54 protein-coding genes and 1 tRNA gene (1 of these 55 cut by a window edge) are annotated in these 56,431 nt (G+C 70.7%); 19 read left to right on the top strand and 36 right to left on the bottom strand.

Annotated features, from left to right (window positions below):
- The 7 genes from ACYVKF_RS04680 to ACYVKF_RS04650 form a co-directional block, all read right to left on the bottom strand.
- Positions 1 to 66: the beginning of a F0F1 ATP synthase subunit gamma gene (locus ACYVKF_RS04680; protein ID WP_056915256.1), read on the bottom strand. It extends 834 nt beyond the left edge of the window; only the first 66 of its 900 coding nucleotides appear in the window; the start codon lies at positions 64 to 66; the stop codon falls past the left edge of the window.
- A gap of 134 nt (positions 67 to 200) precedes the next feature.
- Entirely contained in the window at positions 201 to 1,838 is a 1,638-nt protein-coding gene (gene atpA / locus ACYVKF_RS04675) for a F0F1 ATP synthase subunit alpha (protein ID WP_056915257.1), read from the bottom strand.
- 99 nt (positions 1,839 to 1,937) lie between these two features.
- Positions 1,938 to 2,750 (bottom strand): F0F1 ATP synthase subunit delta, encoded by an 813-nt coding sequence (locus ACYVKF_RS04670; protein WP_460965181.1) that lies wholly within the window; start codon positions 2,748 to 2,750, stop codon positions 1,938 to 1,940.
- Entirely contained in the window at positions 2,750 to 3,328 is a 579-nt protein-coding gene (locus ACYVKF_RS04665) for a F0F1 ATP synthase subunit B (protein ID WP_082552853.1), read from the bottom strand. The genes ACYVKF_RS04670 and ACYVKF_RS04665 overlap by 1 nt, the downstream gene beginning before the upstream one ends.
- 55 nt (positions 3,329 to 3,383) lie before the next feature.
- Complete coding sequence (atpE, locus tag ACYVKF_RS04660; RefSeq protein ID WP_030527793.1) at positions 3,384 to 3,605, bottom strand: ATP synthase F0 subunit C; 222 nt, start codon at positions 3,603 to 3,605, stop codon at positions 3,384 to 3,386.
- Between the two features lie 99 nt (positions 3,606 to 3,704).
- Positions 3,705 to 4,505, bottom strand: a complete 801-nt coding sequence (gene atpB, locus ACYVKF_RS04655) for a F0F1 ATP synthase subunit A (protein ID WP_235529060.1) — start codon at positions 4,503 to 4,505, stop codon at positions 3,705 to 3,707.
- A gap of 187 nt (positions 4,506 to 4,692) precedes the next feature.
- Positions 4,693 to 5,187, bottom strand: coding sequence for a hypothetical protein (locus ACYVKF_RS04650; RefSeq protein ID WP_056915260.1), 495 nt, complete (start codon positions 5,185 to 5,187; stop codon positions 4,693 to 4,695).
- 187 nt (positions 5,188 to 5,374) lie between these two features.
- Here ACYVKF_RS04650 and ACYVKF_RS04645 point away from each other — a divergent pair, with 187 nt between their 5' ends.
- Positions 5,375 to 5,998, top strand: a complete 624-nt coding sequence (locus ACYVKF_RS04645) for a GNAT family N-acetyltransferase (RefSeq protein WP_056918253.1) — start codon at positions 5,375 to 5,377, stop codon at positions 5,996 to 5,998.
- Here the strand turns inward: ACYVKF_RS04645 and ACYVKF_RS04640 are convergent.
- Genes ACYVKF_RS04640 through ACYVKF_RS04625 form a run of 4 tightly spaced genes read right to left on the bottom strand, consistent with a single transcriptional unit; the run spans position 5,995 to position 10,050 of the window.
- Positions 5,995 to 7,107 (bottom strand): MraY family glycosyltransferase, encoded by a 1,113-nt coding sequence (locus tag ACYVKF_RS04640; RefSeq protein ID WP_460965177.1) that lies wholly within the window; start codon positions 7,105 to 7,107, stop codon positions 5,995 to 5,997. The two genes, ACYVKF_RS04645 and ACYVKF_RS04640, sit on opposite strands and share 4 nt — an antisense overlap.
- Before the next feature lie 27 nt (positions 7,108 to 7,134).
- Complete coding sequence (locus ACYVKF_RS04635; RefSeq protein WP_460965175.1) at positions 7,135 to 8,418, bottom strand: serine hydroxymethyltransferase; 1,284 nt, start codon at positions 8,416 to 8,418, stop codon at positions 7,135 to 7,137.
- Positions 8,415 to 9,326 (bottom strand): L-threonylcarbamoyladenylate synthase, encoded by a 912-nt coding sequence (locus tag ACYVKF_RS04630; protein ID WP_460965173.1) that lies wholly within the window; start codon positions 9,324 to 9,326, stop codon positions 8,415 to 8,417. The genes ACYVKF_RS04635 and ACYVKF_RS04630 overlap by 4 nt, the downstream gene beginning before the upstream one ends.
- A gap of 46 nt (positions 9,327 to 9,372) precedes the next feature.
- Entirely contained in the window at positions 9,373 to 10,050 is a 678-nt protein-coding gene (locus ACYVKF_RS04625; protein WP_460965171.1) for an NADPH-dependent F420 reductase, read from the bottom strand.
- Positions 10,051 to 10,169: 119 nt separating this feature from the next.
- Here ACYVKF_RS04625 and ACYVKF_RS04620 point away from each other — a divergent pair, with 119 nt between their 5' ends.
- Positions 10,170 to 10,817, top strand: coding sequence for a TetR/AcrR family transcriptional regulator (locus ACYVKF_RS04620; RefSeq protein WP_460965169.1), 648 nt, complete (start codon positions 10,170 to 10,172; stop codon positions 10,815 to 10,817).
- Positions 10,818 to 10,836: 19 nt separating this feature from the next.
- On the opposite strand, the gene prmC is transcribed toward ACYVKF_RS04620, so the two are convergent.
- The 14 genes from prmC to ACYVKF_RS04550 all read right to left on the bottom strand — a co-directional run bounded on the left by prmC (position 10,837) and on the right by ACYVKF_RS04550 (position 28,057).
- On the bottom strand, positions 10,837 to 11,706 hold the full coding sequence (prmC, locus tag ACYVKF_RS04615) for a peptide chain release factor N(5)-glutamine methyltransferase (protein ID WP_460965167.1): 870 nt from the start codon (positions 11,704 to 11,706) through the stop codon (positions 10,837 to 10,839).
- Positions 11,703 to 12,797: a peptide chain release factor 1 gene (gene prfA / locus ACYVKF_RS04610; RefSeq protein ID WP_460965165.1), complete on the bottom strand. Its 1,095-nt coding sequence runs from the start codon at positions 12,795 to 12,797 to the stop codon at positions 11,703 to 11,705. The genes prmC and prfA overlap by 4 nt, the downstream gene beginning before the upstream one ends.
- A gap of 130 nt (positions 12,798 to 12,927) precedes the next feature.
- A complete protein-coding gene (gene rpmE, locus ACYVKF_RS04605; protein WP_056918258.1) occupies positions 12,928 to 13,152 on the bottom strand; it encodes a 50S ribosomal protein L31 in 225 nt (74 codons plus the stop codon).
- A gap of 101 nt (positions 13,153 to 13,253) precedes the next feature.
- Positions 13,254 to 15,425: a sensor histidine kinase gene (locus ACYVKF_RS04600; RefSeq protein WP_460965163.1), complete on the bottom strand. Its 2,172-nt coding sequence runs from the start codon at positions 15,423 to 15,425 to the stop codon at positions 13,254 to 13,256.
- Complete coding sequence (locus tag ACYVKF_RS04595) at positions 15,422 to 16,864, bottom strand: glycosyltransferase family 2 protein (protein WP_056915267.1); 1,443 nt, start codon at positions 16,862 to 16,864, stop codon at positions 15,422 to 15,424. The genes ACYVKF_RS04600 and ACYVKF_RS04595 overlap by 4 nt, the downstream gene beginning before the upstream one ends.
- A complete protein-coding gene (locus ACYVKF_RS04590; RefSeq protein WP_056918261.1) occupies positions 16,861 to 17,904 on the bottom strand; it encodes a HEAT repeat domain-containing protein in 1,044 nt (347 codons plus the stop codon). Before ACYVKF_RS04590 ends, ACYVKF_RS04595 begins: the two co-directional genes overlap by 4 nt.
- Positions 17,901 to 18,278, bottom strand: coding sequence for a response regulator transcription factor (locus ACYVKF_RS04585; protein ID WP_056915269.1), 378 nt, complete (start codon positions 18,276 to 18,278; stop codon positions 17,901 to 17,903). Before ACYVKF_RS04585 ends, ACYVKF_RS04590 begins: the two co-directional genes overlap by 4 nt.
- A gap of 294 nt (positions 18,279 to 18,572) precedes the next feature.
- Positions 18,573 to 20,702, bottom strand: a complete 2,130-nt coding sequence (gene rho, locus ACYVKF_RS04580) for a transcription termination factor Rho (protein ID WP_460965537.1) — start codon at positions 20,700 to 20,702, stop codon at positions 18,573 to 18,575.
- A 312-nt stretch (positions 20,703 to 21,014) separates the two neighbouring features.
- On the bottom strand, positions 21,015 to 21,953 hold the full coding sequence (gene thrB, locus ACYVKF_RS04575) for a homoserine kinase (protein WP_460965160.1): 939 nt from the start codon (positions 21,951 to 21,953) through the stop codon (positions 21,015 to 21,017).
- Complete coding sequence (thrC, locus tag ACYVKF_RS04570; RefSeq protein WP_056915271.1) at positions 21,953 to 23,038, bottom strand: threonine synthase; 1,086 nt, start codon at positions 23,036 to 23,038, stop codon at positions 21,953 to 21,955. The genes thrB and thrC overlap by 1 nt, the downstream gene beginning before the upstream one ends.
- Entirely contained in the window at positions 23,038 to 24,387 is a 1,350-nt protein-coding gene (locus ACYVKF_RS04565; RefSeq protein ID WP_460965157.1) for a homoserine dehydrogenase, read from the bottom strand. The genes thrC and ACYVKF_RS04565 overlap by 1 nt, the downstream gene beginning before the upstream one ends.
- A gap of 132 nt (positions 24,388 to 24,519) precedes the next feature.
- Complete coding sequence (gene lysA / locus ACYVKF_RS04560; protein WP_056918263.1) at positions 24,520 to 25,956, bottom strand: diaminopimelate decarboxylase; 1,437 nt, start codon at positions 25,954 to 25,956, stop codon at positions 24,520 to 24,522.
- A gap of 3 nt (positions 25,957 to 25,959) precedes the next feature.
- The gene (argS, locus tag ACYVKF_RS04555) at positions 25,960 to 27,606 is read right to left on the bottom strand and encodes an arginine--tRNA ligase (RefSeq protein ID WP_460965155.1); all 1,647 of its coding nucleotides are present in this window, start codon (positions 27,604 to 27,606) and stop codon (positions 25,960 to 25,962) included.
- Positions 27,607 to 27,640: 34 nt separating this feature from the next.
- Positions 27,641 to 28,057 carry a response regulator gene (locus ACYVKF_RS04550; RefSeq protein WP_082552858.1) on the bottom strand — a complete coding sequence of 139 codons (417 nt, stop codon included), beginning with the start codon at positions 28,055 to 28,057 and terminating at the stop codon, positions 27,641 to 27,643.
- A 57-nt stretch (positions 28,058 to 28,114) separates the two neighbouring features.
- Here ACYVKF_RS04550 and ACYVKF_RS04545 point away from each other — a divergent pair.
- Positions 28,115 to 28,189, top strand: a tRNA-Arg gene (locus ACYVKF_RS04545).
- A gap of 77 nt (positions 28,190 to 28,266) precedes the next feature.
- Here the strand turns inward: ACYVKF_RS04545 and ACYVKF_RS04540 are convergent.
- The gene (locus ACYVKF_RS04540; RefSeq protein ID WP_460965152.1) at positions 28,267 to 29,301 is read right to left on the bottom strand and encodes a hemolysin family protein; all 1,035 of its coding nucleotides are present in this window, start codon (positions 29,299 to 29,301) and stop codon (positions 28,267 to 28,269) included.
- Positions 29,298 to 30,734, bottom strand: coding sequence for a hemolysin family protein (locus tag ACYVKF_RS04535; RefSeq protein ID WP_082580604.1), 1,437 nt, complete (start codon positions 30,732 to 30,734; stop codon positions 29,298 to 29,300). Before ACYVKF_RS04535 ends, ACYVKF_RS04540 begins: the two co-directional genes overlap by 4 nt.
- 130 nt (positions 30,735 to 30,864) lie before the next feature.
- On the opposite strand from ACYVKF_RS04535, the gene ACYVKF_RS04530 reads away from it, so the two are divergent.
- The 3 genes from ACYVKF_RS04530 to ACYVKF_RS04520 all read left to right on the top strand — a co-directional run bounded on the left by ACYVKF_RS04530 (position 30,865) and on the right by ACYVKF_RS04520 (position 36,789).
- Positions 30,865 to 31,854, top strand: a complete 990-nt coding sequence (locus tag ACYVKF_RS04530; RefSeq protein ID WP_056918266.1) for an ABC transporter ATP-binding protein — start codon at positions 30,865 to 30,867, stop codon at positions 31,852 to 31,854.
- The gene (locus tag ACYVKF_RS04525) at positions 31,851 to 32,657 is read left to right on the top strand and encodes an ABC transporter permease (protein WP_056918267.1); all 807 of its coding nucleotides are present in this window, start codon (positions 31,851 to 31,853) and stop codon (positions 32,655 to 32,657) included. Before ACYVKF_RS04530 ends, ACYVKF_RS04525 begins: the two co-directional genes overlap by 4 nt.
- A gap of 238 nt (positions 32,658 to 32,895) precedes the next feature.
- Positions 32,896 to 36,789, top strand: a complete 3,894-nt coding sequence (locus ACYVKF_RS04520) for a multifunctional oxoglutarate decarboxylase/oxoglutarate dehydrogenase thiamine pyrophosphate-binding subunit/dihydrolipoyllysine-residue succinyltransferase subunit (RefSeq protein ID WP_056917213.1) — start codon at positions 32,896 to 32,898, stop codon at positions 36,787 to 36,789.
- Positions 36,790 to 36,893: 104 nt separating this feature from the next.
- Here ACYVKF_RS04520 and ACYVKF_RS04515 read toward each other — a convergent pair whose 3' ends face one another.
- On the bottom strand, positions 36,894 to 37,559 hold the full coding sequence (locus ACYVKF_RS04515; RefSeq protein WP_460965149.1) for an HNH endonuclease signature motif containing protein: 666 nt from the start codon (positions 37,557 to 37,559) through the stop codon (positions 36,894 to 36,896).
- A 68-nt stretch (positions 37,560 to 37,627) separates the two neighbouring features.
- Positions 37,628 to 38,230, bottom strand: a complete 603-nt coding sequence (locus ACYVKF_RS04510; protein WP_460965147.1) for a DUF222 domain-containing protein — start codon at positions 38,228 to 38,230, stop codon at positions 37,628 to 37,630.
- 103 nt (positions 38,231 to 38,333) lie between these two features.
- On the opposite strand from ACYVKF_RS04510, the gene ACYVKF_RS04505 reads away from it, so the two are divergent.
- Together ACYVKF_RS04505 and ACYVKF_RS04500 are read left to right on the top strand one after the other, a co-directional pair.
- Positions 38,334 to 38,513 carry a DUF6104 family protein gene (locus ACYVKF_RS04505; RefSeq protein ID WP_460965145.1) on the top strand — a complete coding sequence of 60 codons (180 nt, stop codon included), beginning with the start codon at positions 38,334 to 38,336 and terminating at the stop codon, positions 38,511 to 38,513.
- Between the two features lie 45 nt (positions 38,514 to 38,558).
- On the top strand, positions 38,559 to 39,209 hold the full coding sequence (locus ACYVKF_RS04500) for a GDSL-type esterase/lipase family protein (RefSeq protein ID WP_460965143.1): 651 nt from the start codon (positions 38,559 to 38,561) through the stop codon (positions 39,207 to 39,209).
- 106 nt (positions 39,210 to 39,315) lie between these two features.
- Here ACYVKF_RS04500 and ACYVKF_RS04495 read toward each other — a convergent pair whose 3' ends face one another.
- The 3 genes from ACYVKF_RS04495 to rfbB form a co-directional block, all read right to left on the bottom strand.
- Positions 39,316 to 40,287, bottom strand: a complete 972-nt coding sequence (locus ACYVKF_RS04495; RefSeq protein ID WP_460965140.1) for a zinc-binding dehydrogenase — start codon at positions 40,285 to 40,287, stop codon at positions 39,316 to 39,318.
- 96 nt (positions 40,288 to 40,383) lie between these two features.
- Entirely contained in the window at positions 40,384 to 41,247 is an 864-nt protein-coding gene (gene rfbD / locus ACYVKF_RS04490; protein WP_460965138.1) for a dTDP-4-dehydrorhamnose reductase, read from the bottom strand.
- Positions 41,247 to 42,242, bottom strand: coding sequence for a dTDP-glucose 4,6-dehydratase (gene rfbB, locus ACYVKF_RS04485; RefSeq protein ID WP_460965136.1), 996 nt, complete (start codon positions 42,240 to 42,242; stop codon positions 41,247 to 41,249). The genes rfbD and rfbB overlap by 1 nt, the downstream gene beginning before the upstream one ends.
- Positions 42,243 to 42,318: 76 nt before the next feature.
- Here rfbB and rfbA point away from each other — a divergent pair, with 76 nt between their 5' ends.
- Positions 42,319 to 43,197, top strand: coding sequence for a glucose-1-phosphate thymidylyltransferase RfbA (gene rfbA, locus ACYVKF_RS04480; RefSeq protein ID WP_056918271.1), 879 nt, complete (start codon positions 42,319 to 42,321; stop codon positions 43,195 to 43,197).
- Positions 43,197 to 43,799, top strand: a complete 603-nt coding sequence (locus ACYVKF_RS04475; RefSeq protein ID WP_056915286.1) for a dTDP-4-dehydrorhamnose 3,5-epimerase family protein — start codon at positions 43,197 to 43,199, stop codon at positions 43,797 to 43,799. Before rfbA ends, ACYVKF_RS04475 begins: the two co-directional genes overlap by 1 nt.
- On the opposite strand, the gene ACYVKF_RS04470 is transcribed toward ACYVKF_RS04475, so the two are convergent.
- On the bottom strand, positions 43,778 to 44,980 hold the full coding sequence (locus tag ACYVKF_RS04470; protein WP_056918272.1) for an NAD(P)-dependent malic enzyme: 1,203 nt from the start codon (positions 44,978 to 44,980) through the stop codon (positions 43,778 to 43,780). The genes ACYVKF_RS04475 and ACYVKF_RS04470 overlap by 22 nt on opposite strands.
- A 334-nt stretch (positions 44,981 to 45,314) precedes the next feature.
- Between ACYVKF_RS04470 and ACYVKF_RS04465 the strand changes: the two genes are divergently transcribed.
- From ACYVKF_RS04465 to mctP, 8 genes are all read left to right on the top strand, one after another.
- The gene (locus ACYVKF_RS04465) at positions 45,315 to 46,235 is read left to right on the top strand and encodes an ABC transporter substrate-binding protein (protein ID WP_056918273.1); all 921 of its coding nucleotides are present in this window, start codon (positions 45,315 to 45,317) and stop codon (positions 46,233 to 46,235) included.
- 12 nt (positions 46,236 to 46,247) lie between these two features.
- Positions 46,248 to 47,204 (top strand): amino acid ABC transporter permease, encoded by a 957-nt coding sequence (locus ACYVKF_RS04460; protein ID WP_460965133.1) that lies wholly within the window; start codon positions 46,248 to 46,250, stop codon positions 47,202 to 47,204.
- Entirely contained in the window at positions 47,204 to 47,998 is a 795-nt protein-coding gene (locus tag ACYVKF_RS04455; protein ID WP_056915290.1) for an amino acid ABC transporter ATP-binding protein, read from the top strand. The genes ACYVKF_RS04460 and ACYVKF_RS04455 overlap by 1 nt, the downstream gene beginning before the upstream one ends.
- A complete protein-coding gene (locus tag ACYVKF_RS04450; protein ID WP_056915291.1) occupies positions 47,998 to 48,381 on the top strand; it encodes a S24/S26 family peptidase in 384 nt (127 codons plus the stop codon). The genes ACYVKF_RS04455 and ACYVKF_RS04450 overlap by 1 nt, the downstream gene beginning before the upstream one ends.
- A gap of 13 nt (positions 48,382 to 48,394) precedes the next feature.
- Positions 48,395 to 48,823, top strand: coding sequence for a superoxide dismutase, Ni (gene sodN, locus ACYVKF_RS04445; RefSeq protein ID WP_255354135.1), 429 nt, complete (start codon positions 48,395 to 48,397; stop codon positions 48,821 to 48,823).
- Between the two features lie 338 nt (positions 48,824 to 49,161).
- Positions 49,162 to 50,874 (top strand): hypothetical protein, encoded by a 1,713-nt coding sequence (locus ACYVKF_RS04440; RefSeq protein WP_460965129.1) that lies wholly within the window; start codon positions 49,162 to 49,164, stop codon positions 50,872 to 50,874.
- 140 nt (positions 50,875 to 51,014) lie between these two features.
- Positions 51,015 to 51,311, top strand: coding sequence for a DUF3311 domain-containing protein (locus ACYVKF_RS04435; protein ID WP_200947709.1), 297 nt, complete (start codon positions 51,015 to 51,017; stop codon positions 51,309 to 51,311).
- Positions 51,308 to 52,987: a monocarboxylate uptake permease MctP gene (mctP, locus tag ACYVKF_RS04430; RefSeq protein ID WP_056915293.1), complete on the top strand. Its 1,680-nt coding sequence runs from the start codon at positions 51,308 to 51,310 to the stop codon at positions 52,985 to 52,987. The genes ACYVKF_RS04435 and mctP overlap by 4 nt, the downstream gene beginning before the upstream one ends.
- A gap of 88 nt (positions 52,988 to 53,075) precedes the next feature.
- Here the strand turns inward: mctP and ACYVKF_RS04425 are convergent, their stop codons facing one another.
- From ACYVKF_RS04425 to ACYVKF_RS04415, 3 genes are all read right to left on the bottom strand, one after another.
- Positions 53,076 to 54,377, bottom strand: a complete 1,302-nt coding sequence (locus ACYVKF_RS04425; protein WP_056918278.1) for an HD-GYP domain-containing protein — start codon at positions 54,375 to 54,377, stop codon at positions 53,076 to 53,078.
- Positions 54,374 to 55,822, bottom strand: coding sequence for an HD-GYP domain-containing protein (locus tag ACYVKF_RS04420; protein ID WP_157581379.1), 1,449 nt, complete (start codon positions 55,820 to 55,822; stop codon positions 54,374 to 54,376). The genes ACYVKF_RS04425 and ACYVKF_RS04420 overlap by 4 nt, the downstream gene beginning before the upstream one ends.
- Before the next feature lie 63 nt (positions 55,823 to 55,885).
- On the bottom strand, positions 55,886 to 56,047 hold the full coding sequence (locus ACYVKF_RS04415) for a hypothetical protein (RefSeq protein WP_157581381.1): 162 nt from the start codon (positions 56,045 to 56,047) through the stop codon (positions 55,886 to 55,888).
- Positions 56,048 to 56,357: 310 nt separating this feature from the next.
- Here ACYVKF_RS04415 and ACYVKF_RS04410 point away from each other — a divergent pair.
- A partial coding sequence (locus ACYVKF_RS04410) for a 50S ribosomal protein bL37 (RefSeq protein ID WP_369791897.1) occupies positions 56,358 to 56,431 on the top strand: 74 nt, incomplete at its 3' end.

Here is a 56,431-nt window from a genome sequence, read left to right as displayed (position 1 = left end):
CGTGATCTTCTTGGTCGCCTGGACGGACCGGATGCGCTGGCGGTAGACCCGCATCTGCGCTCCCATATGTTGCCGCCTCTCTCGTTCGTTCCTGGTGCGGCTGGTCGCCGCCGATCAGTTCGGGGGGTGCTGCGGGGTCTCCCCCGCGGCCGCTCGCCTGCGGTGCCGGGTGCGCGACAGGCGCGCACCCGGCAGCCGACTCAGCGCTTCTGCTTGACGATCTTCTCCTGCTCGACCTCGTGCTCGAGCTCGCCCGGGTCGGCCTCGTGGCCGACGGGGGTGTGCTCGGAGCCGGAGGCGGCGAACTGCTGCTTGAACGCGGTGACCGCGTCCTCGAGCCCGGAGCGGGTCTCGTCCTCGAACTTCTTGGACTCGCGGATGGCGTCCAGGAGGCCCTTCTTCTCGCGACGCAGGTAGTCGAGGAACTCGGCCTCGAAGCGGGAGACGTCCTCCACCGCGATCGAGTCGAGCTGGCCGGTGGTGCCGGTCCAGATGGACACGACCTGCTCCTCGACCGGGAACGGCGCGGCCTGCTTCTGCTTGAGGAGCTCGACGAGGCGGGCACCCTTCGCGAGCTGGGCGCGGGAGGCGGGGTCGAGGTCCGAGGCGAACATGGCGAACGCCTCCATCGCGCGGAACTGCGCGAGGTCGAGCTTCAGACGACCGGAGACCTCCTTCATGGCCTTGATCTGGGCGGCGCCACCGACACGGGAGACGGAGACACCCACGTCGATCGCGGGACGCACGTTGGCGTTGAAGAGGTCGGCCTGGAGGTAGATCTGGCCGTCGGTGATGGAGATGACGTTGGTCGGGATGTACGCGGAGACGTCACCGGCCTTGGTCTCGATGATCGGCAGACCCGTCATGGAGCCGGCGCCGAGCTCGTCGGACAGCTTCGCGCAGCGCTCCAGCAGGCGGGAGTGCAGGTAGAAGACGTCACCGGGGTAGGCCTCGCGGCCCGGCGGGCGACGCAGCAGCAGCGACACGGCGCGGTAGGCCTCGGCCTGCTTGGACAGGTCGTCGAACACGATGAGGACGTGCTTGCCCTGGTACATCCAGTGCTGGCCGATGGCCGAACCGGTGTAGGGCGCGAGGTACTTGAAGCCGGCCGAGTCGGACGCGGGCGCCGCGACGATGGTCGTGTACTCCAGGGCACCGGCCTCTTCCAGCGTGCCGCGGACGGCAGCGATGGTCGAGCCCTTCTGGCCCATGGCGACGTAGATGCAGCGAACCTGCTTCTCCGGGTCGCCCGAGTCCCAGTTCTGCTTCTGGTTGATGATCGTGTCGACCGCGACCGTGGTCTTGCCGGTCTGGCGGTCACCGATGATGAGCTGGCGCTGGCCGCGACCGATGGGGGTCATGGCGTCGACGGCCTTGAGGCCGGTCTGCAGCGGCTCGTGCACGGACTTGCGCTGCACCACGGTGGGCGCCTGCAGCTCGAGGGCGCGGCGCTCGGTCGTGGCGACCTCGCCGAGACCGTCGATCGGCTGGCCCAGCGGGTTGACGACCCGACCGAGGAACGCGTCGCCGACGGGCACCGACAGCACCTCGCCGGTCCGCTTGACCTCCTGGCCCTCCTCGATCTTGGAGAAGTCACCGAGGATGACGACGCCGATCTCGTGGACGTCGAGGTTGAGCGCGAGGCCCAGCGTCCCGTCCTCGAACTCGAGCAGCTCGTTGGTCATGCACGAGGGCAGGCCCTCGACGTGGGCGATGCCGTCACCGGCGTCGCTGACGCGGCCGACCTCTTCGCGGGAGGCCGTGCCGGGCTCGTAGGACTGAACGAAGTTGTCCAGTGCGTCCCGGATCTCCTCCGGACGGATCGAAAGCTCCGTCATCTGATCTCTTCTCCCTTGAGTGGTGCAGTGACCGGCGCCGAGGGGGCTCGGACCGGAAGGCGGTGTGGTGGTCGTGCTGTGGAGTTGTGGTGCGTGCCGTCAGCCGGCGATGTGCCTGCGGGCCTCGTCGAGGCGCCGCAGGATCGTGCCGTCGACGACCTCGTCGCCGACCTGCACGCGGATGCCACCGATGACCTGCTCGTCGCGGACGACCTGCAGCACGATGGTCTTGCCGTAGATGTTCTGCAGCGCTGCGGCAAGACGCTCACGCTGCTGCTCGGTGAGGTCGGTGGCGGCCGTGACGACGGCCGTGACCTGCTCGCGCCGCGTCGCCGCGAGGGCGAGGTAGCCCTCGAGCGTGCGGTCGAGCTTGCGCCCACGGGGGGCCAGCACGGCCTGGCGTGCGAGCCGGACCGTCTCCTCGCTGGCCTTGCCCTCGAGCAGCTGCGCCACGATGCCGGCCTTGGCCTGGACGTCGCCCTGGCGGTTGGTCAGGCGGTCGCGCAGGTCCGGGTTGCCGGCGACGATCCGCTCGAAGCGGAACAGCTCGTCCTCGACCCGGTCGATGTGCCCGTTGGCCTCGGCGTCGGCGAGCAGCGCCTCGATCCCGAGCCGCTCGACCGTGTCGGACAGGTCGCGCTCGGTCGCCCAGCGCTGGCCCACGAGGGCCTTGACCACGACGACGGTCTCCGCGGAGACCTTGCCCGACAACAGGCGCTCGGCGAGCTCCTGCTTGCCGGCCGCCTCGCGTGACGGGTCCGCGAGGGCCCGTCGCAGCGTGGCGTTGCCGTCGATGAGGGCGGTCACCGCGAGGAGCTCCTCGGCGAGGGCCCGGCGGTCCGTGCCTGCGGAGAGCGCGGCCTCGAGGGCCGTGCTCCCGGCGATGGCGGAGGCCCGCGACGAACCACGCATCAGGCGCCCTCTCCGACCTTCTCGGGCTGCACCTGGCCGGACTCGAGCTCCGCGAGGAAGCGGTCGACGATCCCGCGCTGGCGTGCCTCGTCCTCGAGGGACTCGCCCACGATGCGGCTGGCCAGGTCGGTCGACAGGCGACCCACCTCGGCCCGCAGCGACACGACGGCCTGCTGGCGCTCGGCCTCGATCTGCTTGTGCGCGGCCTCGGTGATGCGAGCCGCCTCGGACTGCGCGTGACCGCGCATCTCCACGACGATCGCCGCACCCTGCTCGCGAGCCTCCTCGCGGATGCGAGCAGCCTCGGCGCGAGCCTCGGCCAGCTGGGCCTGGTACTGCTCGAGAGCAGCCTGGGCCTGCTGCTGGGCCTCTTCGGCCTGCTGCATGCCGCCCTCGATGGCAGCCGTGCGCTCGGCGTACAGCTCCTCCATGCGCGGCACGACCTTGGTCTTGTACAGCCAGTACAAGATCCCGAAGGCGATGAGCCCGACGATCATCTCGGCGGGGTGCGGGAGCAGCGGGAATCCCGAGGGGAATCCGGTGGTCTCCCCCTCAGCGACTATGGATGCGGGGATCACATCGCGTCCTTATCTCTTAAGCGATCGGGTGTGGCACGAGGGCGGCGGGGCCGCGTCAGTTCGGGTTGGTGCCCTGGAAGACGAACGCGAACACCAGACCGAGGATGGCGAGCGCCTCGGTGATCGCCATGCCGGTGAAGGCGATGGTCTGGAGCATGCCGCGAGCCTCGGGCTGACGGGCGACGCCGTTGATGTAGGCGGCGAAGATCAGGCCGACACCGATGCCGGGGCCGATAGCAGCGAGGCCGTAGCCCAGGTAGGCGATGGAGCCGTACATGTCGTTTCCTTTCCATGGCACCGGGACCGCTTCCCGGTGTCGGGGGTGTGGATATTCAGGTGGTGCACGCGAGGCCGGGGGCCTCGACGGTCGAGCGGGCTAGTGGTGCTCGGACACCGCGTCCGAGATGTAGAGCGCCGCAAGAAGAGTGAAGATGAACGCCTGGAGGAACTCGATGAGGAGCTCGAAGAACGTCATGCCGATCGAGAACCCGAAGGCGAGGACGCCCGAGAAGTTCAGGAACAGGTTGCTGCCGTGCAGCAGCAGGTACTCGCCGCCGATGATGAACACCAGCAGCATGAGGTGGCCGGCGAGCATGTTGCCGAACAGTCGCAGGGCGAGCGTGAGCGGGCGGATCACGAAGTAGGTCAGGAACTCCAGCACGAACAGGATCGGCTTGAGCCAGCCGGGCAGGCCCGGGGGGATCAGCGACTTGAAGTACGGGAGGACGCCGTGCTTACGACGGATCGCGACCGTGTGGTAGACGATGTAGACGATGAGGGTCAGGACGATCGGGATGCCGACGCGGCTCATCGTGGGGAACTGCACGAACGGGATGATCCCGAACAGGTTGTTGACCAGGATCATCGTGAAGAGCGTGAACAGCAGCGGCACGAACTGCATGAAGTCCTTGGTGCCGATGATGTCGCGGCCGATCGTGTTGCGCACGAAGTTGTAGGCGCCCTCGGCCATGAACTGCGTCTTGCCCGGGACGACCGTGAGCTTGCGCGACACCGAGACGAAGAACCAGCCCAGGATGCCGACCGAGATCAGCAGGACGAGCGCGGGACGGGTCAGCGTCCACGGGCTGTTGCCACCGATGAGCGGCCACCAGAAGTCGGCGACGCCGGGGGTCTTGAACCCGTCCTCGCCTCCTGCGGCCACGAGATTCGTGACCATGTCCGCAGACACCATGTTTGGGCTCACTGCCTCTCCTCGAATGAACTGACGTGCAACCCGTTCACCGCGAAGACTTCACGGTCGGTGCGGGACAACCGGGACGAATGCATGCTCGACACCGGCTCGGCGCAGAACGGTAGGTACGCTACCCGACTCCGCAGCATCGGGGCGACGCGGGACCGGCCCGTCACCGCCCCTCACCTGCTCCGGTCGACGACGGGTCGGCAGGGGTGTCCGTGCCACCCGCGGACGGCAGGTCCGACGGCGGGTCGTAGACGGGGACGCGGGCACGTCGCCAGGCGCGGACCTGACCGACCTGCCAGGCCAGGACGGCCACGAGCATGGCCACCCCCGCGGCCCAGCTGTCGAGGCTCTCGATGCGTCCGGCGACGACGAGGACCCCGAGCAGCAGGAGCACCTGGCCGAAGTAGATCGCCATCCCGACGGCCATGAAGAGCATCGGGTCGCGGTCGCGCACCAGCTTGTCCATGAGGAGCAGGCCGGAGCCGAAGAAGACGACGGCGATGGCCACACCCACGAGGGCGGAGACGCCACCGTCGAGACCCCGCGTCAGCGCGAGGACCACGGTCGCGACGCCACCTGCGACGAGGGTGGGGACAAGGGCGCCGCGAAGGGTCGCGCTGAACGGGTAGGAACCCGTCTGGGCGCTCTGCTGCGTCATGGTGGCCTGCCTGCTCGTCGGGGCTGGAATGCCTGGCGAAAGGGGTGGTCACGCCCTTCGGTGGGCGCTTGTGAAAGGTATCACAAGCGTTCAGCCTTTTCACAGCGGGGCCTTCCGCGGTCCCACCGTAGGGGTTCCCGACGCCGCCCGCCGCCGCCGTCCGCGGCTCGGCAACTAGCCTGCCGTCATGCCTGCGCGTGCTCCGTCCGGTTCGCCCCTCGAGGGGACGTTCGTCCGCCTCGACCCGGTCCGGGCCGACGACGCCGAGGGCCTGCACGCGGTGCACAGCGACCCCGTCGTCTACACGCAGGGGTACGTCATGGCCTCCCCTCCCCCCGACCTCGCGGCCACCCGGGCGCTGGTCGCCGCCGCGATGGCGGCGCGGGAGGTCGGTCGCACGGCATACACGGTGCGGCTCACGGGAGCGGGCGGGCTCGGGGCCGCCGGCACGGTCGTGGGCACCACGTCGCTCGGTGACATCGACGTCGTCAACGAACGAGCCCACCTCGGCTGGACGCTCTACGGCTCGCGGTGGTGGGGCACCGCGGTGAACCCGGAGTGCAAGCTGCTGCTGCTCGGGCACGCGTTCGACCTGGGGTTCGGGCGAGTCAAGATCCAGACCGACGCGGTCAACCAGCGCTCCCAGGCAGCGATCGCGAAGCTGGGCGCCACCCGCGAGGGGGTGCTGCGCCGGCACACGCGGCGGGCCGACGGGACGTTCCGCGACACGGTCGTGTTCAGCGTGCTCGCCGACGAGTGGCCGCAGGTGCGGGCAGGCCTGGAGGAGCGGCTGGGCCGGGTCCCGCGCTAGAGGGCGCGGGCGCGCCCACCGCTGGGGGCCCAGCGGGGCAGCCACGCGGTGAGGACGCCGACCAGGAGCACGGCGCCGAGGACTCCCCCGGCGGCGACCCACGGGTCGAGGAAGATGAAGCTCACCGCGCCGAGCGCGGCCACCGCGGCCCAGAGCCAGAGCAGGATGACCGCGCGCCGGTGGCCGTGGCCGATCTGGAGCATCCGGTGGTGCAGGTGCTGCTTGTCCGGGCTCCACGGGCGTTCGCCGCGCGCGGTCCGACGCACGACCGCGAGCAGGATGTCGACCAGCGGCAGCAGGATGATCGCGCCCGGTACGACCAGGGGCAGCAAGGTCGCCGCCACGGGGTTGGTGCTGACCTGGGACGGCGTCACGTTGCCCGTCGTCGAGATCGTCGCGGCCGCCAGCAGCAGCCCGAGCAGCAGGGCCCCCGAGTCGCCCATGAACAACCGGGCCGGGTGGTAGTTGTGCGGCAGGAAGCCCAGGCAGCAGCCGATCAGGGCGGCGGAGATGAAGGTCGCCGAGGAGAACACGTTCGGCGGGTCGAACGTCCGCGAGATGCCGTAGCTGTAGATGAAGAACGACGAGGCGGCGATGACGACGACCCCGGCCGCCAGCCCGTCCAGCCCGTCGATGAAGTTGACGGCGTTCGTGAACACGACGACGGCGAACACCGTGAGCCCCACCATGAACGGCTCGGGCAGCACCGTCACGCCACCGATCGGGAGCTGGAACAGCATGACGCCGCTGAACGCCATGATCCCGGCGGCGATCATCTGCCCGCCGAGCTTGGTGAGCCAGTCCAGCTCGCGCACGTCGTCGATCGCCCCGAGCAGGCACACGATGCCGGCACCGACCAGCGTGCCCTTGAGCTCGGGCCCGAGGGCGAACACCTGCCCGAGGTAGGGCAGCTTGCTCGCCGCCAGCATGGAGGCCGCGAACCCGAGGAAGATCGCCACCCCTCCGAGCCGCGGGATCGGCGTCGAGTGGACGTCACGGTCGCGCACCGGGGTGAACGCCCCGGTGCGCACCGCGATGGCGCGCATGAGCGGCGTCGCGGCATACGTGATCACCGCGGCGACCATCAGGACGAGGAGGTACTCGCGCACTCAGGCGCCTCTCGGGTGGGTCGGGACTCAGCCTCGAGGGTATGCCGGGAAGCGGGTCACGAGGTCGCTCACCCCGGCACGGACCTCCTTGGAGACCGCGTGGTCCGGGTCGGCGTCGCCCTCGACGACGGCCTTCGCGATGAGGTCGGCGATCGTGCGCATCTCGTCGGTGCCCATGCCCTGGGTCGTGACGCAGGGCGTGCCCACGCGGATGCCGCTGGCGATGTTCGGCTTCTGGGGGTCGAACGGGATGGCGTTCTTGTTGAGCACGATGCCCGCTGCGTCGGAGCGGGCCTCGGCATCGGCGCCGGTGACACCCACGCCCTGCAGGTCGTGGAGCGACAGGTGGGTGTCGGTCCCGCCGGTGGTCGGGCGGATCCCCTTCTCGCCCAACGACGTCGCGAGGACCTTGGCGTTCTCGATGACCTGCTTGGCGTACGCCTGGTACTCCGGCGTCGCGCACTCCTTGAAGTTCACGGCCTTGGCCGCGATGGTGTGCATCTGCGGGCCACCCTGCATCATCGGGAACACGGCCTTGTCGAGCTTCGCCTGGTGCTCGGCCTTGCAGACGAGGGCGCCGGAGCGCGGGCCGCGCAGGACCTTGTGGGTCGTGAAGGTGACGACGTCGGCGTACGGGACGGGGCTCGGGATGGCCTTGCCGGCGACGAGGCCGATGAAGTGCGCCGCGTCGACCCAGAAGATCGCGCCGATCTCGTCGGCCAGCCGGCGGAAGAACTCGAAGTCGATGAGGCGCGGGATGGCGGAGCCGCCGGCGAGGATCACCTTGGGGCGGTGCTCCTTGGCCAGGCGCTCGACCTCGGCGTAGTCGATGTCCTCGGTCTCGCGGTCGACGCCGTAGTGCACCGCGTTGAACCACTTGCCGGAGAAGGAGACCTTGGTGCCGTGGGTCAGGTGGCCACCCATGGGCAGCGCCATCGCGAGGATGGTGTCACCGGGCGACATGAACGCCCCGTAGACCGCCTGGTTGGCGCTGGCGCCCGAGTGAGGCTGGACGTTCGCGTGGTCGGCGTCGAACAGCGCCTTGCACCGGTCGATGGCCAGGGTCTCGGCCTTGTCCACCTCGGAGCAGCCGCCGTAGTAGCGACGCCCGGGGTACCCCTCGGCGTACTTGTTGGACAGCGTGGAGCCGAGGGCGGTGAGCACCTCGGGGCTGGACATGTTCTCCGACGCGATGAGCTGCAGGCCGCCGCGGATGCGGTCGAGCTCGGAGACGAGCACCCCCGCGATCTCCGGGTCGAAGGACTCCAGGGCCCCGAAGTCGGAGCCGTAGAAGGTGTCGCTCTGGGTCATCGGGTCTCTCCTGGGTGGTCGGCAGCGGTGCGTTCGGCGGTCGGATCCGCCGGCAACTCTAGGCCCTGCGTCGGTTCGGTCGGGGAAGGATCCGTCGCCGGCCCGGGGTCGCGCGCCGGCTCCGGGGCGTCCCCCGGCTCGGGGTCGCTCAGCGGTTCCGGGACGCGCAACGGCTGCGGTTCGTCGACCGCCACCGGCGTCGCCTCGGCGTCCGCCTCGACGACGTTGTCGGCGTCGTTGTCGGCGTCGTTGTCGGCGTCGGCGTCCTCCGGCTCGGCCGGTCGCAGCGCTGCGTCGATCTGCTGCTGGGTGATGGCCCCGGCCCGCAGCATCTCGGGCTCCGCACCGGTGCAGTCGATGATCGTCGAGACCTCGTTGCTCGACGTGGGTCCGGCGTCGAGGTAGACGGCCACGGCCGCCCCGAGCTGCGCCGCGGCGTCGGTGGCCGTGGTGGCCGGGGGCTGGCCGGTGAGGTTGGCGCTCGTGACCGCCATCGGGCCGACCTCGCTGAGCAGGGCGAGGGCCGTCTCGTCCTGGGGCATCCGCACGGCGACCGTGCCGTTGGTGTCACCCAGGTCCCACATGAGCGAGGACTGGGCCTTGAACACGAGGGTGAGGGGCCCGGGCCAGAACTCGCGGATCAGGTCGCGGGCCCAGGACGGGATGTCGGTGGCCAGGCCGTCGACGGTGCGGATGCTCGGCACCAGGACCGGCGGCGGCATCTCTCGGCCACGACCCTTGGCGGCGAGGACGGACGCCACGGCCTCCGGCGAGAACGCGTCGGCACCGATGCCGTAGACGGTGTCGGTCGGGAGGACCACGACGCCTCCGTCCCGGACGACCTCGACGGCTGCCGCGATCCCCTCGGCGCGCCCGGACTCGGTGGTGCAGTCGTACACAGGGCTCATGGACGCCAGCGTAGTTGTGCTCCCCGGGTGCGGACGCGCCGGTCGCTCAGCGGACGATCTTGAAGTTGAACATGCCGGTGCCGAGCGCGCCCATGAGCCGCAGCCAGACCGGGAGGAGCATCTCGGTGCCCCGAGCGGTGGAGATGTCGCCGAGGTCGATGACGTCGGTGTGCCCGAAGCTCTCGAGCAGCTCGGCCACGACGGCCTTGGCGTCCTGGTCGTCGCCCGAGAGGAACACCGAGGACTCCGCACCGAGCGACGCGGGGCGGACCATGAGCTCGGCCGTCAGCGTGTTGAGGGACTTCACGACGCGGGCCTGCGGGAACTCGCGCTGGATCTGCTCCCCGAGGCTGTCGGTGTCCTTGACGAACAGGGTGGGAGGGAAGCCCTGGGAGAAGTCGAGCGGGTTGCTGATGTCGAGGACGACCTTGCCGGCGAGCGCCTCGGCACCGGCAGCCTGCAGCGCCGGGATGGCGGCGGACCCTCCGGTGGCGTTGACGACGACGTCCGCGCCGACGACCGCGTCCGCGAAGGGCGCGAGGGTGACCTGCGGGTGCTCGGTGGCCCAGGCGGCATACGGGAGGTTGCCCATGCCGTCGGGCTCGGTCCGCGCGAGGGTGGCCTGCGGGTCGCGGGTGCCGGTGACGACGTCGTGGCCCAGCTCGGACAGGCGCCCCGCGAGGGCCTGGCCGACCGTGCCGGTTCCGAGGACGGCGATCTTCATGGTGTGCTCCTGGGTCGAATGAGTAGACAGATCTGTCTACCGATGCACGGAACGTAGCAGACAGATCTGTCTACTGCCAAGGTATGCTGCTCGCACGCCCTTCCGAGGAGGCCCACCCCGTGCCCACCCCCAGCTCCTCCCCCGCGGCAGCGACGGAGACCGACGCGTCGGAGACCGACGCGGGCACCGCCCGTGCCACCGGTGCGCGGCCCAGCCCTGCCCGCGAGCGCATCCTGGAGACCGCCTTCGCGCTCTTCTACGCCAGGGGGATCCGCGCGGTCGGGGTGGACCTGATCATCGCCGAGTCGGGGGTGGCGAAGGCGACCTTCTACAAGCACTTCCCCGCCAAGGACGACCTCGTGCTGGCCTACCTCGACAAGGTCGACGGCGTCTGGTCCGGTCAGCTCCACGCGGCCGCGCAGGCCGCCGGCCCCGCCCCGGCCGACCAGCTCGTCGGGCTGTTCGACGCGCTGCAGAACGCCTGCCGCCGGGACGGCTACCGCGGGTGCGGCTTCATCAACGCCGCCGCCGAGTCGCAGCCGGGCACCCCGGTCCACGAGCGCACCGTGGCCCACAAGGCCTCGGTCCTCAGCTGGGTCGAGGACCTCGCCCGCCGGGCCGGGGCGCGCGACGCCACCACCCTGGCCCGGTCGTTGACGCTCCTGCTCGACGGCGGCCTGGCCAGCGGGACCCTCGACGCGGCGCCCGAGGCGCCCCGGGCCGCCAAGGAGGCGGCCGGCGCGCTCGTCGCGGCCTCGCTCGCCTGAGGGCGCGCGGCGACCGACGTCAGCGCCGGACCGCGACCGTGGCCCGCGGGCGACCGGTGAGGTCCACCTCGTCGCGGACCTCGCTCCACCGACCGCTGCGGCGCAACCCCGCAGGCAATGACTCGCCCTGGCTGTCGGCGTGCTCCATGACCAGGACACCGCCCGCCCGCAGCAGGTCGGCGGCCCGTGCCGCGACCGCGAGCGGGATCGCCAGGCCGTCCTCGCTGCCGCCGTACAGCGCGAGCTCCGGGTCGTGGTCGCGGACCTCGGGGTCCAGCGGCACCATGCCGACCGGGATGTAGGGCGGATTCGACACGACGACGTCGACGGTCCCGTCGAGCTCGGGGAACGCCGTCGTCGCGTCACCGTGCACGAGGGTGACAGGGAGCCCGGAGTCGACGACGTTGCGCGCCGCCCAGGCGTGCGCGTCCTCGCCCAGCTCCACGGCATACACGGTCGCCGACGGGACCTCGTCGGCGACGGCGAGCGCGATCGCCCCCGAACCCGTGCAGAGGTCGACCACGACCGGTGCGCCGTCGACGGCCAGCGCGGCGTCGATCGCGAGCCCGGCGACCACCTCGGTCTCGGGCCGCGGCGTGAACACGCCCGGTCCCACCGACAGCTCGAGGCGGCGGAAGGCCGCTCGCCCCGTCAGGTGCTGCAGGGGCACCCGGTCGGCCCGGTGCTCGACCAGCCGTGCGTAGGCCGCGGGGTCGGGAGCTGCGGCACCCACCAGCATGGCGGTGCGCAGCTCGCCCACCGGGCGCCGGAGCACGTGCGCGGCCAGCGCGAGGGCATCGTTCTCCGGGGAGGGCACGCCGGCCTCCGCGAGCCTGGCTGCGGCCGCCCGGACCGCTGCCCGCAGGCCGCCGCCGGGCTGGTCGGTCACTTCACCGAGCCTGAGGACGCCTCGGCGACCGCTGCCATGCGGGCCGCCTCGTCCGCGTCGACCGCCGACTGGACGACGGCGTCGAGCTCACCGTCGAGGACCGTGTCGAGGTTGTAGGACTTGAACCCGGTGCGGTGGTCGGAGAGGCGGTTCTCCGGGTAGTTGTAGGTGCGGATGCGCTCGCTGCGGTCGACGGTGCGGATCTGGCTCCGACGCGCGGCGCTGGCCTCGGCGTCCGCGGCATCCTGGGCGAGCTGGTGCAGGCGGGCCCGCAGGACGCGCATCGCCGACTCCTTGTTCTGGAGCTGGCTCTTCTCGTTCTGGCAGGAGACGACGGTGCCGGTCGGCAGGTGCGTGATGCGCACGGCCGAGTCGGTGGTGTTGACCGACTGCCCGCCGGGGCCGGAGCTGCGGTAGACGTCGATCTTGAGGTCGTTCGTGTCGATGACGACCTCGACCTCCTCCGCCTCCGGCATGACGAGGACGCCGGCGGCCGAGGTGTGGATGCGACCCTGGCTCTCGGTGACCGGGACGCGCTGCACCCGGTGGACCCCGCCCTCGTACTTGAGGCGTGCCCACGGGGCGTCACCCGGCTCGGGCGTCCCCTTGGCCTTGACGGCCATCCGGACGTCCTTGTACCCGCCGAGGTCGGACTCGGTGGCGTCGATCAGCTCGGTCTTCCAGCCACGGCGCTCGGCGTAGCGCAGGTACATCCGCAGCAGGTCGCCCGCGAACAGCGCGGACTCCTCGCCACCCTCCCCCGCCTTCACCTCGAGGATCACGTCACGGTCGTCGTCGGGGTCGCGGGGCACCAGCAGGCGGCGCAGCTTGTCCTCCGCGGCCTCGAGGGTCGCTTCCAGGGACGGCACCTCGGCTGCGAACTCGGCGTCCTCCTTGGCCATCTCGCGGGCGGCGGCCAGGTCATCGGTCGCCGCGTGCCACGCGTGGTAGGCCGCGACGGTGGGTCCCAGCGCGGCATACCGCTTGTTCAACCGGCGGACGAGGTCCTGGTCCCCGAAGACCTCGGGGTCGGCCAGCTGCTGCTCGAGGTCGGCGTGCTCCTGGACGAGGGCTGCGGCAGACTCCAACATGACGGCTCCTGGGTCGGGCGTGGGTCGGGAGTGGGTGGTTCTCGGCGCGGGGTGGTTCTCGGCGCGGGGTGGCAGGTAAAGCAATGCGCCGGCCCTGACCACGAGGGTCAGGACCGGCGCATCGGGAAAGCTACTTGCTCTCGGCCACGGCCTTCTTGCCGTAGCGGGCCTCGAAGCGGGCCACGCGACCACCGGTGTCGAGGATCTTCTGCTTGCCCGTGTAGAACGGGTGGCACTGCGAGCACACCTCGGCGCGGATCTGGCCGGAGGTGGCGGTGCTCTTGGTCGTGAACGTGCTGCCACAGGTGCAGGTCACCGTGGTGTCGACGTACTCGGGGTGGATGTCCTTCTTCACTTCGCGCTCCTTGAGTCATGAGACCGGGTCGGCCGGGCGGAATGCCCTGGCTGCCGTGAACCGGTCAGCGGTCAAGTGTGCCAGACAGCGGCGCACATCTCCTAAACGGCAGAGGCCTGCTGCTCATTCCCCGAGGCAGGTCCGGGAGGGGTCGCGGTGACGGGGACCGAAGCAGGCGCGGAGACCGGCGCCGGCGGCGCCATCCGGCGGGGCGGGGCGGGCTTGCCCAGCAGCGGGAGGGTGATGGTCATCGTCGTCCCCACCCCCTCGGTCGACTCGAAGCCCAGTGTGCCCGCGTGCCCCTCGACGATCGCCCGGACGATGGCCAGCCCGAGACCGGTCCCGGGGATCGCCTGCGCGTTGGCGTTCGAGGCCCGGAAGAAGCGGTCGAACAGCCGGGCCTGGTCCTTGGCCGGGATGCCGATGCCCGTGTCGGCCACGCTGATCTGCACCTCCCGGCCCACGGCCCGGGTGGTGATGGTGGCGACGCCACCGGCGGGCGTGAACTTCACCGCGTTGGAGCCGAGGTTGATCAGGGCGCGCTCGAGCTGGATGCGGTCGACGTGCACCTCGAGGCAGGGGTCGACGTCGTCGACGACGAGGCGCACCGACCCGCGGGCCGCGACCGGCTGCAGCATCTCGGTGACCCCCCGGACCACGTCGCTGACGAGCACGTCCTCGGGGTCGGACTCCAGGCCCGAGGCCTCGATCTTGTTCAGGACCAGCAGGTCCTCGATCAGCCCGCGCAGGCGGGACGCGTTGCGGCCGATGACCCGCAGGGCCGACTGCTGGGAGGGCTCGAGGCCGCCGTAGTCACCGTCCTCGAGCAGCTCGAGGTACCCGCTGATGGACGTCAGGGGCGTCCTCAGCTCGTGGCTCACGGTGGCCATGAAGTCGGTCTTCTGGCGGTCGAGCTCGGTGAGCCGGCGGACCTGCTCGAGCTGCATCTCGTTGAGGCGCAGCTGGGCGATCGTCTGGGCCAGGTAGCCGGCGCACTGCTGGACGGCCTGGATCTCGAAGCGCCGCCAGCGCCGGTAGATGTCCACCGTCATCAGGGCCAGCACACCGAGCCCGCGCTCCCCCACGCCGACCGGCACCATGACGAGGGAGCGGGCCCCGGTCGCCCGGTGGAACGCCGCCGCCCGTTCGTCGCGGGCGACCTCGGGGTCGAGCAGGTCGCGGATGACGAAGACCGACCCCTCGCGGCGCAGCTCGCGGTTCACGTCGGGGACGCTGCCGGCCAGGGACGGCGGCAGGGGCGGCAGTGGCGGCAGGTCGTCGCGGTGCCACTGGACGCGTTCGTCGACCCCGCCCTCGCCGTCGCCCAGGGTGTAGAGGAGCACCCGGTCGGCGCGCATCTCGGTGCCCAGGTGGGAGCAGACCAGTCGCAGCACCTCCTCGATGTCCTCGGCGCTGCGGACCATCTGGGCGACGTCCAGCACCAGCTCGTGCATGCGCAGGACCTGGGCCTGCTCCTCCAGCAGCGCCCGGTTGGTCGTCGTCAGGTCGTTGAAGTCGTCGGCGAGTGCCCGGATCTCGGCCGCCCCCGCCCTGCCGTCGGCCATGGCGAGCACATCACCGGCGCGCTGGCGGCCGACCACACCGCGCAGCCGGACGATGGGACGCGACAGCGAACCCTCGATCGTGCGCCACATCAGGTACGCCCCCACCACCGACAGCACGGTGAGCAGCAGCATGAGGGCGAGCAGGCGGTTGAACGCGCCGGCGATGCGTTCGCGCGTCTGCGCACGCTGGTCGCCGAGCTGGGACTGGAGGGTGGCCGACACGGCGCGGAACGCGTCGAACCGCTGGTCCGCACCCGCCAGGAGCGCGGTCCTCGCGGCGGCGTCGGTTCCCGTCGCGGGCTGGTCGATCCAGTCGAACCAGGCCTGGGCGGCCGTCTCCTGGTCGCGGCTCAGCTGGAGGTACCGCGTGCGGTCGCTGCGTGGGAGCACGTCGCGGGACAGGGCCGCCTGCTGGCGGTCGACGAGCTGCTCGATCGTGGTGAGGGCGGCACGGACCTCGGCGGCCTCGTCGTTCGAGGTCCCAGCCACCTGCCGGATCCACGCCGTGTTGGCGTCCGTCATCGTCTGGCGCACGGCGTTCGTCGCATCGATGGCCGGCGACAACGCCTGGCTGGAGCGCGCCGTGTCCAGCGAGTTGGAGCGCACGGTCAGCAGGGCGGCGCCGGCGACGACGGGGACGATGCAGAGCATGGTGATGACGAGGAGGCGCAGCTGGGCCGAGACCGACCACTGCGCCGGACGGCTCAAGGCTGGACCTCGTCGAAGCCGGTCCGCGTCATGACGCCCCACACCTGCTTCTTCCCGCGCAGGCTCGCCCACCAACCCGACAGGCGCCAGAAGACCGTGAGCTGCCGGTACCCGAAGTTCTCCAGGACCGCCGCTGCCAACGTGGTGAGCAGGTCGCGCCAGCGGGTGTAGCGGTGGAAGGCCCACTCCTCGACCGACATCGCGGCCAGGGTGACGAGGATCGCGAGGCCGTAGGCGAGGAGCATGAACAGGATCGCGTAGGGGACGTTGACGATCCCCAGCGCCAGTCCGAGGACGACGACGATGATCCCGAAGGCCTCGAGCAGCGGGGCGAACAGCTCGAACAACCAGTAGTACGGCAGGGCGAGGGCCCCGAGGCGTCCGTAGCGACGGCGGAACATCATCCCGCGGTAGGCCCAGAGGGTCTCCCACAGGCCCCGGTGCCATCGCCGCCGCTGCCGACCCAGCACCGCGAAGCTCGACGGCACCTCGGTCCAGCAGACCGGCTCCGGGACGAACTCGACGCGGTAGTCCCGCTTCGTGTCGATCATGTGGCGGTGGATGTGCAGCATCAGCTCGAAGTCCTCGCCGATGCTGTCGGGGTCCAGTCCCCCGACCTCGACGACGACGTCGCGCCGGAACATGCCGAACGCGCCGCTGATGAGGATGAGCATCCCCAGGCGCGACCAGCCCGTGCGCCCGATGAGGAACGCCCGCAGGTACTCCACGACCTGGATCCGGGCCAGCCACGGCTTGGGCATGGCCAGCCGCACGAGACGGCCGGACACGACCCGGCTGCCGTTGACCGCGCGGATGGTGCCACCCGTGGCGACCATGCGGGTGGGGTCGTCGGTGAAGGGCTTGCTGACACGCAGGAGGGCGTCGGGCTCCAGGATCGAGTCGGCGTCGATGACGGCCACCAGCGGCTCGATCGCCGCGTTGATGCCGGCGTTGATGGCCTCGGACCGCCCCGAGTTCGTCTTGCGCACGACCACGAGCCGGGTGTGCCCGTCCCGGGGCACGTGCACCTCGGTGATCTGGGCCCGCAGTGGGATGTCGCGCGGGACCTCACGGGGGATCTCCACGAGGTCGAAGGCCTCGCGCAGCAGCGGGAAGGTGTTGTCGGTGCTGCCGTCGTCGACGATGACGACCTCGTGGCGCGGGTAGCGCAGGGAAAGCATCGCCTTGGTCGACGTCACGACGCCGACCTCCTCGTTGTAGGTCGGGACGATGACCGAGACCCCGAGGGCGAGCTCACCACCGAGGGTGTCCACCGAGGCGTCGCGCATGCGCAGGTACCGGCGGAACTGCAGGGCCGCCGTGCCGATGAGCACGAGGAAGGACAGATTGATCAGCGTGAAGTAGACGAGGATCGGGATGGCGGTGACGTCGTAGAGCCACTGAACGACCGACCGGAGGCCGTCGAGGAACCCGTTCACGAACGGCCCGCCTTGAGCCCCGCGAGGACGAGGGCGGTGCCGGCAGCAGGCTCGGCGCGACGGGCCTCGAGGGTCTCCATGCCGGGCGCCCCGAGCTCGACGAGGGCGTGCGCCGCGAGCTCGGCCAGCCGGGTGTCGGTGTCGTCCAGCAGGCCCACGAGGGTGGGCAGGGCGTTGGCGGCGCCGATCCGACCGAGGGCGCGGACGCAGGCCCGGCGCAGGTCGGTGGCGACACCGACGGCCGTGTGCCGCGCGAGGAGGTCGACCTCGGAGTCGCGACCGATGAGCCCGAGGGCCTCGGCCGACTCGACGCGCACGGTCAGGTCCGGGTCGGAGCCGACGAGCTCACGCAGCTCGGGGAGGGCCTGGACGAAGGTACCGACGCCCGCGACGTGGGCCGCGACCATCCGGGTGCGCGGCGCGGGGTTCCGCATGGCGGCCCGCAGCACGGGGACGATCTCCACCCCCATCTCGAGCAGCGCGTCGGCGGCGAGGCCGGCGGGGATGCCCTCACCCACCCCCACGGACCGCAGCAGGGGCGCGGCGAGCCACGGGTCGGCGAGGTAGGACGCGGCATACGCGGCACTGGCGCGCACCTCGGACGCCTCGTCCTCGAGCGCCTCGGAGATCAGGGGGGTGGAGTCGGCGACGCGCGCGAGGCCGAGCAGCTGCACGGCGTGGGCGCGGCGGACCGGCGAGCGGTGCGAGGCGTCGGCCTTGGCGCGCTCGAGCGCGCCGTGGTCCTCGAGGACGGCGACGAGCTGGGTGGCTGGTTCGCCGCGGACCTTGGCCAGGAGGCGGACGGCCGCCTCGTCGATGGCGTCCGCGGTCTCACCACGAGCGCCACGCAGCACGGCGAGGCCCTCGGGCTCACCCGCGGCGAGCTCGATGAGGGCTCCACGGACGGGCGACAGGGCGATGGCCGTACGGTTCTCCCGCGTCAGCCGCACCACCTTCGAGACGATGACGCTGAGCGCGAGCCCCACGCAGGCGACGAGGACCAGGAACTCGATGCCGAGGAGGAGCTGGCGGGTGGTCACCGCGCTCGGGAGAGCATGCCGTTCACCCGGTGCAGGAGCTCCCGTGGGCTGAACGGCTTGATCACGTAGTCGTCCGCACCCACCGCGAAGCCGGTGTCGACGTCGCTGTCGCGCGACTTCGCACTGAGCAGCAGGACCGGCACCGCGCCGTTCTCGCTGTCGCGGATCTTGCGCAGGACGTCGATGCCGGACAGGCCGGGCATCATGACGTCGAGGATGACGAGCGCCGGGCGCTGTGCCTGGAACGACTCCCAGGCAGCCAGTCCGTCACCCACGGCCTCGACGGCGTACCCCGACTGCGTGAGCTTGAACTCCACGAGGTCACGGATGTCCGGGTCGTCGTCAGCAATGAGTACACGGGCCCCATCGGGCATTGCCGCCACGGCTAGTCCTTTCGCCATTCCTGGATCACTACGTTGCATTACATCAAATGTATGGGGTACGGACCCCAACGGCTCGCGTCGGCGGGCATCCATGGGCCTGCCATGGCAAATACGGCCGAACGGCTTACTCGGCGCCTCCATCAACCAGAGAAATCGCCGGGTACGCGGAATGAATGAGGGGCCCTTCATGACCCGTGACGCGCTCCACCGGCGACGACGGAGCCCGGCACCACCTCGGTGCCGGGCTCCACACGCTGCGGCCCCAGGGGCCGTGACCGACAGGCGTCAGGCGTTCTCGTCGTCCTGCGGCTTGAGCGAGGAGTTCTGCTGGACCTGCATGAGGAACTCGACGTTGCTCTTGGTCTTCTTGAGCCGGTCGATGAGGAGCTCGATCCCCTGCTGCTGGTCGAGCGCTGCGAGCACCCGTCGCAGCTTCCACATGATCTTGAGCTCCTCCCCGGACAGGAGGATCTCCTCCTTGCGGGTGCCGGAGTTGTTGATGTCGACCGCGGGGAAGATCCGGCGGTTGGCCAGCCCCCGGTCGAGCTTGAGCTCCATGTTGCCGGTGCCCTTGAACTCCTCGAAGATCACCTCGTCCATGCGCGACCCGGTCTCCACCAGCGCCGTCGCGAGGATCGTCAGCGAACCGCCGTCCTCGATGTTGCGGGCGGCGCCGAAGAACTTCTTCGGCGGGTACAGCGCGGCGCTGTCCACACCACCGGACAGGATGCGTCCGCTCGCCGGGGCCGCGAGGTTGTACGCGCGACCCAGCTTGGTGATGGAGTCGAGCAGCACGACCACGTCGTGGCCCATCTCGACCAACCGCTTGGCGCGCTCGATGGCCAGCTCGGCCACCGTGGTGTGGTCCTCCGCGGGACGGTCGAAGGTCGAGGAGATGACCTCACCCTTCACCGCGCGCTGCATGTCGGTGACCTCCTCGGGACGCTCGTCCACGAGGACGACCATGAGGTGGCACTCGGGGTTGTTCGTCGTGATGGCGTTGGCGATGGCCTGCATGACCATCGTCTTGCCGGCCTTGGCCGGGGCCACGATGAGACCGCGCTGGCCCTTGCCGATCGGGGCGACGAGGTCGATGACCCGCGTGGTGAGCAGGCCGGCCTCGGTCTCCAGGCGCAGGCGCTCCTGCGGGTACAGCGGCGTGAGCTTGCCGAACTCGACCCGCTTGCGGGCCTCGTCGGGGGTCATGCCGTTGACCGTGTCGAGGCGGACCAGCGCGTTGAACTTCTGGCGCTGGTTCTGCTGCTGCTCCTCGGTCTGCGCCTTCACCGCACCGGTGACGGCGTCGCCCTTGCGCATGCCGTTCTTCTTCACCGCGCCCAGCGGGACGTAGACGTCGTTGGACCCGGGCAGGTAGCCCGAGGTGCGCACGAAGGCGTAGTTCTCCAGGACGTCGAGGATGCCCGCGACGGGGATCAGGACGTCGTCCTCGGCCACCTGCGGCTCCGACTCGTAGTCGTTGCCGTAGGGGCGGTCGGTGCGGGTGCGCTTGTCACGGTTGCGGCTGCGGTTGCGGTTGCGGCGGCGCCCACGGCCCTCGCCGTCGTCGTCGCCGTACCCGCCCTGGTTCTGGCCGCCCTGAGCGCCTTGGTTCTGACCACCCTGGTTCTGGTCGCCCTGCTGCTGGGTGCGGGTGTTCTGCCGGTCACCCTGCTGCCGGTCACCCTGCTGCCGGTCACCCTGCTGGCGGTCGTCGCGGTCCTGCTGGCGCTCGCCCCGGTCCTGGCGGTCGCCCCGGTCCTGGCGGTCGTCGCGGTCCTGCTGGCGCTCGCCCCGGTCCTGGCGATCGGCCCGGTCGGCACGGTCTGCATGATCGGCCCGGTAGGCCTGGCGCTCGGCGCGGTCGGCGCGCTGCTGCTGGCGGTCCGTGCGCTCGGGCCGGTCCTCGCGGTCCTGCTGCCGGTCGGTCGCGGCCCGGTCGGAGCCGGCACGCTCGGCGGCGCTGCGCTCCGAGGCGGCACGGTCGGAGCCGGAACGCTCGGTCGCCTGCTCGGTCTGCGGGCGCTCGGCACGGCGCTCCGCCGCACGGGCAGAACGCTCCGAACGCGCCTGCTGGCGTGCGGCGCGAGCCTGCTCCGCCTCGGCGCGCGGGGACTCAGTGCGCGGGGACTCGGCACCCAGGGAATCGCCCCCCGCGGCGTCGGCACGCGAGGAGTCGGCACGCTGCGCCTGACCCCGGGTGTCCTCACGGCGCGCGTCGGCCCGTGGGGCCTCGGTCACGGCGGCGGCGGCCGACGCGGTGTCCGCGGCCGGGCGCTCGGCACCGCTGTCGCGGCGCGGCGCGGTGCCACCGGACTGACGGTCCTTGATCGCGGCGACGAGGTCGCCCTTGCGCATCTTCGCGGTCCCGGCGATGCCCATGCTCGCGGCGAGGCCCTGGAGCTCCGCCACCTTCATGGTGCTCAGGGCACCGGAACGGCGCGGCTTCTCGTCCTGCGCGGGCGCAGTGCCGAGAGTGGTGGTGTCTGTCACGAAGGATCCTTCCCCCTCGTATGCGGCCGGGTTCAGATCCCGAGCCGGTGCTTGGGTCGGCAGTGGGCCGACCAGTGGAGCCACATGCAGCACGGTGAGGCCAAGGCAGCGAACGCTGCCGTCATGTGGAGGGTGCGACCCGAACGGTGGTCCGCGAAGAGGCGGCATCGGCGGCGGGTGCGTGCTCAATGTAACACCGTTGGCCGGTCAGGAAGTCCAGCCTGTCCAGATTGTCGGTCAGGGTGTCAGGGCCCTGACCTGCGCTCCTTCGTCCGGCACGCCGGGGTCGAGGAGCTGCCAGGCCCCGTCGACCAGAGGAGCGACCCCGTCCACCGCGTCGACCGTGGACAGCACCAGGACGGAGGGCCCGGCACCCGAGATCACCGCGGCGTGCCCTGCGGCCCGGAGGCTGTCGACGAGCTCCATCGAGCCGCCGAACGACTCGCGCCGCGCCTCCTGGTGGAGCCATTCCCTCGTCCCCGCCAGCAGGTGCTCCGGGTGCGCGGTGAGAGCCTGCACCAGCAGGGCCGACCGGGCGGAGTTGAGGGCCGCGTCGCCGTGCCGCACGTGGGTCGGCAGCACCGAGCGGGCCTTGGCGGTGGAGAGCTGGGTCGCCGGCACCAGCACCCGGATCCGCACGTCGGGGTGCAGGGACAACCGCACGGTGTGCGTGACGTCGCCGTCGCCGTCCGACCACGACAGGGTCAGGCCGCCGTAGACGGACGCGGACGAGTTGTCCGGGTGCCCTTCCAGACGAGCCGCCAGGGTGTTGGTGAAGGCTAGGTCGAGGGAATCGGTGAGCTCGCGGCATACGTCGTGCAGGCCTTGTGCCGCAACGATTCCCGTGACGATGGCCGTCGCCGACGAGCCCAGGCCACGGCCGTGGGGCACCTCGTTGCGGCAGGCCAGGTGAAGCCCGGCCGGGGCGTCCACGCCGAGCTCCTCCCAGGCGCGCAGCATCGACCGGTGGACCAGGTGGGTGGCGTCGCGCGGGACGTCGGCGGACCCCTCCCCCTCCACGTCGATCCGCAGGCCCGCCTCCTCGGTCACCGTCGCGACGCAGGAGTCCCACAGGCCGAGGGCCAGCCCCACGGAGTCGAACCCCGGCCCGAGGTTCGCGCTGCTCGCCGGGACCCGCACCTCGACTGCCGCCCCGGGCGTCAGGGCAGCCCCCATCAGCCGTCCAGCCCCAGCGCCTGGGCGGCGGTGAACGCGTCCACGGACACCCGCGTCGGGGTGACGTCGGAACCGTCGGCGTTGCGCAGCGCCCACTGCGGGTCCTTGAGCCCGTGACCCGTCACGGTGCAGACGATGGTCGCCCCGGCCGGCACCTGTCCGGCCTCGGCGGCCTGCAGCAGCCCCGCGACGGACGCGGCGGACCCGGGCTCGACGAAGATGCCCTCCTCCGCGGACAGCACCCGATGGGCGTGCAGGATCTGCGTGTCGGTGACCGACTCGATCCGGCCGCCGGAGTCGTCGCGCGCCTGTTCGGCCTGCTTCCACGACGCGGGGTTGCCGATCCGGATCGCGGTCGCGATCGTGTCCGGCTCGTCGACCGGGTGGCCCAGGACGATGGGGGCGGCGCCGGCGGCCTGGAAGCCCCACATCTGCGGCAGCCTTCTCGCCGGACCGGGCTGCTCGGACCCGCGGTGGTACTCCCGGTAGCCCTTCCAGTAGGCCGTGATGTTGCCGGCGTTGCCCACGGGCAGGCAGTGGATGTCGGGGGCGTCCCCGAGGGCGTCGACGACCTCGAACGACGCCGTCTTCTGGCCCTCGATGCGCGCCGGGTTGACGGAGTTCACCAGCTCGACCGGGTACGCCTCGGCCAGCTTGCGGGCCAACGTCAGGCAGTCGTCGAAGTTGCCGTCGACCTGCAGCAGCGTCGCCCCGTGGGCGATTGCCTGGCTGAGCTTGCCCATCGCGATCTTGCCGTCGGGCACGAGGACCGCACACGTCATACCGGCCTTGGTCGCATAGGCGGCCGCGCTGGCACTGGTGTTGCCCGTGGACGCGCAGATCACGGCCTTGGCACCGTTGCGAGCCGCGACCGAGATCGCCGCCGTCATGCCGCGGTCCTTGAACGAACCGGTGGGGTTGAGGCCCTCGTACTTCACGAAGACGTTCGCGCCGGTGAGCGAGGACAGGTGCTCGGCCGGGATGAGCGGCGTGCCACCCTCCTGCAGCGTGATGACCGGGGCACCGGCCAGCGTCGGCAGGCGGTCGGCGTACTCGCGGATGACGCCCTTCCACATCGTCGGCATCAGGCTCCCTCCACCCTCATCACGGACGTGACCTCGTGCACCGTGTCGAGCGCGGCGAGCGCCTCGACGGTGGCGGACAGCGCGGCGTCGGGGGCGGTGTGGGTCACCACGACGAGGCTGGCGCGGGTCTCCCCGCCCTCCTCGTCGACGACCACCTTCTGGCGGACGGTCTCGATCGACACGTCGTGCGCCGCGAACGCCGTGGCCACCTGGGCGAGGACGCCGGGACGGTCGGCCACGGCGAGGCTGATGTGGTACCTCGTCAGGGCCTGACCCATCGTGAGGACGGGCAGGTCCGCGTAGGCGGACTCCCCCGGACCTCGTCCGCCACCGACGCGGTGCCGGGCCACGGCGACGACGTCACCGAGGACGGCGCTCGCGGTCGGGTCACCACCGGCGCCCTTGCCGTAGAACATCAGCTGCCCGGCGGCGTCCGCCTCGACGAACACCGCGTTGAAGGCGTCGCGCACCCCGCCGAGCGGGTGCGACCGGGGGATCATCGCCGGGTGCACCCGGACGCTGACGCCGGGCGCCAGCTCCCCGTCCTCACCCGCGACCTCGGTGCGCTCGCAGATCGCGAGGAGCTTGACGACACAGTCCATCTCGCGTGCGGCCTGCACGTCGGCCGCACTCACCTCGGTGATGCCCTCGCGGTAGACCTGGTCGCTCGAGACCCGCGTGTGGAAGGCGAGCGAGGCGAGGATCGCGGCCTTGGCCGCCGCGTCGAACCCCTCGACGTCCGCGGTCGGGTCGGCCTCGGCGTACCCGAGGGCCTGCGCTTGCTCGACCGCCTCGGCGAACCCCTGACCGGTGCTGTCCATCTTGTCGAGGACGTAGTTGGTGGTGCCGTTGACGATGCCGAGCACCTTGCGCACGTCGTCGCCCGCGAGGGACTCCCGGATCGGCCGCAGGATCGGTATGGCGCCCGCGACGGCGGCCTCGTAGTACAGGTCCACGCCGTGCTGGGCGGCCGAGGCGTAGAGGCCCGGGCCGGCCTCGGCGAGCAGGGCCTTGTTGGCGGAGACCACGGACGCGCCGTGGGCCATCGCCTTCTCGATCAGGCCACGGGCCGGCTCGATGCCGCCGATGACCTCGATGACGATGTCGGCCCGGGTGACGAGCTCGTCGGCGTCGGTCGTGAAGAGCGCGGGGTCCACGGGCAGGTCGGAGCGGTCCCGACCGGCGCGGCGCACCGCGATGCCGACGAGCTGGAGCGGGCGACCCACCCGGGCCGCGAGGTCGTCGGCGTGCTCGGTGAGCAGGCGGGCCACGGACGACCCGACCACGCCACACCCGAGCAGGGCGACCCGCAGGGGCTCCCCTGCCGTCACCTTATGGCTGTCACTCACGACGTGCTCCTCAGCGCCCCTGGGGGCTTGGTTGCGGTCCGGCCATCGTGCCGTGTGACCACGTTGTGGACGCTCATTGTTCCGTCATCCGGACGTCTTCGCGCAACGTGCCGGTCCCGCCGCCAGATCTCCTCAGCCCACATCGAGCGCCAGCAGATCCTCCACGGTCTCGCGCCGCACGAGGACCCGCGCCCGTCCGTCGCGGACGGCCACGACCGGCGGCCGGGGCGTGTGGTTGTACTGGCTGGCCATGCTGCGGCAGTACGCGCCGGTCCCCGGGACGGCGACGAGGTCGCCGGCCGTGATGTCGTCCGGGAGGTACTCGTCCATGACGACGATGTCACCGCTCTCGCAGTGCCTGCCGACCACCCTCGCCAGCCGCGGCCCGGCCTCGGACCGGCGGCTGGCCAGCGTGCACGAGTAGTCGGCGTCGTAGAGGGCGGTGCGGATGTTGTCGCTCATGCCGCCGTCGACCGAGACGTACGTGCGCGTGAGGCCCCCGCCGAGGTCGACGTCCTTGACCGTCCCCACCTCGTACAGGGTGAAGGTGCTCGGGCCGGCGATCGCCCGGCCGGGCTCGATCGAGATCTTCGGCGCGGGGACGTCGGGGCTCCCGTCGCCGACCGTCTTGAGCTCACGGGCCACGAGGTCGGCCATCTGCTCGCCGAGCTCGCGCGGCTGCAGCGGCGTGTGCTCCGACGTGTAGGCGATGCCGTAGCCGCCACCGAGGTCGAGCTCGGGCATGTGCACCCCGTGGACCCGCGCCACCTCGGCGTGCAGGCCGATGAGCCGTCGGGCCGACACCTCGAAGCCGCTGGTGTCGAAGATCTGGCTGCCGATGTGCGAGTGCAGGCCGAGCAGGTCGAGGGTCCCGTCGTGCTCCAGGATCCGGGCGACGGCCTCCGCGGCCCGGCCGCCGGCCAGCGAGAACCCGAACTTCTGGTCCTCGTGGGCCGTGGCGATGAACTCGTGCGTGTGCGCCTCGACGCCGACCGTCACACGCACCATGACCGGCGCGCGGACCTCCAGCTCGGTCGCCACGGCGGCGACGCGCTCGATCTCCTCGAACGAGTCCACGACGATCCGCCCGACGCCGTACTCCAGCGCCTGTCGGATCTCGGCGAGCGACTTGTTGTTGCCGTGCAGGCCGATCCGCTCCGCCGGGAACCCGGCGCGCTGCGCGACCGCGAGCTCGCCGCCGGAGCAGACGTCGAGGCAAAGCCCCTCGTCCGCCACCCAGCGCGCGACCTCGGTGCACAGGAACGCCTTGCCGGCGTAGTAGACGTCGACCCCGCCGAGCTCGGCGAACGGCTCGGCGAACTCGTCACGGAACGCCCGCGCCCGCGCGCGGAAGTCCTCCTCGTCGAGCACGTATGCCGCGGTGCCGAACTCGCGAGCGATGCTCACCACGTCGAGCCCACCGACCGTCAGCCGGCCCTGCTCGTCGCGGGCCACCGTCTGCGGCCACAGCTGGGGCATGAGCTCGTTGACGTCGCCCGGGGTGGGCAACCAGTGCGGCGGACCGCCGTACCCCTCGGCGTGGAGGGCACCAGCCTCGTGAGCGCGCATGGGCTACATCCTGTCTGGTGCGGAGACTCCCAGCAGCGCCAGTCCGTTGGCCAAGACCTGGCGGGTCGCGTCGTTGAGCCACAGCCGGCTGCGGTGCAGGTCCGTGACCTCCTCGTCGGCGGTCATCGGCCGCACGCGGCAGGTGTCGTACCACTTGTGGAAGTGGCCGGCGAGGTCCTCGAGGTAGCGCGCGACGCGGTGCGGCTCACGCAGGTGGGCCGCCTGCGCCACGACCCGCGGGAAGTCCCCGAGGATGGCCAGCAGCGAGGCCTCGGTCGGGTCGGACAGCAGCGACGGGTCGAAGCCGTCCGCACGTGACACCCCGTCCTCCCCCGCGAGCCGCGCCACGTTCGAGGTCCGCGCGTGGGCGTACTGGACGTAGAAGACCGGGTTGTCGTTGGTCTGCTTGCGCAGCTCCTCGCCGTCGAGCGACAGCGGGCTGTCGGCCGGGTAGCGGGCCAGCGAGTACCGGATCGAGTCGGTGCCGATCCAGTTGATGAGGTCGCGCAGCTCGATGATGTTGCCCGCCCGCTTGGAGAGCTTCGCGCCACCGAGGTTGACCAGCTGACCGATCTGGACCTCGATGTTGTGCTCGGGGTCGTCGCCCGCGCAGGCCGCGATCGCCTTGAGCCGGTTGATGTAGCCGTGGTGGTCGGCACCGAGGAGGTAGATCTTCTCGTCGAAGCCGCGGTCCTTCTTGGACAGGTAGTACGCCGCGTCCGCCGCGAAGTACGTCGGCTCGCCGTTCGCGCGGATCAGCACGCGGTCGCGGTCGTCGGTGAAGTCGGTCGTGCGCAGCCAGACGGCGCCCCCCTCGTCGAAGACGTGGCCCTGCGCGCGCAGCCGGTCGACCGCCTGGGTGACCGCACCGGACGCGTGCAGCTGCTCCTCGGAGAACCACACGTCGAAGTGCACGCCGAAGTCGGCGAGCGTGTCCTTGATGTCCTTGAGCTGCGCGGCGTACGCGAGCGAGCGCGCCTCGGCCAGCTGCTCGTCGGCAGGCAGGTCGAGCAGGTCCGGGCGGGCGGCGAGGGCCTGGGCGGCGAGGTCGTCGACGTAGGCACCCGGGTAGCCGCCTTCGGGGGTGGGCTCACCCTTGGCGCTGGCCAGCACCGACGCCGCGAACTTGTCCATCTGGGCGCCGGCGTCGTTGATGTAGTACTCGGTCGTCACGTCGGCCCCGGACGCCTTGAGAAGTCGGCTCATGGCGTCGCCGAGCGCCGCCCAACGGGTGTGGCCGAGGTGCAGCGGCCCGGTCGGGTTGGCCGAGATGAACTCGAGGTTGATGACGTGCCCGGCCTCGGAGTCGTTGCGGCCGTAGGCCTCCCCCGCCTCCACGATGCTGCGGGCCAGCTCACCGGCCGACGCCGCGTCGAGGGTGATGTTGAGGAACCCCGGCCCGGCGATGTCGACCGCCTTGACCCCGTCGACCCGGCCCAGGCGGTCGGCGAGCAGCGCCGCGACGTCGCGCGGCGGCATACCCGCGAGCTTGGCCAGCTGGAGCGCGACGTTGGTGGACCAGTCGCCGTGGTCGCGGTTCCTCGGTCGCTCCACCCGGACCTCCGCGGGCACGTCCACGGCGAGGTCGCCTGCGGCGACGGCGTCGGTCAGGGCGGTGCGGATGGCAGCAGAGAGCTGTTCGGGAGTCACCGGGCAAGTCTAGGGCTGGCCCGCAGGTGCCCGGTCACGGCGCCGGGGTATGGCTGCGACCCTCCGCCATGAAGCCGTCCACGAGGGAGATGAGGTACTCCGGGTCGAACGGCTTGGCGACGAACGCGTCGAGCCCGGAGGCCGTCGCCTGGGTGCGGTCGTGCTGCTGCACCGACGCGGTGACCATGAGCACCGGGATGTCCCTGAACCGGGCGTCACCGCGGATCTGCGCGATGGTCCACCAGCCGTCACGCGGCACCATGTGGGCGTCGAGCGTGATCACCCCGGGGAGGGGCTGTCCCTCGTCGGCACGCTCGCCCAGCCGGGCCAGCAGCTGGGCGCCGTCGGTGACCTCCTCCACGTCGTACCCCTCGAGCTCGAGGTTGAGGCGGATGAGGCGTCGGATCGGCTCGGTGTCGTCGCACACCATGACCAGTCCCCCGCGTTCCATGAGGGCCACCCTAGGCTGCTACCCTCACCGGGCGCGCCTTTCACGGGGCGTGGTTCGGCCCCCGTAGCTCAGGGGATAGAGCACCGCCCTCCGGAGGCGGGAGCGCAGGTTCGAATCCTGCCGGGGGCACCAATCGGCCGAGTGCGACGCACTCGGCCTTTTTGGTGCCCGATCGACGGGCGGGTGGTCAGCGGGTGGTCAGCGGGTGGTCAGCGCTGGGAGGCGTCGGCGACCTCGCCGACGAGCTCCTCGATGACGTCCTCGAGGAAGACGACCCCGATGTCGACGCCGTCGGTGTCCACGACCCGGGCCAGGTGGGCACCCGTGCGCTGCATCGTCCGCAGCACCTCCTCGACCTCGTCGGCGGACTGGACGGTCGCGAGCTTGCGGACCCGCTTCACCGGGACCGCGATGGAGCGCTCGGTGTCGTCGGCGTACAGGACGTCCTTGAGGTGGAGGTACCCCGCGAGGCCGCCGTTGCGGTCGACCATCGGGTAGCGCGAGAAACCCCGCTTGGCGACCAGCCGCTCGACGTCGTCCGGGGTGGCGGTCAGCGGGAGGGTCACCAGCTGGGCGAGGGGGACGGCGACGTCGACGGCGTCCTTGTCGCTGAACTCCAGGGCCGCACCGACCAGCCCGTGCTGCCCCTCCTCGATGAGCCCCTCGTGGTGGCTCTCGGCGAGGATGTGCTCGACCTCCTCGACGGTGAACGTGGAGGCGATCTCGTCCTTGGGCTCCACCCCGAACAGCCGCACGAGCGACTTGGCGAGCCGTTCCATGACGGAGATGACCGGCCGCAGCACCCGGGTGATGAACAGCAGGGCCGGGACGAGCACCAGCGCCGAGCGCTCGGGTCCCGCGAGCGCAAGGTTCTTGGGGATCATCTCGCCGACGACGACGTGCAGGTACACGACGATGAGCAGCGCGAGCGCGAGGGCGCCGCCGTCGGCCACCCCGGCGGGGAGCCCGAGGTGCTCGACGACCGGTTCGAGGGCGTGGTGCAGGGCCGCCTCGGAGACGGCACCGAGCAGCACCGAGCAGACGGTGATGCCGAGCTGGGCGCACGCGAGCAGCGACCCCATCTGCTCGAGCGCGTCGAGGCAGGTCTGTGCCCGCCGCGACCCGGCTGCGGCGAGGGGCTCGAGGGTGGAGCGGCGCGCGGCCATCGCCGCGAACTCCGCCCCCACGAAGAAGGCGTTGAGCAGGAGCAGCAGGACCGTCACCCAGACGGCGCCGGCGCTCATCGCGGCTCCTCCGTATGGCGCGGGCCGGGTTGGGCGGCAGCGCCTCCCGGGGCGGGCGACGGGTCCGGCGGTGTCCCGGTGCCGTCGGCACCTCCAGCGGTGGGTCCGGTCGCGCCGACGCCCTCGACCACGGCCTCGGGGTCCTCGGCACGGAAGCGCAGCCGGTCGGCCCGCATCCCGTCCATCGCGAGGACGGTGATCTCCCAGCCGGGGATCTCGACGCGGTCCCCCACGACGGGGATGCGGCCCAGCTCGGCCATGACGAACCCCCCGGTCGTCTCGTACGCCGGGCCGTCGGGCACCCCGGCGCCGAGGCGGTCACGCACCTCGTCCGGTCGCCACAGTCCGGGCACGGTCCACGATCCATCGGTGAGCTCGCGGCCGGTCGTCCGGAAGACGTCGTGCTCGTCGGACACCTCGCCCACGATCTCCTCGACGACATCCTCCAGGGTGACGATGCCGGCCGTGCCGCCGTACTCGTCGACGACGATGGCCAGCTGCAGCCCGTGCTCGCGGAGCATGAGCAGCAGCGGGTCGAGGCGGATGGTCTCGGGGACCAGCAGGGGCGGGACCATCAGGGCCGACACGGGGACGTCGTGCCGGCGTTCGTGGGGGACGGCGATGGCGCGCTTGACGTGGACGACACCGTCGATGTCGTCCCAGTCCTCCCCCGTCACCGGGAAGCGCGAGTGGCCGGTGCGCCGTGCGAGGCGCACGACGTCGTCGGCGGTCGCAGTGCGCTCGATCGACGTGGACCTGGCCCGGGGGCTCATCACGTCGGCCGCGGTCTGCTCACCGAACCCCAACGAGCGTGCGACCAGGCGGGCGGTGCCCTCGTCGAGCGTGCCCGCCTCGGCGGACCGCCGGACCAGGGAGGTGAGCTCCTGCGGCGTGCGGGCGCCGGACAGCTCCTCCTGCGGGGTGATGCCGAGGGCGCGCAGGAACAGGTTGGCCGAGCCGTTGAGGACGACGATCAACGGGCGCGAGACGACCGCGAACATCCGCACCGGTCGAGCGACGACCTTGGCCGTCCGCAGGGGGGCGGAGATGCCCAGGAACTGCGGCAGCAGCTCCCCGAACACCATCGAGAACAGGGTGGCGACCACCAGGGCCAGCCCGGCGGCCACCGAGTCCAGCGTCCCCCCGGAGAGGCCGGCGGCCCCCAGCGGGGTCTCGAGCAGCCGCCCGATCGAGGGGGTGGCGATGAACCCGAGGATGAGCGTCGTCAGCGTGATGCCGACCTGCGCGGCAGACAGCTGGGTGGACAGGCGGCGCAGCGAGGCCAGCACGGGCTCCGCCCCGGTGTCCCCGCCGTCGATGGCCTTCTGGACGGTCGGGCGGTCCAGCGCGACGAGGGAGAACTCGGTCGCCACGAACACGGCGGTCCCCGCAGTCAGTCCCACGCCTGCAAGGACCAGTAACCATTCGGTCATAGTGCAGGCCATCCTAGGGTCGCCTGCTCCCCCAGGCCGACTCCGACGACGCGCGCGGGATCAAACCCCGTTGACCCTCACCCCACGTGAGTTGGGAGGATGGCGCCATGTCCATGAGCCCGGGGGAACGATGACCACCCAGACCACCAGCCCACCCAGGACGCCTCGAGAGGGCGCTCGCATCGAGGTCCGCGACCTCACCAAGCGCTTCGGCAGCTTCACCGCCGTCGACCATCTGTCCTTCACCGTCGAGCCGGGTCGGATCACCGGCTTCCTCGGCCCCAACGGAGCCGGCAAGACCACGACGCTCCGGATGCTGCTCGGCCTGATCGCCCCCTCCAGCGGGACGGCCACCATCGGCGGACAGGTGTACCGCGACATCCCGTCCCCGATGTCCACCGTCGGCTCCGCACTGGAGGCGACCAACTTCCACCCCGGCCGCACGGGCCGCGACCACCTGCGGGTGCTCGGCGACACCATGGGGGTCGGCAGTGCCCGCGTCGACGAGATGCTCGAGCTCGTGGGCATCCCCGCGGCGGCCCGCAAGCGCGCGGGCGGCTACTCCATGGGCATGAGGCAGCGCCTCGGCCTCGCAGCGGCCATGCTCGGCGACCCGCAGGTGCTCATCCTCGACGAGCCGGCCAACGGCCTGGACCCCGAGGGCATCCGCTGGTTGCGCGGCTTCCTGCGCCACCTGTCCGGCCAGGGGAAGACCGTGCTGATCTCCAGCCACATGCTCCAGGAGGTCGAGCAGACCGTCGACGACGTCGTCATCATCACGAACGGCCAGCTGGTCAAGCAGGGCACGATGGCCGACCTGCACGGCAGTGGCGGTGCCATCGTGCGCACCAGTGACGCAGACGCCCTCGCGGGTGCGCTCCGCGTCGCCGACGTGACCAGCACGCCGGCGGACGGCGCCCTGCGCGTCGAGACGTCGGACCTGCGGCTCATCGGCGACGTGGCCCTGCGCGCGGGACTTCCCGTCTACGAGCTGCGCACTGCCACGACCGACCTCGAGGACGTCTTCTTCCAGCTCACCGAAGGCACCAACCGCAACCTCGGAAAGGCGGCCTCCCCCGAACAGGACGCCGTCACCGGACAGGAAGGGGCGAACGCATGACCGCCGCAGTCCGCGCAGAGTTCCGCAAGTTCTTCACGACCCGGTTGTGGTGGGGCATGGCCATCGCCATCCTCGTCGCCGGCGCCGGCCTGGCCGTGCTCTTCGGCTTCCTCCTCACGCAGGCACCCGATCCCACGGGCAGCAACGACGGCGCTCCCACGGGTACACCCGAGCAGATCGCGAACAGTGTCTACACCAGCGGCCTGCAGGTCGGTTACCTGCTGCTGCTGGTCATCGGGGTCATGCAGATCGGGTCCGAGTACCGGCACAAGACGATCACGAGCACCCTCCTGAGCGTGCCCAAGCGGGTGCGCGTGATGGGCGCCAAGGTCATCGCCCTGCTGGGCATCGGCGCCATCTACGGCCTGATCTCCCTCGTCGCCTCAGTGGTGGCCGGCGCCATCGTCCTGAACGCCCGGGGTTTCGAGGCGTTCCCCAGCTCAGGGGTATTCCGAACCCTCGCGCTCAGCCTGCTCGTGCTGGGGCTCTGGGCCCTCATCGGTCTGGGCGCGGGCATCCTCATCCCCAACCAGGTCGCCGCTCTGCTCATCTCCGTGGGCGTCGCCTGGATCGTCGAGCCCATCGCCGGTGTGCTCCTCGGGCTCTGGGACTGGGGCCGCGAGCACATCGTCGAGTACCTGCCCACCGCCGCCTCGCAGGCCATCATCAACGGCGTCACCCAGGGGGGCCCGAACGCCGCACCTCGCCTCGAGTGGTGGGCGGCTGCCCTCGTGCTCGCCGCGTATGCGGCGGTGCTGGCGGGACTGGGTTCCCTGCGGACCATCCGCAGCGACATCAGCTGACACGGGCGCGTCCGCAACCCGCTCGTGGGGCCGGTTTCCGTCAGGGAGCCGGCCCCGCGGCATACCCGCAGGTCGGACGGGGTGCACGCAGTGACCCGGATCGCGTCCGAATCGGGTCAACCCGCGTGCCCCTGAGCACGCGGACGGGGATAGGCTGGGTGCACCCATTGCCCGTCATTGTCGACGCTACGAAAGAGGCGTATCCGCCGTGCCCGACCAGTCCCCGACCAGCGACCCCATGGCGGCCTTCGGGCCGAACGAGTGGCTCGTGGACGAGCTCTATGAGCAGTACCAGAACGACAAGAACTCCGTCGACAAGGCGTGGTGGTCGTTCTTCGAGGACTACACGCCGTCGGATGGTGGTGGCGGCAACGGGTCCACGCCTTCCAACGGAGCGCCCAACGGGACCGCCGCGAAGCCGGCCGCCGCCACACCGGCCCCGGCTGCTGCCACACAGGCGCCGGCTGCTGCGAAGCCGGCCGCCGCGAAGCCTGCGGAGCAGGCCCCCGCGAAGCCGGCCAGCGCCCCCGCGAGCACCGGGACGGCCTCCTCGGCGACCGACTCCGGCAAGGCCCAGGCCACGAGCACCGACCGCTCGGACGCCAAGACCGACACCGCGGTCGCCGACAAGCCCGAGGACAAGGAGGCGGCGGCCGCCAAGGAGCAGCCCAAGCCCCGCGAGCCGCAGGCGCCGAAGTCGACCGGCCCGGTCAACCAGGACGAGGTCAAGCCGCTGCGTGGCGCGAGCGCCCGCACGGTGACCAACATGGAGTCGTCGCTGACGGTCCCCACGGCGACCAGCGTCCGCGCCGTCCCCGCCAAGCTGCTCATCGACAACCGGGTCGTCATCAACAACCACCTGGCCCGCTCGCGCGGCGGCAAGGTGTCGTTCACCCACCTCATCGGCTACGCCCTGGTCAAGGCGCTGGGCCACATGCCGGAGATGAACAACGGCTACACCACCGACGAGAAGGGCAAGCCCGCTCTCGTCGTCCCCGGGCACGTCAACCTGGGCCTCGCCATCGACATGGCCAAGCCGGACGGCACCCGCCAGCTGCTCGTGCCGTCGATCAAGTCCGCCGAGTCGATGGACTTCGCCCACTTCTGGACCGCCTACGAGGACGTCGTCAAGAAGGCCCGTGGCGGCAAGCTCACCGTCGAGGACTTCCAGGGCACCACGCTGACCCTGACCAACCCCGGCACCATCGGCACCGTCCACTCGGTCCCGCGCCTGATGTCCGGGCAGGGCGCCATCATCGGCGTCGGCGCGCTGGAGTACCCCGCCGAGTGGCAGGGCGCGAGCCAGGAGACGCTCAACCGCAACGCCGTCTCCAAGATCCTCACCCTGACCAGCACGTACGACCACCGCATCATCCAGGGTGCGCAGTCCGGTGACTTCCTGCGGATCGTGCACCAGCTGCTGCTCGGCGAGAACGGCTTCTACGACGAGATCTTCGAGAGCCTGCGCCTGCCGTACGAGCCGGTCCGCTGGGTCCGCGACATCTCCGCGCACCACGACGACGACGTCAACAAGACGGCCCGGGTCCAGGAGCTCATCCACGCCTACCGCGTCCGCGGCCACCTGATGGCCGACACGGACCCGCTGGAGTACCGCCAGCGCCGCCACCCCGACCTCGACGTGACGTCGCACGGGCTCACGCTCTGGGACCTCGAGCGTGACTTCGCGACCGGTGGCTTCGGCGGGGCGCCGATGCTGCGCCTGCGCAAGATCCTCGGCATCCTGCGTGACTCCTACTGCCGCACCATCGGCACCGAGTACATGCACATCCAGGACCCCGAGCAGCGACGCTGGCTCCAGTCCAAGATCGAGGTCGGCTACGCCAAGCCCGGCCCCGACGAGCAGCTGCGGATCCTGCGCCGCCTCAACGCCGCCGAGGCGTTCGAGACGTTCCTGCAGACCAAGTTCGTCGGCCAGAAGCGGTTCAGCCTCGAGGGCGGCGAGTCCGTCATCGCGCTGCTCGACCGGATCCTGTGCCGCGCCGCCGCCGACTCCATGGACGAGGTGTGCATCGGTATGCCGCACCGCGGGCGCCTCAACGTGCTCGCCAACATCGCAGGCAAGTCCTACGGCCAGATCTTCCGTGAGTTCGAGGGCAAGCAGGACCCCAAGTCCGTGCAGGGCTCCGGCGACGTGAAGTACCACCTGGGCACCGAGGGCGAGTTCGTCGCCGAGGACGGCAGCAAGACCAAGGTCTACCTCGCCGCCAACCCCTCCCACCTCGAGGCCGTCAACCCGGTGCTCGAGGGCATCACGCGGGCCAAGCAGGACCGCCTCGACCTCGCGGGCGAGGACTTCACGGTCCTGCCGCTGCTCATGCACGGTGACGCGGCGTTTGCGGGTCAGGGCGTGGTCGCCGAGACGCTGAACCTCTCCCAGCTGCGCGGCTACCGCACCGGCGGCACCATCCACGTCGTCATCAACAACCAGGTCGGCTTCACCACGTCGCCCAGCGCCTCGCGTTCGTCGACCTACTCGACCGACGTGGCCCGCATGATCCAGGCGCCGATCTTCCACGTGAACGGCGACGACCCCGAGGCCTGCGTCCGGGTCGCCGAGCTCGCGTACGAGTTCCGCCAGGAGTTCAACAAGGACGTCGTGATCGACATGGTGTGCTACCGCCGCCGTGGCCACAACGAGGGCGACGACCCGTCGATGACCCAGCCGCTGATGTACAACCTCATCGAGGCCAAGCGCTCGGTCCGCAAGCTCTACACCGAGGCCCTCATCGGCCGCGGTGACATCGGCCAGGAAGAGGCCGAGGCGGCGCTGCGCGACTACCAGCAGCAGCTCGAGCGCGTGTTCGTCGAGACCAAGGCCGCCCTCAAGGAGGCCGCCTCCCAGGAAGCGGTCGACCCGACGCTGGCCGGGACCGACGCCGAGGGCCATTCCGGCCTCGAGCCGCCGTCGGCCCAGGCCAAGGACCAGACGACCCGCTCCGCCCAGGAGACGGCCATCTCCAGCGACCTGCTGCAGCACATCGGTGATGCGTTCGTGAACCCGCCGCAGGGCTTCACGGTGCACCCGAAGCTGGCCCAGGCCATGGAGAAGCGAGCCGCCTCGACGCGCGAGGGTGGCATCGACTGGGCCACCGGCGAGCTCATGGCGTTCGGTTCCCTGCTCATGGAGGGCACGCCGGTCCGCCTCGCCGGCCAGGACAGCCGCCGTGGCACGTTCGTCCAGCGGCACGCCGTGCTGATCGACAAGCACACCGCGGAGGAGTGGACCCCGCTGCTCTACCTCGGCGACGGGCAGGCCCGGTTCTGGGTCTACGACTCGCTGCTGTCGGAGTTCGCGGCCATGGGCTTCGAGTACGGCTACTCCGTGGAGCGCCCCGACGCCCTCGTCCTGTGGGAGGCGCAGTTCGGCGACTTCTTCAACGGCGCCCAGACCATCGTCGACGAGTTCATCTCCTCCTCGGAGCAGAAGTGGGGCCAGCGCTCGTCCGTCGTGCTGCTGCTCCCCCACGGCTACGAGGGCCAGGGACCGGACCACTCCTCCGCCCGCATCGAGCGCTTCCTGCAGATGTGCGCCGAGGACAACATGACGGTCGCCTACCCGTCGACCCCGGCCAGCTACTTCCACCTGCTGCGCCGTCAGGCCTACGCCCGTCCGCGTCGTCCGCTCATCGTCTTCACCCCGAAGTCGATGCTGCGCCTCAAGGCCGCGAGCAGCATGCCGGAGGACTTCACCACCGGCACGTTCCGTCCGGTCCTGCCCGACCGCCGCGAGCTCGACGCCGCAGCCGTGACCCGGGTCCTGCTGGCGAGCGGCAAGGTCGTCTACGACCTCGAGGCTGCCCGCGACAAGGCCGACGACGGCACGACGGCGATCGTCCGGGTCGAGCAGCTCGCCCCGCTGCCCGCCAAGGAGATCGCCGCCGAGCTGGCCAAGTACCCGAACGCCGACGTCGTCTGGGTCCAGGACGAGCCGCGCAACCAGGGCGCGTGGCCCTTCATGGCGCTCAACCTGCCGCAGGCCCTCGCCGACCTCGGCGAGCAGCGTGCGCTGCAGATCGTCTCGCGCAAGGCCTCGGCCTCGCCCGCGACCGGCTCGAGCAAGCGCCACGCCGAGCAGCAGAACGAGCTGATCACCTCGGCCCTGCGCCAGTGACCCGTCGCTGCTCCTGACCACCGGGCAGCGACCCGCACGCACGACGTATGCCGCGTGGCCCCGACGACCTCGGGCCGCGCGGCATACGCATGTCCCCGCTGCACCTAGGGGCGCTTGACGAACGTGACGCGTTTTCGAGGACCCTCTCGGGCGACGCTGTGGTGGTAGGACGCGTCGTGAATGCGCCGATGGTGGTAACCGCACAAGGGAACGGCCTTGTGCAGGTCGGTCGAGCCACCCCATGCCCACGCATCCTCGTGGTGCTGCTCGGTCCAGGCGTAGGGCCGGTCACAGCCATCGGCCGCGCAGCTGTCGTACGTCAGGGCCAACGCCACCCGTTGAGCTTCGCTGAAGAAGCGCTGGCCGCGGCCGAGGTCGAGCACCTGCGACTGCCCGCCGAGGACTGCGGGGACCAGGCCCGCACCGCAGGCCAGTCGCCGAGCCTCCGAGGCGGACACGTCGTGCCCGGTGTCGAGGTGGGCGGCGCCGAGCCCCGCAGCCAGCCGCTCGTGGTCGAGGGTGACGAGGACCGTGGCGTTGACCTTGCCGGTCAGGTGGTCGGTGGGCAGGTGCTCGAGAAGCTCGACGAAGGCGTGTCCGTACTTCTGGGACCAGTCCAGCCCCTCGGCCCGGAACCTCGCCCACGTCGCCTCCGCCACCCGCGCGTCGCTCAGGTCGGAGCCGCACTCGGCCGCCCTGGCCCGGGCGTCCTGCGCCGCTCGCTGGGCGAACCGACGGGGTGATGCGATCTGCTGGATGACCTTCTTCAAGATCTGCCCGGCGAGGGTGGGAACCGTGAAGTGACCCGTGATGGTCCCGTCGCGGTTGTCGTGCAGCGTCAGTTTGGTGGCGGCCAGCGCTTGCTCCTCCTCGGCGCGCAGGACGGCCTCTTCGTGCGCGTCGACCTCGGCCTGACTGCGCTGCGCCGACGCCAGCGCCCGGCGGGCCGATTGCGCAACGCGACCGGGTCGACCCGACGGGCGACGGCCACCAGGGATCGCTCGATGGAGGCACGCTCCGCGTCGTCGACCCCGGCCGGCAGCTGGTGCGCCGTGCGGGCGATCACGTGGGCGTGCTCCGTCGACAGCCGTCCCTCGGCCAGCGCGGCTCGGGTCGCCCGCAGTCCCTCGCCGAGGGCGGTCGCGAGCCGTACTTCCTTGGCCGCAGTCGCACCGTCCGTACGGGACCTGGGCGCCAGCCAGGCCGCGGTCCCGGTCATCCCCGAGTCCGAGGCGAGATCGGCCCGGTCGACGGCGGCGACGAGGTCGAGCTTCAGCGCCTGCAAGCGAGTCACCGCCCGGTCGACGTCATCGATGAGGACCGAGGCCGCCTGTCCCGAGAGGTCCGCGGCGCGCTCGCACCGGTCCAGCACCGCGTGCACCTGGCGCACTCCATCGGCCACCGCCACGGGCGGTGAAGGATGCAGGGCTGCGATGGCCATGAACCATTGTATTCGAACATGTGTTCGAACGTCAACCCTCTCACAGCTGCCACGTCCGCGTGGCCTCGTCAGCGGCAGGCGTGCACCCCGTTAACCTTGCAGCGTGTACTTCACGGATCGCGGAATCGAGGAGCTCGCCACCCGGCGGGGAGAGGAAGAGGTCTCGTTCGACTGGCTCGCGGAGCAGCTGCGGACGTTCGTCGACCTCAACCCCGAGTTCGAGACCCCCGTCGAGCGGCTGGCCACCTGGCTGGCCCGGCTCGACGACGATGACGACGAGTGACGTCGGTGGCCGCTGGTCACCGAAGACGATGATGAGGACTGACGCGTGAGTGACCCCACCTTCACCCCGAGCGCTGAGTTCCAGGTGGCCGACGACGGGCCCCGTGACGTCGGTCTGGTCTTCCTCGGTGCCTCCCTCGTCGCGGGAGTCGGCGACCCCAAGGGCCAGGGCTGGGTCTCGCGCGTCGTGGGCCGCACCCACCACCCGGACCTGTCCCTCACCGCCTACAACCTCGGGGTTCGCGGTGACACCACGGCCGACCTGCTCGCCCGGTGGCAGGCCGAGTGCGCCCCGCGGTGGGCGGGGCGTCAGGAGAAGCGGCTCGTCGTCTCGGTGGGCGCCAACGACGCGGCCTCGGGGGTGACGCTGGCGCGGCACCGGCTCAACCTCGCCAACATCCTCGACGATGCCGCGAGCAGTGGGATCGGGACCTTCGTGGTCGGCCCGCCGCCCTCGGACGACGATGACCTCAACACCAAGCTCGACGTGCTCGTCGAGGCGCAGGCCGACGTCTGCTCCCGTCGTGGCGTGCAGTTCGTCGACTGCTTCAGCCCCCTGCTCGGTCACGAGCAGTGGCGCACGGACCTGGCCGCCAGCCGGGTGCCGCACCACCCCGGACAAGCCGGCTACGGGCTGATCGCCTGGCTGGTGCTGCACAACGGCTGGTACGACTGGCTGCAGATCTCCCCCAGCTGATCGCCCGGGCTCGGCCCCGGCTTGGCCCAGCCCCCGGTCGCCGCGACGACGAAGGCTCCCCGCGCAGTGCGCAGGGAGCCTTCCGCGTCCGCAGACCGCGCGGCGGTCAGCTCACGGTGAAGACGACCTTGCCGAACACGTCACCGCCCGCCATGGTGGCGAACCCGTCGCGCGCCTGCTCCAGCGGCATCACCGAGTCGACGACGGGTTCGATCCCCTTGTGGGTCACGAACGCCGCGAGCCGCTCGAGCTCCGACCGCGTCCCCATCGTCGAACCGAGGACCCGGAGCTGCTTGAAGAAGATCTTGGTGAGCTCCGCCTTGGCCGGGGCGTCGCCGGAGGTGGCACCGCTGATGACGATGGCGCCACCGGGGTTCAGGGAGTTGACCGAGTGCGACCAGGTGGCGGCACCGACGGTCTCCATGACGGCGTCGACGCGCTCGGGCAGCCGCTCCCCGCTGGCGAACGCCCGGTCGGCCCCGATGTCGAGGGCCCGCTTGCCCTTGGCCTCGTCGCGGGTGGTCACCCACATCCGGTAGCCCGCGGCCTCGCCGAGCTGGACGAGTGCGGTCGCGACACCGCCGCCCGCGCCCTGGACGAGGACGGTGGCGCCCGGGGCGAGCCCGGCCTGGGTGAAGAGCATCCGGTAGGCCGTGAGCCAGGCCGTCGACAGGCAGGCCGCGTGCTCCCACGACAGGCCCTCGGGCTTGGGCACGAGGTTGCCGGTGGGCACCGCGACCTGCTGCGCCAGGGTGCCGTCGTGCAGCTCGGAGAGCAGCGTGCGGCGCGGGTCGAGCGTCTCGTCGCCGCGCCAGCCGTCGCTCGGGACGACCGCGTGGACGATCACCTCGTTGCCGTCGGGGTCCACGCCGGCGCCGTCGCAGCCGAGGATCATCGGCAGCCGGTCGGCCGGCAGACCCACCCCGCGCAGCGACCAGACGTCGTGGTGGTTGAGTCCGGCCGTCCTGAGGCTGACGGTCGTCCAGCCCTCGCGGGCCTGCGGTTCGGGACGTTCCCCGACCTCGAGGCCGGACAGCGGGTCGTCGGCGGACTGGCGGGCAGCGTAGACAGCGAGCATGCCCTCGACCCTAACGGCGGCACGGCGCCATCGCCCGGGAGTGTGGCCCTCGTCGCGAAGGTGACCGACGCCGGGTCGGGCGGGGTCGCGAGAGGGTCAGACCTGCTCGACGACGTCCGGCAGGGCCTGCGCCAGGCTCTCGCGCCAGTCCGGCAGCGGCGCGAGGCGCGCCATCCGCCATGCGTCGTGTCCCAGGACGCTGTACGCGGGCCGCGGTGCGGGCAGGGGGAACGCATCGCTCGTCGTGGGCTGCACCCGCTCCGGGTCGAGCCCGAGCAGCCGGAAGATCTCGCGGGTGAAGCCGTACTTGGTCGTCTCCCCCTGACTGGTCGCGTGCCAGATCCCGAACGGCGCCTCGTCCTCGACGAGGCCGAGGATCGCCCGGGCGACGTCCATCGTCCACGTCGGCTGGCCGCGCTGGTCGTCGACGACCGAGAGGGTGTCGTGGGACCCGGCGAGCCGGGCCATGGTCTTGACGAAGTTGGGTCCGCCGCCGCCGTACAGCCACGCGGTCCGGACGATCCAGGCCCGCGGGCAGTGCGCCTGCACGGCCCACTCACCGGCGGCCTTGGTCCGCCCGTACGCCGACAGCGGCGCGAGGGCTGCGTCCTCGGCATACGGCTCGTCTGCGTCGCCGGCGAACACGTAGTCGGTCGAGACGTGCACGAGGCGGGCACCGGTCTCCCGGCACGCGGAGGCCACGTTGGAGGCCCCGATCGCGTTGACCGCGAACGCCTGGGCCTCGTGCGACTCGGCGTCGTCGACGGCGGTGTATGCCGCGCAGTTCACGACCACGTCGTGGCCGCGGACCGCGTCGCGGACGGCATCGGGGTCGGTGACGTCGAGGTCCTTGCGCTCCAGCGCCGTCACGTCGTCGTCGGGCACCCCGGCGAGCGCCAGCACGACTTGCACGTCGAGGCCGAGCATCCCCCCGGAACCGGTGACCAGCCAGCGGGTCATCAGCGGCCGAGCCGCTCGTAGCGTGCCTCGGCGACCACCTTCGCCGTCCGCCACCAGTCCTGGTTCTCCTGGTACCACGCGATCGTGTCGGCGAGGCCGGAGCGCACATCGGGGTGCGCGGGGACCCAGTCGGTCTCGGTGCGCAGCTTCGTCGCGTCGATGGCGTACCGCAGGTCGTGTCCGGGGCGGTCGGGCACGTGGTCGAACCAGTCGGCCGGCTTGCCCATGAGCTCGAGGATCAGTCCGATGATGTCGCGGTTGTTCATCTCACCGTCGGCCCCGATGAGGTAGGTCTCGCCGAGACGGCCCTGCTCGATGATCGTGATCACGGCGTCGTTGTGGTCGTCGACGTGGATCCAGTCGCGGACGTTGAGCCCGTCGCCGTAGAGCTTGGGCCTGACGCCGTCGATGATCCCCGTGATCTGGCGCGGGATGAGCTTCTCCGGGTGCTGCCTGGGACCGTAGTTGTTGGAGCAGTTGGACAGGGTCGCCCGCAGCCCGAACGACCGGATCCAGGCGCGCACCAGCAGGTCGGCACTCGCCTTCGACGCCGAGTACGGGCTGGACGGGTTGAGCGGCGTCGACTCCGTGAACCTGGTCGGGTCGTCCAGCGCGAGGTCGCCGTAGACCTCGTCCGTCGACACGTGGTGCAGCCGCTTCTCGTGGCGGCGGACCGCCTGGATCAGCTGGTAGGTGCCGATGATGTTGGTGTCGATGAAGGGCCACGGGTCGTCGAGCGAGTTGTCGTTGTGGGAGTCGGCCGCGAAGTGCACGACCAGGTCGTGGGCCGCGACGAGCTCGTCCACGAGGTCGGCGTCGGTGACCGAGCCCTTGACGACGTCGACGTCCCCGATCACGGGGTCGAGGGAGGTGAGGTTCGCGGCATACGTCATCGAGTCCAGGACCGTGAGCTTCCAGTCGGGGCGCACCTGACGAGCCCGGATGACGAAGTTGGACCCGATGAACCCTGCAGCGCCGGTGACGAGGACCTTCATGGGCCGAGGTTATCGGAGCAGGCCGGGGTACCCGCTCGCCCTCCGGCACATCGCCGCGGTCAGTAGGGTCTGTCCCATGAAGGGGATCATCCTGGCCGGCGGCTCCGGCACGCGCCTGCACCCGATCACGCTCGGGATCAGCAAGCAGCTCATGCCGATCTACGACAAGCCGATGATCTACTACCCGCTCTCCACGCTGATGATGGCCGGGATCCGCGAGGTCCTCATCATCACCACCCCCGACGACCAGTCGCAGTTCGTCCGCCTGCTCGGCGACGGCTCGCAGTGGGGCATCGAGCTCACGTATGCCGCGCAGCCCAGCCCCGACGGGCTGGCCCAGGCGTTCATCATCGGCGCGGACTTCATCGGTGACGACTCCGTGGCCCTCGTCCTCGGCGACAACATCTTCTACGGCACCGGCCTCGGCACGGCCCTGCGCTCCAACACCACCGTCAGCGGCGGGCACATCTTCGCCTACCACGTGACCGAGCCGTCGGCCTACGGCGTCGTGGAGTTCGCCGAGGACGGCACGGTGCTCTCGATCGAGGAGAAGCCCGAGCGCCCGAAGTCGTCGTACGCCGTGCCCGGTCTCTACTTCTACGACAACGACGTGGTCCAGATCGCACGCGACCTCGAGCCCAGCCCCCGTGGCGAGCTCGAGATCACGGGAGTCAACGACGCCTACCTGCGTCGCGGCGACCTCAGCGTCACCGTGCTGCCGCGCGGCACGGCCTGGTTCGACACCGGCACCTTCGAGGGACTGATGGACTCGGCCCAGTTCGTCCACGTGGTCGAGCAGCGGCAGGGCCAGAAGATCGGCTGCGTCGAGGAGATCGCCTGGCGCAACGGCTGGATCGACGACGAGACCTTCGAGGCGCTGGCGACCGCCCTGACCAAGAGCGGCTACGGCGTGCACCTCGCCGGGCTGCTCGCCGAGAAGCGGGGGGCACTCTGATGGAGGTCCGCCCCCTGTCGATCGCCGACGCCTACGAGATCACCCCGCGGCAGTTCCCCGACGACCGGGGCGTGTTCCTCGAGTCGTTCCGCGGCGACCTGCTCGCCGAGCACCTCGGACACCGCCCCCAGGTGGTCCAGACGAACGTCTCCGTGTCCTCGCGCGGCACCGTCCGCGGCATCCACTTCGCGGATGTCCCCCCGTCGCAGGCGAAGTACATCACCGCCCTGTCCGGCTCCCTCGTCGACTTCGTCGTCGACATCCGGGTGGGTTCACCGACGTTCGGCCAGTGGGAGGCGGTCCTGCTCGACACCAGGGACCGCCGCGCCGTCTACCTCCCCGAGGGCATGGGCCACGCCTTCGCGGCCCTCGAGGACGACACGACGGCGATGTACCTCGTCACCGCCCCCTACAACCCCGGTCGCGAGCACGGCATCCACCCGCTGGACCCGCAGGTCGGCCTCGAGCTCCCCGAGGGGATGCAGGCCCCGCTGCTGTCGGCGAAGGACGCTGCTGCGCCCACGCTCGCCGAGGCCGCGGAGCAGGGCCTGCTCCCCTCGTATGCCGCGTGCCGGGAGTTCTACGCCTCCCTCGCCGGGTAGGTCCCCCCGGCCGACCGGGCGCAGGCCACCACCGCGGCGGCCACCGCGTCGGCGACCCCGGGCGCGAAGACGCTCGGCACGATCTCGTCGGCGGTCGGCTCCGGGACCAGGTCGGCGATGGCGCGCGCTGCGGCGAGCTTCATCGCCTCGGTGACCTGGGGCGCCCCGGAGTCGAGGGCACCGCGGAAGATCCCGGGGAACGCCAGCACGTTGTTGATCTGGTTGGGGAAGTCCGAGCGACCGGTGGCGACCACCGCGGCATACCGGGAGGCGACGTCCGGGTGGACCTCCGGGTCGGGGTTGGCCAGCGCGAAGATGATCCCGTCCCGGGCCATGCGGGCGAGCTCATGCTCGGGCACGACGCCACCCGACACCCCCACGAAGACGTCGGCACCGACGAGGGCGTCGCCCAGCGAACCGGTCAGGCCACGGGGGTTCGTGGTCGCCGCGAGGCGGCGCTTGTGGTCGGCGAGGTCGGTGCGCCCGGGGGCGACGATGCCGCGGGAGTCGCAGACGACGATGTCAGCCACGCCCGCCCGCGCGAGCAGCCGCGTCACGGCCACCCCCGCCGCACCGGCACCGGACACGACCACGCGCAGCGAGTCGAGCCTCCGGCCCACCACCGTGGCGGCGTTGATGAGCCCGGCGAGCACCACGATCGCGGTGCCGTGCTGGTCGTCGTGGAACACCGGGATGTCCAGCCGCTCCTGGAGGCGGCGCTCGATCTCGAAGCACCGGGGGGCCGAGATGTCCTCGAGGTTGATGCCCCCGTACGTCGGGGCGATCCGGGCGATGGCGTCGACCAGCTCGTCCACCGTGCCCGTCTCCATGCACACGGGCACCGCGTCGACCGCGCCGAAGTGCTTGAACAGCACGGCCTTGCCCTCCATCACGGGCATGGCCGCGAGGGGTCCGATGTCGCCCAGGCCCAGCACCGCGGTGCCGTCGGTGACCACCGCCACGGTGTTGCTGCGAGCGGTGTACCGGGCGGCGAGCGAGGGGTCGAGGGCGATGGCGCGCGAGACGTCCGCGACGCCCGGCGTGTAGAGGAGCGCGAGGTCGGCCCGGTCGCGCAGGGGCTGCGTGGCGTGTACCCCGAGCTTGCCGCCCTCGTGCGCCCGGAAGACCGGGTCGGTCGGGTCGAAGAGCGGGTACGCGGACGTCACTGCATTCGCAGTCATGGAGAAGTCACCTCAGGGAACGAAGGAGGGAGAAGATGCGTGGGGCACAGCCGACGCAGCCGGACGATCAGTCGGGCCGGGGTGTGGCCAATCAAACGCATGGAGACGGGGGTTACCCGCCGGTTCATGGTGGCACAGGCGTCGACGGCCGTACACCCCTGTCACGGGACTGTGACCCGGGTCGCGTTCGCGCTCGGACTGTCTCGCTTTCGAGACGGTTTCGGAATCCGAGATCTACCGCAACCCCGGTCCCATGCTGGCAGGATGCGCAACAACCCCGGTGGAGCGACCCACGTCACTCCCCACGCAGCATCCGAGGAAGGAACCCCTTCGCATGACGCACCGCCTCCGCCCCACCGCCGTCCTGTTCGCCGGGCTGGCCGTCGCCAGCCTGGCCCTGACCGCGTGCGGCTCCGACTCCCTCGACGGCTCGTCGTCGAGCTCGTCGAGCACGTCGAGCACGAGCTCCTCGAGCAGTGCGTCGGTCGACCCGGCCCTCGCCGCCAAGGTCCCCCAGAAGATCAAGGACGCGGGCAAGATCGTCGTCGGCTCCGACGCCTCCTACGCCCCCAACGAGTTCCTCGCCGACGACGGCAAGACCGTGCAGGGCATGGACGTCGACCTGTTCAGCGCCGTGGCCGCCAAGTTCGGCCTCAAGGCCGAGTTCCAGAACGCCGGCTTCGACACGATCATCCTGGGTGTGACCTCCGGCAAGTACGACGTCGGCGTCTCCTCCTTCACCATCAACGACGAGCGCAAGAAGAGCGTCAACATGGTGAGCTACTTCAACGCCGGCACCCAGTGGGCGGTCAAGAAGGGCAACCCGAAGAAGGTCGACATCGACAACGCCTGCGGCCTGAACATCGGCGTGCAGAAGGGCACCGTCCAGATCGACGACCTCACCGCCCGCTCGAAGAAGTGCACCGACGCCGGCAAGCCGGCCATCAAGCAGATCATCGATGCCGACCAGAGCAAGGTCACCGCGAGCGTGATCTCGGGCAAGTCGGACGCCATGCTCGCCGACTCCCCCGTGGGCCTGTATGCCGTGAAGCAGACCGGCGGCCAGCTCGAGGCCCTCGGTGACATCTACGACGCCGCCCCCTACGGTTTCGTCGTGCCGAAGGACGAGACCGACTTCGCCCAGGCCATCGCCGACGCACTCAAGGCGATGGGCACCGACGGCAGCTACAAGGCCGCCCTCGACAAGTGGGGCAACGACACCGGCGCCATCACCGACTTCGCCGTCAACCCCTGATCCGGGTCACTGATGTCTGAAGCCACCCAGGACCGGCCGGGCGCGATCCACGCCCGGCCGGTCCGCCACCCGTGGCGGTGGGTCGCCGTGGCGGTCATCGCGGTGTTCGTCGCCATGCTCGTCAGCTCGTTCGTCACGAACGAGAAGTGGAACTTCCCCTACGCCCTGAAGATCATGAACTTCAACCCGGTCCTCGAGGGCTTGGTGAAGGGCACCATCGTCGGCACGATCGGCGCCATGGTCCTCGGCGTCTTCCTCGGTGTGGTCATCGGCATCATGCGCCTGTCCACGAACCCGGTGCTGCGTGGCGTCTCGTTCGTCTACACCTGGTTCTTCCGGGCCATCCCCCGCATCGTGCTGCTCGGCATGCTCGGCACCGGACTCGGCTTCCTCTACCCGGCGCTCGACATCGGACCCCTGCCCTTCAGCCAGCAGTTCGCCCACTGGCTGGGGCTCAGCAACGACCTGACCTTCTTCAGCCTCGACGTCAACCAGTTCAGCTCCACGATCATGATGGGCATCATCGGCCTGGGCCTGTCCGAGGCCGCGTACATGGCCGAGATCGCCCGCGCCGGCATCCAGTCGGTCGACAAGGGCCAGACGGAGGCGGCCCAGGCGCTCGGCATGCCGGCCGGCAAGACCATGCGCCGCATCGTGCTGCCCCAGGCCATGCGCGTCATCGTCCCGCCGACGGGCAACGAGACCATCGCCATGGTCAAGGACACCTCGCTGTTCATCGCCATCCCGATCAACACCGAGCTCTACTACCAGGCGACGGCCGTCGGCACCCGGACCCTGCAGATCATGCCCTCGTACGTGGCGACCACCGCGTGGTACCTGATCCTGTGCAGCGTCCTCATGGTCGGGCAGTACTTCCTCGAGAAGCGCTTCGGTCGCGGCTTCGGCGCGAGCGGCCCGTCACAGAAGACCAGAATGCTGTCCTTCAAGGGCGGGGCGGGAGGCGCCTGATGAGCACCCACGCGAAGGACACCCTCCTCGTCCACGCCCTCAACGTCACCAAGGCGTTCCACGGCAACGAGGTGCTCAAGGGCATCGACATGGACGTCAGCAAGGGCGAGGTCGTCTGCCTGCTCGGTCCCTCAGGCTCGGGCAAGACGACCTTCCTGCGCTGCATCAACCAGCTCGAGACGATCGACGGCGGCCGCATCTGGGTCGACGGCGACCTCATCGGGTTCGAGGACCGCGGCGGCACGTTGCACCACCTCACCGACAAGGCCGTGGCCGCCCAGCGCCGCGACATCGGGATGGTGTTCCAGCGGTTCAACCTCTTCCCGCACATGACCGCGCTCGAGAACGTCATGGAAGCGCCCGTCCAGGTCAAGGGTGAGAAGAAGAAGGACGTCCGCGAGCGCGCGCTGGCCCTGCTCAAGCAGGTCGGCCTCGAGGACAAGCCGGGCGCCTACCCCGCCCAGCTCTCGGGTGGGCAGCAGCAACGGGTCGCCATCGCCCGGGCGCTCGCGATGCGCCCGAAGCTCATGCTCTTCGACGAGCCGACCTCTGCGCTCGACCCCGAGCTGGTGGGCGAGGTGCTCAAGGTCATGCGCGACCTCGCCAAGGACGGCATGACGATGATCGTCGTGACCCACGAGATGGGCTTCGCCCGTGAGGTCGCCGACCGGGTCGTCTTCATGGACGGGGGTGTCGTCGTCGAGCAGGGACCGCCGTCCGAGGTCATCTCGAACCCCCAGCACGAGCGCACCAGGTCCTTCCTGCGACGGATGCGCCAGGAGGAAGAGCACTGATGCCGCTCGGCCTCGGCGTCGTCGTGGTGCGGGGTCGGTCGATGGAGCCGACCCTGCACACCGGCGACCGCATGGTCGTCCTCAAGGGCGCACCACCGCGCCTGGGACGGCTCGCCATCGTGCGGCTCCCCCCGGACGACGAGGGCGTGCCGCGCCCCCTCGCGATCAAGCGGGTGACGATGCGCGATCCCGCGGACCGCACGCGGTACTGGGTGGAGTCCGACAACCAGGGCCTGTTCGGTGTGGCCGACTCGTGGACCCACGGCATCGGTTCGTTGGCCCGCGACCAGATCAGGGCGCTGGTGCTGTTCCGGATCCCGCAGCGGGTCCGGGTGCCGGGAAGCCGCAGGGGGGGCCGTGCGACCACCGGGGACGCGGGGTAGGTTGAAGGAGCTCGTGATCATCCGTCTCGCAGAAGGGATCCGCATGCTCTCCCGCATCTTCCGTACCACCGAGGTCAGCGCCCACTGCGACCTCCCCTGTGGCGTGTACGACCCCGCCCAGGCCCGCATCGAGGCCGAGTCGATCAAGGCGATCATCGCCAAGGTCGCCGACAACGACGACCCCGACTTCCGCACCCGTGCGATCGTCATCAAGGAGCAGCGCTCCGAGCTCGTCAAGCACCACCTCTGGGTGCTGTGGACCGACTACTTCAAGCCGCCGCACTTCGAGAAGTACCCCCAGCTGCACACCCTCTTCAACGAGGCGACCAAGCTGGCGGGTGCCTCTGGCACCAAGGGCGAGCTCGACGCCGGCAAGGCCGACGAGCTGCTCGCCAAGATCGACGAGATCGACGCGATCTTCAAGGAGACCAAGAAGGCCTGAGCCCTCTGGTCCCCTGCGACGCCCGTCCCGAGCCATCGGGGCGGGCGTCTGCTCTGCCCCTACTGCGTGGATCCCGGTCGGCGTACACTGGCCGGTTGTTGACGGCCCACGAACGGCCCCGACCACTCCGCCTGAGGCGTCCCAGCCCGCCCACCCAGGCCGAGTCCTGCTGGGGCCGGGCGCGGGTGACAGGACGCCGGTAGCCGCACGATCCGACGTCTGCACGATTTCCGGATCCACGACACCCTGGGTCCGCGAAGGGGCGGAGGGGTCCACCCGTCGGGGCGACCCCGGTTCGGCTTGGCCCAGGCTGTCACACGGCCACAAAGGTGAAGCCTGTGAAACGACCAACTCTCCTCGCGCTGGGAACGGCGTGCCTGCTCTGCCTGACTCCGTTCTGGTCCGCCGGAGCGGCAGCCAGCGTTCGACCGTCGGCCTTGCCGCCGGCCTCTGCGTCGGCCGCGTCGGCCAGCGCCCACCCGGCGTACCGCGAGCCCCTCTGCCAAGGGCGCTCCTCCCTCTGCGCGGACACGTTCGACAACCCCGCCGGCGAGTACGTCGGCCACGACGAGCCGTCCGTCCTGTTCAAGTCGGGAGTGCGCGGCTCCGGCAACGACATAGCCTACACGGTCGAGCTCCCGCGCGACCCCAGGACCCAGCCCACGGCGTCCGGGGCGACCGGTTCCACCTGGAACTTCCAGCTCCGGCCGACCTTCTGGTTCGGCCTCACTCTCTGCGACACCGAGTCCGCGCCGGAGTTCACCAAGACCTGCACCCCCGACTCCGACCGCAACGACCTCGTCGGCACCGACCCGACCGCCCCCGACTACATCGGCAAGCACCCCGGCAACGCCTACATGGAGCTGCAGTTCTACGGACCGGGGTACGTGCCGCAGTTCGAGGGCTTCGGCTGCACGGCGACGCAGTACTGCGCGGCCATGACGATCGACAGCTTCAACCTCGACCAGAACACGGGGGTCGCCAACACGGCGGCGTGCGACAACTACCTGCTGGGTGGAGTGGAGCCCATCAACTGGGCGTACATCACCCGCGACGGTCACTCGCAGGCACCGGCCAACCCCCTGTTCACCGGCACCTTCGACAACCCGGACCTGACGGCGGTCTCCCCCGACCCCGCCAAGGACCTGTTCATGAACCCCGGTGACCGGATCCGGATCCACATGCACGACACCACCGCAGGGCTGCGGATCGACCTCGACGACCTCACGACCGGGCAGGACGGATCGATGACCGCCTCGGTGGCCAACGGGTTCGGCCACGTCCTCTACACGCCCACGTCGAGCACGTGCCAGGCCGCGCCATACGCCTTCCACCCGGAGTACTCCACGGCGAACCCGCGGGGCAACACGTGGTCGGCCCACACCTACAACGTGGCGATGTCCGACGAGATCGGGCACTTCGAGAACTGCCTGGCCCTCGATGCGGCCTTCAACTGCACCGATCCCGGCAGCCAGGACGCCGGCGGCCTCGACGAGGACGACGGCAACAGCTTCTGCGTCCCGGCGGAGGACTCCACCCTGGTCAAGATCAACGGGTGCTTCAGTGCCGACGAGGACTTCGACGGCCAGTCCTACCGGAACGACTGGCCCGGGACGTTCCGCAACGTCGCCCTCGACCGCGCCCTGCACCCGTCACCGGTCCGGTTCACCAGCCCCGTGGCCAACGGCAGGACGCAGTACTCGAGGGTCGCCTTCGAGACCGACCTGCCCCGCATCGAGGCAGCCGACTCCCAGGACAGCCCTCCGTTCTGCGACCGGGTCACTGGTGCGAACTGCGTGAACCCGCCGCACGGGGCGCAGTTCTACCCGATCTTCACGACCGCCAAGGCGCACGGACGGTGCATGTGGCAGGAAGGTGGGCGGTTCATCCCGGGGACGACCAGGACCTTCGGGGGCACCTCGACCTCGGAGTACGGGCCGCTGCTGAAGACGGTCTACCCCACGGTCGGCTTCACCACGACCACGCGCATCAACAACTTCAACAGCGGGGACCTCAGGAACCCCTGCCGCGCAGGGCACGGAGATCACTGATCCGCTCCCTCACCCACCGGGGGCCGACCTCTGCCGAGGTCGGCCCCCTCCGCGTCGCATCCCACCATTACCTGCGAGTCGGGCATACGGTGCCTTCCGGACTGCGTGCCCGCCGTCCCCACTTCCACCTGGAGGTCACCGTGAGTGCTGACACCGACGTCGACCACGACACCGTTCCACCTGCCAACAAGGGGCTGCTGGCGGTCGCCGCCGTGCTGCTGGCCCTCCCGATGATCGCGCTGCTCTGGGTGAGCAGCTACTCGCGCAAGGACCCCGAGCTCTGGGGCTTCCCGTTCTTCATCTGGTACCAGTTCCTCTGGGTGTTCCTCTGCTCGGCCATGACGTATGCCGCGTACCGCCTCGTGCTCAAGGCGCGGCCGCACCGCCCGATGCCGGGACACCCCGACCACCGCTCGCGTGAGGAGAACGTCCGATGAGCACCCTCGTTCCTGCGGCGACCGGCACCGGCGGCGTCAACGGTGTCGCCCTGTCCGTCCTGATCGTGCTCTTCCTGCTCGTCACGGTGATGGGCTTCTGGGCCACGAAGTGGCGCCAGGCCGACTCGATGGAGTCGCTCGACGAGTGGGGCCTCGGTGGCCGCCGCTTCGGCACCTGGGTGACGTGGTTCCTGCTCGGCGGTGACCTCTACACGGCCTACACGTTCGTCGCGGTGCCGGCGGCGATGTTCGCGCTCGGGTCCGTCAGCGGCTTCTTCGCGGTGCCCTACACGATCGTGCTCTACCCGATCATCTTCATCTTCATGGCCCGCCTCTGGTCGGTCAGCCACCGGCACGGCTACGTCACGCCGGCCGACTTCGTCAAGGGTCGCTACGGCTCGCGCAGCCTCTCGGTCGCCGTGTCGGTCACGGGGATCCTCGCGACGATGCCGTACATCGCCCTGCAGCTCGTCGGCATCCAGGCCGTCCTCGAGGTGGCCGGCGTCGGTGGTTCCTCGCTGCTGGCCAGGGACCTGCCGCTGTTCATCGCGTTCGCCCTGCTCGCGGCGTACACCTACTCCAGCGGCCTGCGGGCCCCGGCCGTCATCGCCTTCGTCAAGGACGCACTGATCTACCTCGTCATCATCGTCGCGGTCATCTACCTGCCCTCCAAGGTCGGCGGCTGGGACCACGTCTTCAGCGCGGCCGAGGCGAAGATGGCCAAGCCGAGCGCGGCCAACCCGGCCAAGCCCACCGGCGCGTACATCCCCAACGCCCAGCAGTACTGGGCCTACGCGACGCTGGCCTTCGGCTCGGCGCTCGCCCTGTTCATGTACCCGCACTCGATCACGGCGACCCTGTCGAGCTCGAGCCGCAACACGATCCGCCGCAACGCCGCGATCCTCCCGGCGTACTCCTTCGTGCTCGGCCTGCTGGCCCTGCTCGGCTGGGTCGCCATCGCCGCCGGCACCAAGCCGATCGGCCTCGACGGCAAGCCGAACGCCCAGCTCGTCATCCCGCAGCTGTTCGAGGACATGTTCCCGTCGTGGTTCGCCGGGGTGGCCTTCGCCGCCGTGGCGATCGGCGCCCTCGTGCCGGCGGCGATCATGTCGATCGCGGCGGCGAACACGTTCACCCGCAACATCTACCGCGACCTGATCAAGCCCGACGCGACGCACGCGCAGGAGGCCAAGGTCGGCAAGCTGGTGTCCCTGCTGGTCAAGGCGTTCGCCCTGATCTTCGTCCTCACGCTGGACAAGCAGAACGCGATCAACTTCCAGCTCCTGGGCGGCATCTGGATCCTGCAGACGTTCCCGGCGATCGTCGCGGGGCTCTACACCCGCTGGTTCCACCGCTGGGCGCTCCTCGCGGGCTGGGCCGTGGGCATGCTCTACGGCACCATCACGGCCTACAAGGTCATCAACCCGGCGACCAAGGGCCACTTCGGCGGCTCGCTCGACATGATCCCCGTCATCGGGAAGATGGGCTACATCGGGATGACGGCCTTCGTCATCAACCTGGTCATCGCGGCGATCCTCACCGTGCTGTTCAACGCGCTCAAGGTCGACTCCGGCAAGGACGAGACGATCCGGGGCGACTACTTCGCCGACGCGGACGACCCGCGCGTCGAGAAGAACGTCTCCATGGACGCGCACCTCACCACCGGCACGCCGTAGCCGAGGGCCACGCCACGGACGAGGGCGGCACCGGGACCTGGTCCCGGTGCCGCCCTTCGTCGTCGCGCCTGCCCGCGCACCCCGCCCCCTACTGGCCGGGCGCCCCGGTCCGGCGACGGCGTGTGAGGAAGCGGGTGAGCGAGTCGACGACCCGGGGGTCGTACTCGTAGCCCAGGCCGAGGTGGATGCGCTCCATCGCACGGTCGGCGTGCAGCCCGTTGGGGCCGCTCAGGTCGTCGTAGGCGTTGGCCACCTTGATGATGCGACTGGCCATGGGCAGGTCCTGGCCGAACTCGCGCACCTGGCGGTACGGCGTGATCTGGGCCTCCATGATCGTGGCGACGTTGTCGAGGACACCAGTGCTGCGGACGATCTCCGCACCGTCGTGGGCGATCCGCTGCTGGTCCGCCGGGGCGGCCATGACCGTCGCCCCCTGCGGGATCGGCTCGCGCAGCGCCACCTGGCCCAGGTCGTGCAGCAGAGCGGCGTACTCGAGGTCGGTCAGCTCGCGCTGGCTCATGCCGAGGTCGCGCCCGACCGCCATCGAGATCTCGGCCACGCGCTGGGCGTGCTGCGGAACCGTGTAGTGCGTGCGGTCGGTGAGCGACGACAGCGCCCCGATGGTCTGGCGGTAGGTCTGCCGGATCGAGGCGTACCGCTGGACGGCGAAGTAGGTCAGGACCAGGGGGAACAGGAACAGCGGGAGGGCCACGACCCCGAGGGAGTATGCCGCCAGGGCGATGAGGGTCCCGGACGTGACCAGAGCGGTGGCGAGCCCGATCGTGGAGCGGATCTCGTCGACGATGCTGCGCACCAGTGGTCCGTGCTCGTGACCGGCCCGGACGACCGCCTGGAGGGTCAGGTCGACGAGCATGGCCACCGACCCCACGCACAGCATCACCACGGCCACGAGCCAGCGCCGGGAGTCCCACATGACGGCGTGGCCGAGGAGCGTGACCCCGTCGAAGGTGACGCTGCGGTAGAGCAGGGGCACCACGGCGGCACCGATGAACCGGGCGGACAGACCCGACCAGTTGACCGTCCGGCGGTTCGCCTCGAGCAGTCCGTTGCCGACGAGCATGCCCGCGCCGATCGTCACGATGACCACGCCCGCACCCACCGGCGGTTCACCCGGCGGCGCGATGTCGGCGAGCCCGAGGGCCAGGGCGGCCGCCGAGGACATGGGGGCCGTGAGGCGTCCGGCGAGGACGGTGAGGCGGGCCGTCTCACCGAGCGCGATCGCGACGACGAACACGGCCAGGGTGAGCAGCGTGCTCACCCCGAGCGCACCGAACTGGGACAAGGATGCCCAGCAGGCGGTGGCGAGCAGCACTCCGGCGACGGCGACGGGGAGACCGAGCTCGAGGCCGCGCGCGAGCAGCCGCTTCACGCCCGGCCCGCCAGGTGCTGGGTCTCGACCCGGGGTGCGCCGTGGATCAGCGAGCGCAGGTCGGGACGACCGGCCAGCCGGTCGGACATCTCGGGCTCGTCGTGGTCGAGGGCGGGCCCCTGCGGGAGCTCGTCCTCGGGGTGGCGGGTCGGCGTCCAGTCGTGCCGACCCAGGACCTTGGCGAGCGCTCCGACGACGCGCGGGTCGAACTGGGTGCCCGACCTGTGGGTGACCGCCTCGAGGGCGTCGGGGGTCGAGAGGGCCTCACGGTGCGAGCGGTCCGTGGTGAGGCAGTCGAACGTGTCGGCGACCGCGATGATGCGCGCGGCGAGCGGGATGTCGTTCCCGGCCAGGCCCAGGGGGTACCCGAGGCCGTCGAAGCGCTCGTGGTGGTGGGCGATGCCCTCCTTGGACCCGACGAGGAACTCGATCTCCTCGATCAGCTCGACACCGCCGAGCGCGTGGTCGGCCAGGATCACCAGGTCCTCGTCGTCGAGGACCTTCCGGGAGCGCAGGATCCGGCTCGGCACCCGCACCAGGCCGACGTCGTGCAGCATGCCCGCGGTGCGGACGTCCTGGATCTCCTTGGGCGTCATCCCGACGTCCTCGGCGATCCACTCGCACAGCTGGGCGACGCGCTCACTGTGCCCGACGTTGTGGGGCATCTTCGTCTCGACCGCGGTGACGAGCGCCTTCAGGGTGCGCTCGTGCGCCTTGAGCTCCTCGCCGTACTGGTCGAAGGCCCAGCGGGCGACCAGCAGGGGTGCGAGGACGAGCACCCCGGCGAACCACCCGACCTTGGCGGGGATCCAGAGGACCACGAGGAGGAACCCGATGACGCCGTACCCGACGTAGGCCAGGCCGCTCGTGGTCAGCAGGCTGAGGACGCGGGTGCGGATGGGGCTGCCGCTGGAGACGCGGAGCACGAGCGCGATGAGCAGGGCGTTGAGCAGGCACTGGGTCACGTCGGTGACGACGAGGGGCAGACCCACGTGCAGCAGGACCTCACCGGCGGACATGTCGGCCGAGACGACGTCGCGGCCACCGACTGCGAGGTAGACCAGGCCACCGGCCACACCGAGGCCGCTCATCATCGCCACGTTGAACGCGGTGGCCACCTTGGGGCCACTGGTCACCTTGGCGAGCATCGCGACGGCGCCGACGATGCCGGCTCCCACGGGGCCGACGATCACCGCGGCCGCGACGAGGATGATGCTCAGGAAGCTGATGCGCACCCGGCTGATCAGCTCGGTCTCGCGCAGGAGGACGCCGCCCGCAGCCAGGGCGGTCAGGACACCGATCGCCGGCCAGTCCTGGGGCGGCCCGTCCACGTGGAGGGCCAGCACGACCAGGGAGAGCGTGAAGGCGTAGACGCTTCCGACATAGGCGAACACGGCAGGGCGGTAGAGCGTCGATGCCTGGGATCCTGATCGGGCGGCGCTCACGTCACCAATCTACGGCGTGAGCGACCCGCCCGTATCCGGACCAGAAGATCAGGACCCGGAGCGTCAGATGCTCTCGAGGCCCTTCCAGTCCCAGCCACGCGAAGCGCCGTCGACGCCCTTCCAGTCCCAGCCACGGGCGAACTCGGTCGGGCCGTCGGTGGGGGTCCAGACGAACGTGTCGTCCTGGCCGAGGATGGACTCAAAGATGGTGGTGATCGTCTTCATGGCTGGGGTGCTCCTTCTGCTCGGGGGATGGTCCCTCATCCGTTCGGACCATTTCGAGCCGTCATTGCGCCTAGGTGTCAGGGGTGCACCGTGGTCGCAGGTCTATGATGTCCCGGCCGTCGAGAGCGCGCAGGCGGAGTGGTTCCTTCTTTGCCAAATCTTGAAGGTTCGCTGGAACTTCGGGGTGTACAGACCTCCTCAAAAGGGGCCTTCTCCCCCTCTGCGGCGTGGAGCACACATGTCGCTGTGCGACAATGACGGCAGGAAGGGCGCTGTTCTGGCGCCACCGGACCACCCGACGGAGACACCCATGAGCAAGCGCGCCCGCAAGCGCCGCTCGCGCAAGGGCAACGCGGCCAACCACGGCCGCAAGCCCAACGCCTG

The sequence above is a fragment of the Pedococcus soli genome, from assembly GCF_054782575.1.
Note: the sequence above shows the minus strand (reverse complement) of the source record. Positions and strands in the feature narration are given on the sequence as shown.

Excerpts from the sequence above, each read along its gene's own strand:
- atpA (WP_056915257.1), bottom strand. The coding sequence starts at position 1,838 with ATGACGGAGCTTTCGATCCGTCCGGAGGAGATCCGGGACGCACTGGAC.
- ACYVKF_RS04670 (WP_460965181.1), bottom strand. The coding sequence starts at position 2,750 with ATGCGTGGTTCGTCGCGGGCCTCCGCCATCGCCGGGAGCACGGCCCTC.
- atpE (WP_030527793.1), bottom strand. The coding sequence starts at position 3,605 with ATGTACGGCTCCATCGCCTACCTGGGCTACGGCCTCGCTGCTATCGGC.
- atpB (WP_235529060.1), bottom strand. The coding sequence starts at position 4,505 with ATGGTCACGAATCTCGTGGCCGCAGGAGGCGAGGACGGGTTCAAGACC.
- ACYVKF_RS04650 (WP_056915260.1), bottom strand. The coding sequence starts at position 5,187 with ATGACGCAGCAGAGCGCCCAGACGGGTTCCTACCCGTTCAGCGCGACC.
- ACYVKF_RS04645 (WP_056918253.1), top strand. The coding sequence starts at position 5,375 with ATGCCTGCGCGTGCTCCGTCCGGTTCGCCCCTCGAGGGGACGTTCGTC.
- ACYVKF_RS04635 (WP_460965175.1), bottom strand. The coding sequence starts at position 8,418 with ATGACCCAGAGCGACACCTTCTACGGCTCCGACTTCGGGGCCCTGGAG.
- ACYVKF_RS04630 (WP_460965173.1), bottom strand. The coding sequence starts at position 9,326 with ATGAGCCCTGTGTACGACTGCACCACCGAGTCCGGGCGCGCCGAGGGG.
- ACYVKF_RS04625 (WP_460965171.1), bottom strand. The coding sequence starts at position 10,050 with ATGAAGATCGCCGTCCTCGGAACCGGCACGGTCGGCCAGGCCCTCGCG.
- prfA (WP_460965165.1), bottom strand. The coding sequence starts at position 12,797 with ATGTTGGAGTCTGCCGCAGCCCTCGTCCAGGAGCACGCCGACCTCGAG.
- ACYVKF_RS04585 (WP_056915269.1), bottom strand. The coding sequence starts at position 18,278 with ATGCCCGATGGGGCCCGTGTACTCATTGCTGACGACGACCCGGACATC.
- rho (WP_460965537.1), bottom strand. The coding sequence starts at position 20,702 with ATGAAGGTGGCGGAGCTCCAGGGCCTCGCCGCGAGCATGGGCATCGCC.
- thrB (WP_460965160.1), bottom strand. The coding sequence starts at position 21,953 with ATGGGGGCTGCCCTGACGCCCGGGGCGGCAGTCGAGGTGCGGGTCCCG.
- thrC (WP_056915271.1), bottom strand. The coding sequence starts at position 23,038 with ATGCCGACGATGTGGAAGGGCGTCATCCGCGAGTACGCCGACCGCCTG.
- lysA (WP_056918263.1), bottom strand. The coding sequence starts at position 25,956 with ATGCGCGCTCACGAGGCTGGTGCCCTCCACGCCGAGGGGTACGGCGGT.
- ACYVKF_RS04550 (WP_082552858.1), bottom strand. The coding sequence starts at position 28,057 with ATGGAACGCGGGGGACTGGTCATGGTGTGCGACGACACCGAGCCGATC.
- ACYVKF_RS04540 (WP_460965152.1), bottom strand. The coding sequence starts at position 29,301 with ATGAGCGCCGGCGCCGTCTGGGTGACGGTCCTGCTGCTCCTGCTCAAC.
- ACYVKF_RS04535 (WP_082580604.1), bottom strand. The coding sequence starts at position 30,734 with ATGACCGAATGGTTACTGGTCCTTGCAGGCGTGGGACTGACTGCGGGG.
- ACYVKF_RS04530 (WP_056918266.1), top strand. The coding sequence starts at position 30,865 with ATGACCACCCAGACCACCAGCCCACCCAGGACGCCTCGAGAGGGCGCT.
- ACYVKF_RS04525 (WP_056918267.1), top strand. The coding sequence starts at position 31,851 with ATGACCGCCGCAGTCCGCGCAGAGTTCCGCAAGTTCTTCACGACCCGG.
- ACYVKF_RS04520 (WP_056917213.1), top strand. The coding sequence starts at position 32,896 with ATGGCGGCCTTCGGGCCGAACGAGTGGCTCGTGGACGAGCTCTATGAG.
- ACYVKF_RS04510 (WP_460965147.1), bottom strand. The coding sequence starts at position 38,230 with ATGGCCATCGCAGCCCTGCATCCTTCACCGCCCGTGGCGGTGGCCGAT.
- ACYVKF_RS04495 (WP_460965140.1), bottom strand. The coding sequence starts at position 40,287 with ATGCTCGCTGTCTACGCTGCCCGCCAGTCCGCCGACGACCCGCTGTCC.
- rfbD (WP_460965138.1), bottom strand. The coding sequence starts at position 41,247 with ATGACCCGCTGGCTGGTCACCGGTTCCGGGGGGATGCTCGGCCTCGAC.
- rfbB (WP_460965136.1), bottom strand. The coding sequence starts at position 42,242 with ATGAAGGTCCTCGTCACCGGCGCTGCAGGGTTCATCGGGTCCAACTTC.
- rfbA (WP_056918271.1), top strand. The coding sequence starts at position 42,319 with ATGAAGGGGATCATCCTGGCCGGCGGCTCCGGCACGCGCCTGCACCCG.
- ACYVKF_RS04475 (WP_056915286.1), top strand. The coding sequence starts at position 43,197 with ATGGAGGTCCGCCCCCTGTCGATCGCCGACGCCTACGAGATCACCCCG.
- ACYVKF_RS04470 (WP_056918272.1), bottom strand. The coding sequence starts at position 44,980 with ATGACTGCGAATGCAGTGACGTCCGCGTACCCGCTCTTCGACCCGACC.
- ACYVKF_RS04465 (WP_056918273.1), top strand. The coding sequence starts at position 45,315 with ATGACGCACCGCCTCCGCCCCACCGCCGTCCTGTTCGCCGGGCTGGCC.
- ACYVKF_RS04460 (WP_460965133.1), top strand. The coding sequence starts at position 46,248 with ATGTCTGAAGCCACCCAGGACCGGCCGGGCGCGATCCACGCCCGGCCG.
- ACYVKF_RS04455 (WP_056915290.1), top strand. The coding sequence starts at position 47,204 with ATGAGCACCCACGCGAAGGACACCCTCCTCGTCCACGCCCTCAACGTC.
- ACYVKF_RS04450 (WP_056915291.1), top strand. The coding sequence starts at position 47,998 with ATGCCGCTCGGCCTCGGCGTCGTCGTGGTGCGGGGTCGGTCGATGGAG.
- mctP (WP_056915293.1), top strand. The coding sequence starts at position 51,308 with ATGAGCACCCTCGTTCCTGCGGCGACCGGCACCGGCGGCGTCAACGGT.
- ACYVKF_RS04415 (WP_157581381.1), bottom strand. The coding sequence starts at position 56,047 with ATGAAGACGATCACCACCATCTTTGAGTCCATCCTCGGCCAGGACGAC.